The organism is Rothia sp. HMSC061E04 (assembly GCF_001813685.1).
In the GTDB taxonomy this organism is placed as follows: domain Bacteria; phylum Actinomycetota; class Actinomycetes; order Actinomycetales; family Micrococcaceae; genus Rothia; species Rothia mucilaginosa.
On the sequence record NZ_KV813706.1, the window covers coordinates 5,024 to 57,577 of the forward strand.

The following is a 52,554-nucleotide window of genomic DNA, read 5'->3' on the forward strand; positions in this document are numbered from 1 at the left end:
TTAAAGACCCACGGCGAAGACACTAACCTATCGACCGCAGACACCCACGAACCTGCCGCCCTACCTGCACCCCCGCCTCTGCACCCCATTTTCTGGCGCCTGACTTGCCCAGACTTGCCCCGACCCGCCATCGACCTGCCCGGAGGGGATACAATATATGAGGCGCACGCAGTGTGCGCATATCATCAACCGCGTGTACCCGGCTACTGTCTATAGTCGTGAGGTGCCCGCTATGAAAGGAATGTCTGTGCTTCGCACTCACACCAACGGCGAGCTGACCGCCGCAAATATTGGAGAGACTGTTACCCTGACCGGTTGGGTGGCTCGCCGCCGCGACCACGGTGGTGTCGCTTTCGTTGACCTGCGTGACCGTGAGGGTGTCACCCAGTGTGTTTTCCACAATGAGGCTGATTTTGAGCACCTGCGCAACGAGTATGTGCTGCGTGTGACCGGTCTGGTGACTAAGCGCCCGGAGGGTAACGAGAACCCGAACCTGGCGACCGGCGAGATTGAGGTTGAGGTGTCCGCCGTTGAGGTGCTGAACACTGCCGCTCCGCTGCCTTTCCAGATTGACGAGCACGTTGAGGTGGGTGAGGAGGCGCGCCTGCGCTACCGCTACCTGGATCTTCGCCGCCCGGAGCCGGCTCGCATCATGCGTCTGCGTTCGGATGCGAACCGTGCGGCACGTAACCTGCTGGCTGAGGATGGCTACATTGAGGTTGAGACCCCGACCCTGACCCGTTCCACCCCTGAGGGTGCGCGTGACTTCCTGGTGCCGGCTCGTCTGGCTCCGGGTTCTTGGTATGCTCTGCCGCAGTCCCCTCAGCTGTTCAAGCAGTTGCTGCAGGTGGGCGGTATTGAGAAGTACTACCAGATTGCTCGTTGCTACCGTGATGAGGATTTCCGTGCGGACCGTCAGCCTGAGTTCACTCAGCTGGACATTGAGGCGTCGTTCGTTGATCAGGAAGACATCATTGAGCTGGGCGAGCGCATCGTTGAGGCTGTGTGGAACCTGATTGATGTGAAGGTTCCCCGCCCGATTCAGCGCATTACCTACAAGGATGCGATGGAGAAGTACGGTTCGGACAAGCCTGACCTGCGTTTTGGTCTGGAGCTGACTGAGCTGACCGAGTACTTCAAGGACACCACTTTCCGCGTGTTTAAGGCTCCTTACGTGGGTGCTGTGGTCATGCCCGGCGGTGCTTCTCAGCCTCGCCGTACCCTGGACGCTTGGCAGGAGTGGGCTAAGCAGCGTGGCGCTAAGGGCCTGGCGTATGTCCTCGTTCAGGAGGATGGCGAGCTGACCGGCCCGGTTGCTAAGAACATTACCGACGCTGAGCGTGCTGGCCTGGCTGAGGCTACCGGCGCGAAGCCCGGCGACTGCATCTTCTTCGCTGCTGGTGAGGCTAAGGCTTCCCGTGCGCTGCTGGGTGCTGCTCGTGTTGAGATTGGTCACCGTACCGGCCTGATTAAGGACGGCGAGTGGTCCTTCGTGTGGGTTGTTGACGCTCCCATGTTCGAGTCTTCCGCTGATGCTACTGAGTCCGGTGACGTGGCTCTGGGCCACTCCGCGTGGACTGCTGTGCACCACGCGTTCACCTCCCCGAAGCCCGAGTTCATGGATACTTTCGACACTGACCCGGGTTCGGCTCTGGCATACGCTTACGACATTGTCTGTAACGGTAACGAGATTGGTGGCGGTTCGATCCGTATTCACCGCCGTGACGTGCAGGAACGCGTGTTCGCTGTGATGGGCATTGGTGAGGAAGAGGCTCAGGAGAAGTTCGGCTTCCTGCTGGATGCGTTCAAGTACGGCGCGCCGCCCATGGGTGGTATTGCGTTCGGTTGGGACCGTATTGTGTCTCTGCTGGCTGGCGTTGATTCAATCCGCGAGGTTATTGCGTTCCCGAAGACCGGTAATGGTTTCGATCCGCTGACTGCGGCTCCTGCACCGATTACTCCGGAGCAGCGTAAGGAAGCTGGCGTTGATTTCAAGCCGAAGAAGAAGGACGAGGAGTAATCTTCTCTAGTCTTTGGTCGTGCGCCTCGTAGGGGGTGTGGGCCTGTGCGGCGTGAACCCGGTGGGCGTTGAGTTGTGCCGGGGTTTCTGTTGAGGGTGGGCTGTGTATTCTGCTGGTGCAGGGTCGCAGCCCACCTTTTGTATCAAGTGGCGTGCGTGCCGTTTTGTGTACTAACCAAAGGTGGAGGGGAGCATGCGTATTCTGATTGCCGGCCCGAGCGGTAGCGGTAAGACGACGTTCGCGGCGCGGTTGGGGCGCCTCCTGGACATTCCGCATACGGAGATGGACTCGTTGCATTGGGGTCCGAGCTGGACTCCGCGCCCTAGTTTTGAGGCGGATGTTCAGGCGCTCATTGAGCGGCCTGCATGGATTACGGAGTGGCAGTATCCGCAGGTGCGCGGCCGCCTGCTGGAGCGTGCGGATGTGGTGATTTACTTGCGCTATAGCCGTGCGGTGGTCATGTGGCGTGTGGTTCGCCGGACGGTGCGCCGTGCGGTGACGGGTCAGAGGCTGTGGGCTGATAATGTGGAGCCGCCGCTGAAGAATATTCTGCGCGACCCGGACAACATGATCCGGTACACGTGGAGGAGCTACCCGCATGTTGGGGAATTGCTGGCGGAGGCTCGATGGCAGCATCTGCAGAAGCGTTTTATTGAGTTTCGTACCCCGCGGGCGGCGAACCAGTTTTTGCGTGCCGTGCAGCTGCGCGGCGTGCTCTGAGGCTGTTACCTCTAGAACAGCGGCTCCCCTAAACCAGCCGCCGAGTGTGGTGTCGAAAGAGATATATGAGCCCGGTGAAGACCGGCTCCAAGTTGAAAGGTGAAAGATGCGAGTAGTTATTCAGCGCGTGACCCGCGCGGCGGTGCGCGTGGCGGGTGAGACGGTCGGCACGATTGACCAGCCCGGCTACCTGGTTCTGGTCGGTATCACTCACGGTGACGGTGCGGCGCAGATTGCGAAGCTTGCCGATAAGACCGCGAACCTGCGCCTGCTGGAGGGGGAGAAGTCCCTGCTCGATGAGGGCGCACCCGTGCTGGCGGTCAGCCAGTTCACCCTGTACGGGGATGCGAAGAAGGGTCGCCGCCCCTCCTGGTCTGCCGCTGCGCCCGGTGCGGTGAGCGAGCCGCTGTTCAACGACTATGTGGAGGCGCTGCGTGAGCGTGGCCTGCACGTGGAGACCGGCGTGTTCGGTGCGGACATGCAGGTGGAGCTGGTCAATGACGGCCCGGTGACCCTGATTCTCGATAGTGAGACCCTCTAGGCCGGCGCTTTCGATAGGTTAGTGGATTGCCCCGGGGTTTAAAACCCACGGCGAAGACACTAACCTATCGAAAACCCGTGTGGTGTCACGCCGCGAGCTAAATCCGCAACTGTATATCCACATCCCGTACCCGCCTCCAGATTGTGAAACGATAGAGTAAGACTATGGCTGATTCCCTCTTTGATCTTGAATTGCCCGATGACGGGGACCGCGTGAGCTTGATTGGCGCGCCCGCTGAGGAGTCCGCCTCCTCGCGTGCCTCTGCGTCGCGTGCGTATTCTGCCCGTTCGGCGTCTCGTGCGCCGTTGGCGGTGCGTATGCGTCCGCGCACGATTGATGAGGTCCTCGGCCAGGAGCATCTGCTGACTCCGGGTGCGCCTCTGCGCGTGTTGGCGGGGGAGAATGCCGGACCGGCTGGCCCGTCCTCGGTGATTTTGTACGGCCCGCCGGGTACGGGTAAGACCACTCTGGCGCATGTGATTGCGCGCGCGCCGGGTCGTAAGTTCGTGGAGCTTTCGGCGATTACCGCGGGCGTGAAGGATGTGCGCGCGGTCATGGATCAGGCACTGCTCGACCGCGACATGTACGGCACGACCACCGTGCTCTTCCTCGACGAGATTCACCGTTTCACGAAGGCTCAGCAGGATGCGCTCCTGCCCGGTGTGGAGAACCGCTGGGTGATTCTGGTGGCGGCTACGACGGAGAACCCGTCGTTCAGCATTATTTCGCCGCTGCTCTCGCGCTCGCTACTGTTGCGGGTTCATTCGCTGGAGCAGTCCGATATTGAACGTCTGATTGACCGTGCATTGGCTGATCCGCGCGGTTTTGACGGTGCGGCGGTCATTGATGAGGAAGCGCGCGCCCACCTCGCGGCGGTTTCGGGAGGCGACGCTCGCCGCTCCCTGACCTCACTGGAGGCGGCGGCTGCGATTGCCTTTAGCGAGGCTGAAGCTGCGGGAAATGCCCCTGCAGAAACTGGCCCCGCAGAAACCGGTGCCGAAGAGGCTGACCCTGCCGCGCCCGTGCGCATCACCCTGGCGCACGCTACGGAGGCGGTGGACCGCGCCGCAATTCGCTACGACCGTTCGGGCGATCAGCATTATGACGTGGTGAGTGCCTTCATTAAGTCCATACGTGGCTCTGACGCGGATGCCGCGGTGCACTACCTGGCGCGTATGCTGGAGGGCGGCGAGGATCCGCGTTTTGTGGCTCGTCGCATCATGATTTTGGCGAGTGAGGATATTGGTCTGGCTGATCCGCAGGCGCTGCAGGTGGCGACGGCTGCGGCGCAGTCAGTGGCGCTGGTGGGTATGCCGGAGGCGCGTATTATCCTCTCGCAGGCGGTGATTTATTGTGCGCTTGCGCCGAAGTCGAACGCCGCGTATAACGCTATTAATCGTGCGATTGCAGATGTGCGTGCGGGTGCTGCCGGTCAGGTTCCGGTGCATTTGCGTGATGGCCATTATGCGGGGGCTAAGCAGTTTGGTCACGGCGTGGGGTACATTTATGCCCATGATGAGCCGGGTCACGTGGCGGCGCAACAGTATCTGCCGGATACTCTGCGCGGTACGGTCTATTACGAGCCGACTCAGCATGGTTTTGAGCGTACGTTGACGGAGCGTCGTGAGCGTATTCGCCGTATTTTGGATGCGGCTCCGGCGCAGGATACGACCCGTTAGCTCACGCGGCTCTCATCGAGTCGCCTACTACTTTGACTGCTGACCGCCGGGGGAGCGGTGCGGTAGGCAAGTAGCCGTATAGAGCAGGTAGCTGTATAGGACTGAGTGCAAACAGAAAGCGGTGCGTAGTACCTCGGTAGTACTGCGCACCGCGTCAGAGTTTTGAGTTGTGATAGAAGTCTTGACTGTCGGCCTTCCCGGAAGGGCAGAGGTCAAGCTCGTTATGTTCTCTAGTCTAGGCGATTTAGGGGTATAGAATCAAGCTATTTCCCATAAAGACACAGGTTAAAAATAACGAAATGATTACAATTCAACATCTCAGCGCCGTGATTTTCCGGGGAAGGCGCATCTAAAGAGTCCTGACGGGCATAAATAATCCCTGTGGGGTCGTGTGGGTAAGTATCAAAAACCCACACGCACAGTGATTTGAACCAATGATTTCCCAAAAGGCTGGTAAAGCCCGGGCGCATCCGGTAAGCTTGACGGGTCTGGCAATTACTACGCCCGCATCCATGCGGGTGTCAGTAATGTAGTTGCGGGGTACTCTGCCCCGAGCTCTCCGCCCCACCGCCGTACAGCAACGACCGAATCGGTCGCGTACGGATTCCGGCGGGGTCAACCGAGGAGGCCAGTATTCAACAGACTGAGGCCTCACCCGTGAGGGTGCAGGAGCCTCACATATGAAAGGTAGATTGTGGCTAAGCACAACCGCACCCGCCGTACCGTGCGTCAGTCCCGTGCCCTGGGCATTGCACTGACCCCGAAGGCAGAAAAGTACCTCGAGCGTCGTCCTTACGGCCCCGGCCAGCACGGCCGTGCCCGCAAGAAGGCTGACTCCAACTACGCTACCCAGCTGAAGGAAAAGCAGCGTCTGCGCGCTCAGTACAACATCCGCGAGGCACAGATGCGCCGCGCATACCTCGAGGCAAAGCGTACCGAGGGCCAGACCGGTAAGAACATGGTCGAGCTGCTCGAGACTCGCCTCGACGCTCTGGTTCTGCGTGCAGGCTTCGCCCGCACCATTGCACAGGCACGTCAGATGGTTGTTCACCGTCACATCATGGTTGACGGCGTTCGCGTGGACCGTCCCTCGTTCCACGTCAAGCCCGGCCAGCTGATCCACGTTCACCCCAAGGCTGAGAAGACCACCCCCTTCCAGGCTGCGGCTGCAGGTGAGAACCAGGCAGTTCTGCCCGAGGTTCCCGCATACCTGAACGTTGAGATCGAGAAGCTGCACGCAAAGCTTGAGCGCAAGCCCAAGCGCGAAGAGATCCCCGTGATCTGCGATGAGCAGCTGGTCGTTGAGTACTACTCGCGTCTGGCATAATCTCGATTTTTCGAGAAGCAACCCGTCCTGCACCGTTCGGTGGGGGCGGGTTGTTCCCGTTTAACGCGCGGGTTTTTGGGGTATATACACCAGAGGGCAGTGGTGCTGCTGAACCTGTGAATCTTCCGTCGCTGGGAGTTTCATGAGAGTTTAGGGGGCGTTTGAAGGATTTTTCGACTAAAATAGGGGATTGAACTGTGTATACATTCCTGAACTGTACGCACAATCCGGCTGCGTGCCACGGTGGCATGCGGTCCTGTACGACTATTGATAAGCATCATGCATTGAGCGGAATGGGGTTATAGATGACCGGCGGAGATATTGCGGGCCTGATTGCGGCAGGAGTTTTTGCGATTCTGGTGGCTCTTCTTGCGCTACCCATTATTCGCCTGACTAAGGTGTTTGATGAGCTTATCGTGACGATTCGTTCGCTGAACCAGAGCACCGGCCCCCTCATTGAAGAGGTGACCCGCACTGTGGTGACCACCAATGAGCAGCTGGAGAAGGTTGACGACATCACCTCGAACGTTTCGGATGCATCCGCGAACGTTTCTGCGCTGTCCTCGTTGGTGACCTCGACTGTGGGTCAGCCGCTGATTAAGGTTGCGTCCTTCTCGTACGGTGTGCGTCAGGCGTTCCGTGGCGGTAAGCCCGGCGATGCACACGGCACCGCTGGCAACACCGGCAATACCCACGCTGGCGGTCAGTACGGTTCGGCACAGTCCTCTTACTCTGCAGGCGGTGAGAACTAATGGGTCTGCTTCGTTCAGCTCTTCTACTTGGCGCCGGTGCGGCGGTGGGTTACTTCGCTTCCAGGCGTGCCGCCTCCGAACCTGCTCAGCGTACCCCCGGCAGCGCCCTGCTCATGCGTGAGCACGGTGAGCTTGCCCTCAACCCGGAGTCTCAGATGGGAAAGTTCTTCGATTCGCCGATTGGCAAGCCCCTGCAGCCGTATGCGTTGCGTGCTGTTGAGTTCGCCGCCCGCGTGCGTGAGGGCATGCAGGAGAAGGAGATGGAGCTCAACGCTAAGGTGGAGCGCCAGAAGCAGGATTTGCGTCCTGGCTCCCTGGATACGTGGGACCGCCAGATGAGCTCGACTGAGATTGAGTCCACGAACCGCCGTCTGGCTGAGCGTGAACTCATTGAGGTGGAGGCTGAGATTGCCTCCTTGGAAGAGGCTCAGAAGCGAGCGCGTGAGCAGCGTATTGCGCGTGACCGTCAGCTCGGTGACGGCTTCTTCAACTAGGTTTCAAAAGGTGGTGTCTTCGCCCGTAAACCACGGTACGAGACTGGCTCGATTAGCCATTTTACTCTCGGGCAGGCACCATAGGTCAGTAGACTAATTTAGAATTTCGCACAGATTACTCTAAGGAACGAGATGCTCTCACAGGAGATTTCCAAGCGCTGGATCGATTTCTTCGCTTCCCGCGGCCATACTGTGGTGCCTTCGGCATCGCTGATTTCGAACGAGCCCGGCGCTATGTTCACCATTGCCGGTATGGTGCCGTTCATTCCCTACTTCCTGGGCCGTGAGACCCCTCCGTTCTCCCGCGCGACCAGCGTGCAGAAGTGCATCCGCACCCTGGACATTGAAGAGGTCGGTAAGACTGCGCGTCACGGTACCTTCTTCCAGATGGCTGGTAACTTCTCCTTCGGTGATTACTTCAAGGAGAAGGCGATTCCTTTTGCTTACGAGCTGCTGACCTCTTCCGTTGAGGAGGGCGGCTACGGCCTGGACCCCAAGCGTCTGTGGGTCACCATTTATGAGGGTGACGATGAGGCGTTCGAGATTTGGACTAAGACCGTTGGTTTCCCCGCTGAGCGTATTCAGCGTATGGGCATGAAGGAAAACTACTGGTCCACCGGTCAGCCCGGCCCTGCAGGCCCCGACTCGGAGATTTTCTACGACCGTGGCCCCGCCTACGGTAAGGAAGGCGGCCCGGCGGCTGACGACGACCGTTACATTGAGATTTGGAACCTTGTGTTCATGCAGTACCAGCGTGGCGAGGGCATCGGCAAGGATGACTTCGAGATTCTGGGTGAGCTGCCGAAGAAGAACATCGATACCGGTCTGGGCGTTGAACGTATGGCAATGCTGCTGCAGGGTGTTGAGAACTTCTACGAGACTGACCAGGTCCGCCCCGTTCTGGACGCTGCTTCTAAGCTGTCCGGTAAGAAGTACCACGGCTCCGAGTCCCCCAAGGACGAGGGCTATGAGGACGACGTGCGTATGCGCGTGGTCGCGGACCACATCCGTTCCTCGCTGATGCTGATTGCTGACGGCGTGACCCCCTCCAACGAGGGTCGCGGCTACATTCTGCGCCGTCTGATGCGCCGCGCGATTCGTGCGATGCGTCTGCTGGGCGTGACTGAGCCCTGCCTGCCCGTGCTGTTCCCGGCTTCGCGTGATGCGATGAAGGGTGCTTTCCCGTACGTTGCTGACGACTTCGAGCGTATTTCCCGCATTGCGTACGCTGAGGAGAAGGCGTTCCTGCACACCATTGAGACCGGTACTGAGCGTCTGGAAGAGGCTGTCGCTGCCGCTAAGAAGGACGGCTCCAACGCTGTTTCTGGTGCTGAGGCGTTTGCTCTGCACGACACCTACGGCTTCCCGATTGACCTGACCCTGGAGATGGCTGCTGAGGCTGGCGTGAAGGTTGATGAGAAGGCTTTCCGTGAGCTGATGGCTGAGCAGCGTCACCGTGCGCAGGCTGACGCTAAGGCGAAGAAGGGTGCGTTCGCTGACCTGTCCGAGCTGCGTAAGCTCGTGGACGAGCGTGGCTCCATCTTCACCGGTTACACCGAGCTGCGTACTGAGACTAAGCTGCGCGCAATCCTGGTGGATGGCGTGTCGGTTCCCGCCGCTAAGGCTGGCGACAAGATTGAGGTTGTCCTGGATGAGACTCCGTTCTACGCGGAGGCTGGTGGCCAGGCAGCTGATACCGGTGTCATTACCGGCAATGGCTTCATCATTGACGTTCAGGACGTTCAGCAGCCCGTGAAGGGCCTGAGCGTTCACCGCGCCGTTGTGCGTGAGGGCGAGGTTCACGTCGGTGCCGATGTTGTGGCACAGGTTGACGTTCAGCGCCGCCGCGACGGTGAGAAGGCACACTCCGGTACCCACATCATTCATGCTGCCCTGCACCAGGTGCTCGGCAACGAGGCTACTCAGCGTGGCTCTTTTAACAAGGAAGGCTACCTGCGTTTCGACTTTGCGTGGAACGAGGGCCTGTCCGAGTCCGCTAAGCGTGAGGTTGAAGAGGTTGCTAACCTCGCGATCCGCGATAACCACGAGGTGATTACCCGTGAGATGCCGATTGCTGAGGCTAAGGCTCTGGGCGCTATGAGCCTCTTCGGCGAGAAGTACGGCGACGTGGTGCGTGTTGTTGAAATCGGCGGCGAGTTCTCCCGCGAGCTGTGCGGTGGTACCCACGTTGGTTCGTCCGCTGAGATTGGTTCGCTGACCCTGCTGACCGAGGGTTCTGTTGGCTCCGGTAACCGCCGTGTTGAGGCTTTGGTGGGTCTGGATTCCTTCAACCACCTGGCTGCTGAGCGTACCCTGGTGAACCAGCTGACCGGCCTGATGAAGGTTCAGTCTTCCGCTGATCTGCCGGAGAAGATTAACCAGACTCTGGCTAAGCTGAAGGCTGCTGAGAAGGAGCTGGCTCAGCTGCGCCGCGAGAAGCTGCAGGCTGAGGCTGGCAAGCTGCTGGAGAACGCACAGACCATCGGTTCTGTTCGCGTTCTGGCGCATGACGCTGGCGAACTGGACGCTAACGGCGTTCGTGAGCTGGCTCTGGATCTGCGTTCGCGCTTCGGCTCCGAGGCCGCTGTTGTTGCCGTGGTGGGTGTGGCTAATGGCCGCCCCGTCATCCTGGTGGCAACCAACGAGGGTGCTCGTGAGGATGGCGTGAAGGCTGGCGCTCTGGTCCGCGTCGCTGCCGGTGTTCTCGGCGGCGGTGGCGGCGGTAAGGACGACATCGCGCAGGGTGGTGGCCAGGACGCATCCAAGATTGGTGCTGCACTGGACGCTGTCCGCGACGCTATCGCACAGGCTCAGGCCTAAACATGGCAGAATTCCAGCGCGGAGTGCGGATGGGTGTCGATGTGGGTAACGCCCGCGTCGGCACCGCCCTCAGCGACCCCGACGGTATTCTCGCCACCCCGCTCAAGACGCTACGCCGCGACGCGAAGAAGAACTCTGACCGCCGTGTTTTGCGTAAGCTGATTGAGGTGAACGAGGTGGTGGAGGTTTTCGTCGGGCTTCCGAAGACCATGCGTGGTGGGGATTCTCCCTCCACGGAAATGGCTCGGGAGTACGCTCAGGCTCTGCGCTCCGAGCTGGATGCCGAAGAGAAGACACACATTAACATTTGGCTGGTGGATGAGCGACTCACCACCGTGAGCGCTCACCGTGCACTGCACGAGGCTGGGGTTTCCAGCCGAGATTTCAAGACTATGGTTGACCAGGTGGCGGCTGTGAATATTTTGCAGTACAGCCTGGATGCCCTCAAGGCGGGGCAGTCCGTAGCCGGGTACAAGGTGAGCGATCCGGCCCACGAAGAAAACCGACCGTCCGAGTCAGAAGGGACCGCGGTTGGTGCCGTCAACGAAACGGAGAACCTTCAGTGACCGAACAGAATAAACACCCCGAAGAGAGCGGGCTCGACCTCTTTAGGCCCACGGCCGAGGACGAACGTAAGGGTATTACCGGCATTACGATGGAACAGGAAATCGTGTCGGTGGCTACGTTGCGTGCGCGTAAGCGCCGCCGCCGCGCCGTTTTGCTGAGCGCAATTTCCCTGTTTGTCGTGGCTCTGGTCATCATTTCTGGTGCCCTGATTACTCGCTACGACCCGTTCAAGAATCGTGACTACTCGGGTGGCGGTAACGGCACGACCGTGACGTTCACGATTCGTTCCGGCCAGTCCACCGCGCAGGTGGCTTCTGAGCTGGAAGAGGCTGGCATCATTGCTGATGCTGATAAGTTCCTTGAGATGTACACCAAGGAAAGCAAGGGTAAGTACTTGCAGCCTGGCACCTATGAACTGCAGCAGCACATGAGCAGCTCGAGCGCGATTAAGACCATTATTGAGGCGAATAGCAACGTACTGTACCTGGCGATTCCGCAGGGCAAGCGCATGAGTGAGACCATCGACCTGATTGTTTCTGGCTCCGATGGCGCGTTCACCCGCAAGCAGGTTGAGGACGCAGTCAGCAACTACACCCAGTACGGTGTGCCGAGCAACTTCCCCTCGATTGAGGGTTGGCTGCACCCGGGTGAGTACCGCTTCCCGAAGGACACCGACATCAAGAAGGTCATTCAGACCATGGTTGATAAGACCAAGGCTGACCTGAAGGAAGCCGGCGTGAGCGGCGACCAGAAGACCTTCGAGGTTCTGACCATCGCGTCTATCGTGGAGCTTGAGGCTCAGCCGAAGGACTACGTGGCGGTTGCAGGCATCATTGAGAATCGTCTGAACAACCCCGATGGTGAGACCTCGGGTCTGATCCAGTCGGATGCGACCGTAACCTACGGTCTGGGTATCCGCTCGTACCACCTGACTGAAGAGCAGAAGGCCGATAAGAGCAATAAGTACAACACTTATGCGAATAAGGGTCTTCCGAAGGGTCCGATTGGTTCCCCGCAGCTGGCTTCGATTAAGGCTGCCGCGGCTCCCGAGAAGAACCCGTACTACTACTGGGTGACTGTGGACCTGGATTCCGGTGAGACTAAGTACTCCCGCACTTACGCTGAGCACCAGCGTTATGTTGAAGAGTACAACCAGTGGTGTTCTAATCACCCGAACCGTTGTAGCTAAGCTGCAGCTGATTGGTTCAGCCGGTAGCTACGATTCGGTAGCTTTGGACTGAAGGTTCCTTGCTGAGGCGGGTACCGCCTCCACGAGAGTGGGGGAGGTGCCCGCCTTTGCTGTACCCGAATACTGGGGTGCTCGGTTGTGCTTGGTTAGTGGGCTGTACCTGAATATTGGTTTGTCCCTTAAAATGGGTAGAGTGCGCCTATGAACTTGGGTTCGTGGCGTGCGTGTCCGCAAACCCCAAACCCCAAGTGTTGAGAGCGTTCCCCAGCGTTGAGAGCGAGAGAGTATCTATCGATGAAGACTGAACCGTACCGTGAGGCCCCGTATCTTCGCCGCGCCTACGTGCTGGGGCACCCTATTGCGCATTCGCTGTCGCCTGCGCTGCATCGTGCCGCGTATGACTTTTTGGGTGAGCAGAATTTGGGTTATGATCGCCGCGATACTTTACCCGATGATTTGCCGGCGATTATGCACGGTGTGCGTCACCCGAAGGGTACGGAGGACGCCCCGTATATTGCGGGTTTGTCGGTGACGATGCCGTTGAAGACCGCGGTCATCAAGTATTGCGATAAGCTGAGTGAGACTGCCCGCGTGACCGGTGCGGTGAACACGGTGTATCCGCGCGGTGAGAAGGTGCTGGGCGATAACACGGACGTGATCGGCATTGTGAACGCGTTGCGCCACGCCGGTTTGGAACCGGAACTGATTAAGGATTCTGCCGCGATTGTGGGTGGGGGAGCGACTGCTATTTCCGCCCTGACCGCACTGCATCAGCTGGGGTATTCTCGCGTGAGCGTGTACGCCCGTTCGCTGCATAAGCTCGGTAGCGTGCAGGAGGCGGCGGACCGCCTGGGCGTTCAGCTGGAGCAGGTTTCTCTGGCTGATTTGCCGCAGAACCTTGCGGAGCGCGGTCATCACCCGGTGATTTCTACGCTTCCGGCCCATGCGGCGGATGAGTGGGCGAGCCAGCTGAGCGGGCTGAAGGGCGCCTCCGCAACGCGCCAGCCGGTACTGCTCGATGTTGCGTATAACCCGTGGCCTTCGGTGCTGGCGAGCGCCTGGGAGGCTAACGGCGGCACGGTGGTTTCTGGCCTGGAGATGCTGCTGTATCAGGCGGTGGAGCAGGTGCTGCTGTTCACCGGCCGCACCCTGTCTGAGGGTGATCTGCTGGGCCTGGTGAATGCGATGTGCGCGGCGGTTGATCTTGCTCCTCGTGCTTCCGTTTCGTGAAAAAAGCGTGCTTTCACTCGCTCAGTAAACAGGCATTTTATACACTATTTATACACGTGAAGAATTATTATTCCTTCCTCCTGCGCTGCGGTGCGGGTGCGATGAAAAGAGGTTAACCTATGGCCCTGCGTTGGCTCACTGCCGGAGAATCCCACGGCGAGGCGCTCGTCGGCGTTATTGAGGGCGTACCCGCCGGTGTGGAACTCACCAGCGACATGGTGCGTGACGCCCTGGCTCGTCGCCGCCTCGGCTACGGCCGCGGTGCCCGCATGAAGTTCGAGGAGGACCGCGTGCGCATCCTGGGCGGTGTGCGTCACGGCCTGACTCAGGGCGGCCCGGTCGCGATTGAGATTGCGAACACCGAGTGGCCCAAGTGGACTGACGTGATGAGCTCCGACCCGGTGGACCCGAAGCTGATTGAGGGTCGTGCGCGTAATGCTGCGTTGACCCGTCCGCGTCCCGGTCACGCTGACTTTACCGGTATGCAGAAGTACAACTTCTCGGAGGCTCGCCCGGTGCTGGAGCGCGCCTCCGCACGTGAGACTGCGACCCGCGTGGCTCTCGGCGTGGTTGCCGCCCAGATTTTGAAGGCTCTGGGTGTTGAGCTGGTTTCTCACACCGTGGCTGTGGGTGGCGTGCACGCTCCCGAGGGTGCCCCGGTGCCTTCGCCCCGCAACGTGGATCAGTTGGACGCTGACCCGCTGCGCTGCTTCGACAAGGCAACCTCCGACGCGATGGTTCAGCGCGTGGACGAGGCGCACAAGGACGGCGAGACTCTCGGCGGCGTGGTTGAGGTGCTCGCGTACGGTATGCCTCCCGGACTGGGTTCGTACGTGCACTGGGACCGCCGACTGGATGCGCGCCTTGCCGCAGCGCTGATGGGTATTCAGGCTATTAAGGGCGTTGAGGTTGGCGACGGTTTCGCGACCGCTGACCGCCCGGGCACCGCCGCTCACGACGAGATTTCCATCGGTGAGCACGGCGTTACCCGCGATACCAACCGTGCAGGTGGTATTGAGGGCGGCATGAGCATTGGCGACCTGCTGCGTGTGCGCGCGGCAATGAAGCCCATTGCGACCGTGCCGAAGGCCCTGAAGACCATTGACACTTCCACCGGTGAAGAGGCTCGCGCCCACCACCAGCGTTCGGACGTGTGTGCTGTTCCCGCCGCCGGCGTGGTGGCGGAGGCTATGGTCGCCCTGGTGCTCGCTGAAGCGGCACTGGAGAAGTTTGGTGGCGACTCGATTGATGAGACTCGCCGCAACATGGATTCCTACCTGGACGCTATCCCGGCGTCTCTGGCGTGGGAGTCTAACGTGGCTGGTTGGGACGCGTAGTGCCCCTTCCGGCGGAGTCTGAGGACCGCGGCACGAAGGGTCGCGGTTCCGGGGAGGTTTCTGTGGAGCAGGGTGTTCGCCCGGTCGCTTCGAGCCCCCTTGCGCGTATTGCTGCGGCAACGCAGCGTGCGCGAGGGGGCGCTTCGCCGCGCCCGGAAACCGGCGCAGAATCCGGTGTATCTGCTGTGGCTGAGCAGAGTGTTGAGGCTGCGGGCGCTGGGGCTCGTGAGGCTGTTGCGCGTGAGGATTCTTCCCGCCCGGCTTCTCGCGTGCCCACCCCCGCTGATTTGATGCGTTCTGGCGCCCGCCCCCTGCCCGCCGCCGCTACGGCGAGCACGCAGGGTGTGCGCCTGTATGCCTCCTCGGTGTCTGAGGATGCCGACCCGGCGCTCGGCCTGGACGAGGACCTGCGCCTGAAGCTGCTCAGCGCCCTGCAGGGCATGGGCACCGCTGAAGAGGAATCCCGCAGGGAACTCGCGAAGGCGGAAGCACCCAAGCCGACTGTGCCTATGCCTGCACCTGCCAAGCCCACAGCTCCAAAACCGGCCGCGCCGTCAGTAGTCGCTGCGCTCAAGCCGGCACCTGCACATCCTGTAGTTGCGCCCGCGGCTGAACCCGCCAAGCCGGTTCGTCCGACCCCGGCGCTGTTCGGCAAGGTTCAGGTTGCCGCACCCGCCGAACCTGCAGTACCGGCTGAACCTGCAACCCCGGCTGAATCTGTGGCACCCGCAGAGCTCACCGTCCCCGCAGAGCTTGCTGTCCCCGCAGAGGCGCTCGCAGAAGACGAGTCCGCCAGCGGCGCTCGCATCCACCCGCAGCAGGTGCGTGAAATGCACGAGAACTTCGCGGAACGCTCTCGCCCCATCGTGCTCATCGGCCCCATGGCGGCAGGTAAGACCTACATTGGTACGCACCTGGCGCGTTTCTACGGCTACGAGTTCCTCGACGCCGACCAGCTCATCGTGGAACGCTACGGTGAAGTCTCCGAAATCTTCGAGATTTTCGGTGAGGCGCATTTCCGCGAGCTCGAACGCAAAACCATCGAAGAGGTCCTCACCTCGCCCATGTACCGCAACACGGTGTTCTCCCTGGGCGGTGGCGCGCCCATGACCGACTCGGTCGCGGAGCTACTCAAGGACGAATGCGTGGTGTACATCCTCGTTGATGCTGAGACCGTCACCCCGCGCATTACCGGCAACAAGACCCGCCCGCTGCTGCAGCCGAACCCGGTTGAGCGGTGGACCGAAATTTTTGAGCGCCGCCGCAGCCGATACGAAGAGCTGGCGCACTTCACCCTGGACGCACGAGGCGGCCGCCCCATCACCGAGATGACCGCCGAAATCCAGGCGTACGTGACCGCAACCCGCGCCTCCCGCGCGCAGCGCCCCCAAGCATAACCCCTCACCTGTGAAAGGACACATGATGAGCACTCAGCCCACCCCCACTTTCGGTGCCTCCGGCGCGGAAGATATCACCCGCGTCCCGGTGACCGGCAGCTCCCCGCGTGAGAACTATGAGGTTCTTATCGGCCACAACCTGCTCGGTAAAATCCCCGAAATTCTGGGCAACCGCACCAAGAAGGTGCTCGTGATTCACCCGCGTGCCCTGCGTTCCACCGGTGAGCTGGTCATGGAAGACCTGCGCACCATGGGCTACGAATCGTTTAGCGCCGAAATTCCGGACGCTGAGGAGGCGAAGCACTACCAGGTGGCGGCATTCTGCTGGCAGGTGCTCGGTCAGAACGACTTCACCCGCACCGACGCGATCATCTCCGTGGGTGGCGGCGCCATTACCGACGTTGCCGGCTTCGTGGCGGCAACCTGGCTGCGCGGCGTGCGCGTCATCCACATTCCGACCACCCTGCTCGGCATGGTGGACGCTGCCGTGGGCGGTAAGACCGGCATCAACACCGCCGAAGGTAAGAACCTGGTCGGCGCGTTCTGGCCGCCCGCAGCGGTGCTCTGCGAGATCGGTACCCTGCGCACCCTGCCCGAGCATGAGCTGCTGACCGGCATGGGTGAGGTCGTCAAGTGCGGCTTCATCGCAGACCCCGAAATTCTCGACCTGATCGAGGCGAACCCCAACGCCGTACGCGACTCGCAGTCCGCCGTGATGCGTGAACTCATTGAACGCAGCGTGCGCGTGAAGGCGGAGGTCGTCTCCGAGGATCTGCGCGAATCCGGCCGCCGCGAAATCCTGAACTACGGCCACACTCTCGCCCACGCTATCGAACGCAACGAGCGTTATCAGTGGCGTCACGGCGCGGCAGTGTCCGTCGGCATGGTCTACGCCGCCGAACTGGCGCTGGCAACCGGCCACGCCGACGAAGAACTCGTGGCACGTACCCGCCGCATCCTCGAATCCCTGGGCTTGCCCACCTCCTACAAGGCAGACGCATGGCCCCAGCTGCTTGAAGCGATGCGCCGCGACAAGAAGGCACGCGGCAACCTGCTGCGCTTCATCATTCTTGACGGTTTGGCTCGCCCGCGCGTCTACGAGGTGCCGGACGACTCGATTCTGTACATGACCTACCAGGAGATTATCTCCGAGTAGTTGTGAGTCCCGTATATTCACCGGATGCACTCGGCGCGTGTTTGCTAATACGCGCCAGCCGGGCGGGGTGCTACAGAAAAACTGTGGCGACCCTGCTAGGCAAATTCGTGCGCATCCTGTAGAATGTACGGGACATATTTTTGCTCATTGAAAACTTAGCGCCTCGCCGGTGTATCACTACGGCGTGAGCGTCGATGACACGAAGGAGAGCCCCATGGCATCCACTACCGATATTAAGAACGGCGCCGTCCTGAAGATTGACGGCAACCTCTGGTCCGTCGTAGAGTTCCAGCACGTTAAGCCCGGCAAGGGTGGCGCATTCGTCCGCACCAAGCTGCGCAACGTTACCTCCGGCAAGGTCGTCGACCGTACCTTCAACGCTGGCGCTAAGATCGAAACCGCAACCGTTGACCGCTCCGACTACCAGTACCTGTACCAGGACGGCGACGACTACGTCTTCATGGACATGAAGACCTACGACCAGATTAACGTTCCCGCAACCGTTGTCGGCGACGCAGCAAACTACATGCTCGAGTCCCAGACCGCAACCATCGCAATGCACGAGGGTAGCCCCCTGTACATCGAGCTGCCCGCATCCGTGGTCCTCGAAATCACCTACACTGAGCCCGGCCTGCAGGGTGACCGCTCCACCGGCGGCACCAAGCCCGCAACCGTTGAGACCGGCTACGAGATTCAGGTTCCCCTGTTCCTGGAGACCGGCACCAAGGTCAAGGTTGACACCCGCACCGGTGAGTACCTCGGTCGCGTGAACGACTAATGAATTCGCGTACGAAAGCCCGATTGCGCGCCCTCGAAGTGCTCTTCGAGGCGGATCAGCGCAACCAAGATTATATTGAGGTACTCCGCCGCCGCCGACTGTACACGGTAGCGCAGATTTCTGCTTACTCTGAGGAAATCATTCGTGGCGTCCGCGACCACGACGAAGAGATCCGTGAGTTTGTGGAGACTTACGCTCGTGACTGGTCCTTCGAGCGTATGCCCGCCGTGGACCGTGCCGTGTTGCGTATTGGCACTTGGGAGCTTCTGTACAATGACGAAGTTCCGGATGCTGTCGCAATTTCTGAGGCTGTCGGTCTGGCGCGTGTGCTGTCCACGAATGAATCTCCGAAGTTCGTGAACGGTCTGTTGGATAAGCTCCGTCAGGTGAAGCCGACCCTGCTCGCGTAAGACGTCCCGCCGCGGCTTGCTGGCTTGTAGCTGGTTGGTTCGCTGTTTGAGGATGCGCCCGCAGGGAGCGTACGTGAAACCCCCGCCGTGCTGTAGTTCGCTACAGGACGGCGGGGGTTTTCTGTGTCTAGGTTGCGTTTGTCGTGTGCTCGGGTCTGGGATGCTGATCCGGATGCGCTCGCTGGGTTCGGTGGTACCGGCTGAGATACGTCGGGAGGTGCACCGGAGCCCGTGGGTAGGGGTAACATTCGAGGCTTCACCTGACAACGCGGGCGGGGGAGTGCCCCCTCTGCGGCGCTGAGCGCCTTGAGGACGGAGCCCCCGCCCCGCGTGCCCGGTATGCGCCTCGTGCAGTATCAGCTACTCGCTTTGAGCGGATGCGGTCGCCTCGCTCGTAGCGTCTGCTTCGTCTCCGCAACCGTTATGAAGGGTCTCAGACTTGATAACAACAAACGCATTATCTTCAGAACGGCGAACAACAAAGACCCTTCGCGTTAGCTGCGGGTCCTTAAATTTCTTACCCTCAGCAGAGCGAACGTTGCTCCAGTCTTCACAGAACGTGATGGTTGCGCCGGTGTTGTATGAGACAGAACCATCGTCGTTCATGGTTCCATAGGTGACTGGATCGATGTTATTGAAGGCAATTTCGCCCTTGATAGGACCTTGGTTCTCTTCTGTGAACTTTTGAATATTCTCCACATCTTCCTTTGTGTCTTCCAGGAAGTTTTTATGCACGTATCGGAGCAGCTCTTCATCGCTCGTGTGCTCCATGCTCCCATGCAACCATGCATTCCAAATACGTCGGTACTGTTCCAACGCATCGTATGCAGCCTTGAGGGTCGCATCTGCTGCTTCCTTCGACGGGTTATCCAAATCAACGTTCGCACGAATCAGCACGGGCTCATAACCCGTCGGAGTGGGTGAAGGAGTGGGAGTTGCAGAAGCTTCCGCGCTTGCCGATTCAGCGCTCGCGGAAGTGGAAGCACTAGATTCTGCGCTGACCTGCACGCCGCCGGAACATGCGACAGGATCAGCATCATTGCCGCAGAGAGCGCGGCAATAGAAGTACGGTTGAACATCATTGTTGGTTCTTTTCTGGTGTGTGGTTGTGTAAACCGCAGAATTATCCACGCAACAACGTGTGGAATTCAGTGGAATGTTATCGGTTGATGCCATTACCCTAACATATATCCACAGAGCACAAACCCCGGCTCACTATTTGTCCATGTTGTCGAGATCCTGCTTGTTGCAGCGCAGATAAGGGATGCGGTATGTGCCTCACCGCTGTCTCCCCCTCACCGTGAGCGGTCTCTCGCCGAACCTGAACGTAGCCTGTGAACTGTGGTACCCTACTAGAAGCACAAAACCTTTAAATCCGTCCCGTGAGGCGGGGAAGGAGACGGCTATGCCTGGGTCAACTGTACCCACATCCGGCGCGAATCAGGGGCGAAATCTAACCGCAGCCCTCTATTCGGCAACCCCTCAAAGCATCTCCGAGGAAGCGACCACCGTCGGCCGCACCATCCTCAGCGAGGACGAAATCCGCCGCGCCCTCACCCGCATCGCCTACGAAATTATTGAAACCAATAAAGGCGTAGAAAACCTCGTACTCATCGGCATCCGCTCCCGCGGCGTGCCCCTCGCCGTACGACTCGCAGCCCGCATCCAAGCCATCGAGCCGAACTTCAACGCAGAAACACGAATCGGCGCCCTGGACATCACCGCCTACCGCGACGACCAGCGAACCGGCGGCACCACCTCCCCAGATACCGCAGGGGAAAGCATCATGCCCACCATCGGCATTGAAGGCAAAACCGTAGTCCTCGTTGACGACGTCCTCTACTCCGGCCGCACTGTGCGCGCCGCCCTCGACGCACTCAACGCCCACGGACGACCCGCCCTCGTACGCCTGGCAGTCCTCGTAGACCGCGGACACCGGCAACTACCCATCCGCGCCGACCACGTGGGCAAAAACCTGCCCACCAGCGCCAGCGAAACCGTGCGCGTCGTACTGACTGAAACCGACAACGCAACAGACCGAGTTGACATTATCCAGCTGGGAGGGCTCTCATGAAGCATCTGCTCGACACCCGCGAACTAACCCGCGAAGAAGCCATCGAAATCCTTGACGTCGCCGACTACATGGCGCAGGTCAAAGCCGAAAACCGCACCCTCAACGTGCTCAACGGCAAGACCGTCGTCAACCTCTTCTTCGAGGACTCCACCCGAACCCGCCTCTCCTTCGAAGCCGCGGAGAAGCGCCTGGGTGCAGCCGTCACCAACTTCTCCGCATCTGGTTCCTCCCTGTCTAAGGGCGAGTCGCTCAAGGACACCGCGCAGACCCTCAAGGCGATTGCCGCGGATGCGTTCGTGATCCGCCATTCGGCATCCGGCGCACCGCAGCGTCTCGCCGAGGCAGGCTGGACCGACATCCCGGTACTCAACGCGGGCGACGGCACCCACGCACACCCCACCCAGGCACTGCTCGACGCCGTCTCCCTGCGCCAGTACAAGGCAGAACGCGACGGCCTCGACAGCCCCCGCGGCACCGACCTGTCCGGCATGCGCGTGCTGATCGTCGGCGACATCCTGCACTCGCGCGTGGCACGCTCCAACCTCTGGCTGCTGACCACCCTCGGCGCGCAGGTCGTCTTCGTCGCACCGCCAACCCTGCTGCCGCTGAACACCGCCTCCTGGGTTGAAGAAGCCGGCCTGGAAATTTTCCACGATTTCGATGAAGCCATCGCCACCAACCCCGATGCCGTCATGCTGCTGCGCATCCAGAAGGAACGCATGAACGCCGCGTACTTCCCCTCCGCAGAGGAGTACACCGACCTGTGGGGCCTGACCGCCGAACGCTTCGCAACCCTGCAGGCGCAGCCGCAGCCGGTCGCAATCCTGCACCCGGGCCCCATGAACCGCGGCCTGGAAATCTGCACCGAAGCCGCCGACGCCACCAACTCATGGGTCCTGCGCCAGGTCAGCAACGGCGTGGCGCTGCGCATGGCGGTGCTCTACCTGCTTCTGACCGACGGCTCCAGCGCCAAGCTCTACGCCGGCGACGAATCCTAAACGACCTTCCTAACGAGAGGAACCAACACCATGAGCAAGTACCTGATCAAGGGCGCAAGCCTCTATGGCGAAAAGGTCGCCGACATCCTCATCGAGGACGGCGTGATTAGCCTCATCGCAGAGAACATTGACGCCGCAGACGCGCAGGTCGTCGAGGCGGCAGGCCAGGTGGCGCTGCCCGGCCTGGTCGACATCCACACCCACCTGCGTCAGCCCGGCTACGAGGCATCCGAAACCGTCGAAACCGGCACCCGCGCAGCAGCCCTGGGCGGCTACACCGCAGTGTTCGCCATGGCAAACTCCATGCCCGTGGCAGACACCGCCGCAGTCGTTGAGCAGGTTGACCGCCTCGGCAAGGAATCCGCATGGTGCCGCGTGCAGCCCATCGGCGCAGTAACCGTGGGCCTGAAGGGCGAACGCCTCTCCGACATCGGCGGCATGGCGAACTCCACCGCGAACGTGCGCGTGTTCTCTGACGACGGCATGTGCGTGTACGACCCCGCAGTGATGCGCCGCGCCCTCGAATACGTCAAGACCTTCGACGGCGTTATTGCGCAGCACGCGCAGGAGCCGCGCCTGACCGAAGGTGCCCAGATGAACGAAGGTAAGGTATCCGCTGACCTGGGCCTGACCGGCTGGCCCGCTGTCGCTGAAGAGGCAATCATTGCCCGCGATGTGCTTCTGGCTGAGCACCTGGACTCCAAGCTGCACATCTGCCACCTGTCCACCAAGGGCTCCATTGAGGTTGTGCGCTGGGCTAAGTCCCGCGGCGTGAAGGTAACCGCGGAGGCGACCCCGCACCACCTGCTGCTTACCGACGAGACCGCACGCACCTACGACCCGATTTTCAAGGTGAACCCGCCGCTGCGTACCGAAGAGGACGTCATGGCGCTGCGTCAGGCTGTTGCTGACGGCATCATCGACGTGATCGGTACCGACCACGCACCGCACCCGGCAGAGACCAAGGAATGCGAGTGGGCGTGCGCCGCGAACGGTATGACCGGCCTGGAGCAGGCACTGTCCATCATCCAGATGACCTTGGTTGACACCGGCATGATTACCTGGCGCGATGTGGCACGCATCCTCTCTGAGGAGCCCGCGAAGATTGGTCGCCTGGACCACGAGCAGGGCCGCCCGCTTGCCGAAGGCGAACCGGCAAACATTGTGCTGGTCGACCCGAAGGTAACCCGCGTCATCAAGCCGGAGGAGCAGGCAACCAAGGGTAAGAACAACCCCTACCGCGACATGGAGGTGCCCGGCTCGATTCGTGCAACCTTCTACGCTGGCCACCCGACCGTGCTGAACGGCGAGCTGGCAACCCCGCGCCGCTAAATCCGCACACGTGCGTTCGTGCCGCTAATCTGCGAGGCGAACGCACGTGGTGACCGTGCCTGGCGGTGGTAGGTTTCGCGCCTGCCACCGCCTCGCCGGGAGCACCGCCCCCAACCTCACCAACCCAGGCCGAGATCATCGACCGAGACCCCAACCGAAAGAGAGAACCTTTGTGGGAAAGTTCCTGACCGCCGTCATCTGCATCGCCCTGGTCGCCCTGTGCATCTACGGCATGTGGCACGGATGGCGCTCGCGCCTGGCACGCCAGGCGAACATGTTCGGCTCCCTCAAGGAAGTGCCCGAACGCTACGAGGGCATGACCGCTGACGCCGCTTTCGAGGGCGAGTACGTCAGCACCACGATCTTCGGTAACTGGCTGGACCGCGTGGGCTTCGATTCGCTCGGTTTCAAGAGCAAGTCCACCCTGCTGATTTACCCGGACAGCATCATCTTCACCCGTAACGGAGCGAAGGACCTGTGGGTTCCGGCGAAGAAGCTCGCAGTCATCACCACCGACCGCGGTATGGCGGGTAAGGTTGTGGAGAAGAACGGCCTGGTCGTGATTGGTTGGACCCTGGACGGTCACCGTGTGCAGACCGGCTTCCGCACTCGCTATGCCGAGGACAAGCAGGCGGTACTGCAGGAGCTGCACCGCATCGCCCCGAACGCTGTGGATGCGCCCGAGAAGTGGGCGGCAGAACCGGAAGCCTAAATCCCGGCGCAATATCGCGGTGTAATATCCCTGCGCACCCACACCCATAGATTTTGCCTGAGGTCAGGCGAACACCCGCCGAAGGCACCATAGACTACCCCGGAACCTGCACGGTAGAGGCCGTACAGGAAGCGGGGGAGAACACCAGAGAAAAGGAAGAAGAGCATGACTGACATGACACGATCCGGCGCCCTGCGTACGGACCGCGCGCTGCTCGTCCTGGAGGACGGCACCGTCTACCGCGGCTACGGCTACGGCGCAACCGGCGCGTCCCTGGGCGAGGCGGTTTTCTCGACCGGCATGACCGGCTACCAGGAAACCCTGACCGACCCCTCCTACGCGGGTCAGATTGTGGTTCAGACCGCTCCCCATATCGGCAACACCGGCGTGAACACCACCGACGCTGAGTCCCGCAAGATTTGGGTTGCCGGCTACGTGGTTCGCGACGCAGCACGCGTGGCATCCAACTGGCGTTCTGAGCGCACCCTCGACGAAGAGCTCATCGAGCAGGGCATCGTCGGTATTCAGGGTATTGACACTCGCGCCCTGACCCGCCGCCTGCGTTCGAGCGGTTCGATGCGTGCGGGCGTGTTCTCCGGTGAGCACGCAGAACGCCCCGAAGCTGAACTGCTGGAGGAGGTGCGCGCCTCCGAACCGATGGCAGGCCGTAAGCTCGCTGACTCCGTTTCGGTTGACACCGCCTACACCGTTGAGCCGCACCAGTTCAACTGGTTCGCACCCCCGGTCGCAACCATCGTCGCTCTGGACCTGGGCATCAAGGCGATGACCCCGCAGCGTTTCGCTGAGCGTGGCGTGCGCGTGCACGTGCTGCCCGCAAGCGCAACCCTCGAGGACATCTACTCCCACAACCCCGACGGTGTGTTCTTCTCCAACGGCCCCGGTGACCCGGCAACCGCTGACGAGCAGGTTGAGCTGCTGCAGGGCGTGCTGCGTAAGGGCACCCCGTTCTTCGGTATCTGCTTCGGTAACCAGCTGCTTGGCCGTGCCCTGGGCTTCGGCACCTACAAGCTGCCTTTCGGCCACCGCGGCATCAACCAGCCGGTCATGGATAAGACCACCGGCAAGGTTGAAATCACCGCGCAGAACCACGGCTTCGCTGTGGACGCGCCGATTGGCGACTACGTGACCGCACCGAACGCTGAGTTCGGTCAGGTCATGGTCTCCCACGTGGGTCTGAACGACAACGTGGTTGAGGGCCTGACCTGTAAGGACATCCCCGCGTTCTCCGTGCAGTACCACCCCGAGGCTGCTGCGGGCCCGCACGATTCCGCCTACCTCTTTGACCGTTTCATCGACCTGATGGTCGCAACCAAGACTGCAAAGGAAGCATAAATGCCTCGTCGTACTGACCTTAATAGCGTCCTCGTCATCGGTTCCGGCCCCATCGTCATCGGTCAGGCAGCGGAATTCGACTACTCCGGCACTCAGTCGCTGCGCGTGCTGAAGGAGGAGGGCGTGCGCGTCATCCTCGTGAACTCGAACCCGGCAACCATCATGACCGACCCCGAGTTCGCAGACGCCACCTACATTGAACCCATCACCCCCGAGGTGATTGAGAAGATCATCGAGAAGGAAAAGCCGGACGCAATCCTGCCGACCCTGGGTGGTCAGACCGCACTGAACGCGGCTATCTCCCTGGATGAGCGCGGTGTGCTCGCCAAGTACAATGTTGAGCTGATCGGCGCGAACATTGAGGCGATTAACCTCGGTGAGGACCGTGAAGCATTCAAGGGCGTGGTGGAGCGCGCCGGCGGCGAGTCTGCACGCTCGGTGATTGTTCACTCCATGCCGGAGGCGCTGGAAGCAGCTAAGGAGCTGGGCTACCCGATGGTGGTCCGCCCCTCCTTCACCATGGGTGGTCTCGGCTCGGGTATGGCGTACAACGAGGAAGACCTCTACCGTATTGCCGGCGCCGGTATTCAGTACTCGCCGACCAGCGAGGTCCTGCTGGAGGAGTCCATCCTCGGCTGGAAGGAATACGAGCTGGAGATGATGCGTGACACCAACGACAACGTCGTGGTCGTCTGCTCCATCGAAAACTTCGACCCCGTGGGCGTGCACACCGGTGACTCCATCACCGTGGCACCCGCTCTGACCCTGACCGACCGTGAGTTCCAGAAGCTGCGCGACATCGCGATCAACGTGATTCGTGAGGTTGGCGTGGACACCGGTGGTTGTAACATCCAGTTCGCGATTGACCCGAAGACTGGCCGCATCATCGTCATTGAGATGAACCCGCGTGTGTCTCGTTCTTCGGCGCTCGCGTCGAAGGCTACCGGCTTCCCGATTGCGAAGATTGCAACCAAGCTGTCCCTGGGTTACACCCTGGATGAGATTCCGAACGATATCACCCAGAAGACCCCGGCATCCTTCGAGCCGACCCTCGACTACGTGGTTGTGAAGGTTCCGCGCTTTGCGTTTGAGAAGTTCCCGGCTGCTGACCCGACCCTGACCACCACTATGAAGAGTGTTGGCGAGGCTATGGCTCTGGGCCGTAACTTCACTGAGGCTCTGCAGAAGGCGATGCGTTCGCTGGAGCAGAAGGGTGCGTCCTTCTCGTTCAAGCCGCTGTCCCTGTCTGAGGGTGAGCTGGCTGAGCTGGTTGAGAAGACTAAGGTTGCGACCACTCAGCGTATTTACCAGGTTCAGCAGGCTCTGCTGGCTGGCGCTACCGTGGAGCAGCTACACGAGGCGACCAAGATTGACCCGTGGTTCCTGGATCAGCTGGTGCTGCTGAATGAGGTTGCTGGCGTGGTTCACGCTAAGCGTGACAACCTTGACCCGGAGACCTTGAAGCTGGCTAAGCGTCACGGTTTCTCGGACGCTCAGATTGCTGAGATTATCGGCTCTTCTGAGGATGTTGTACGCGGTGTTCGCCACGCTCTGGGTATCCGCCCGGTCTTCAAGACTGTTGACACCTGTGCTGCCGAGTTTGAGGCGTTCACTCCGTACCACTACTCCTCCTACGACCTGGAGGATGAGGTTGCGCACCACGAGAAGCCCTCGATTATGATTCTGGGTTCGGGCCCGAACCGTATCGGTCAGGGTATCGAGTTCGACTACTCCTGTGTGCACGCTTCGCTGGTGCTGCGTTCGCTCGGTTACGAGACTGTTATGGTCAACTGCAACCCCGAGACTGTTTCGACTGACTACGATATTTCGACTCGCCTGTACTTTGAGCCGCTCACCCTTGAGGATGTGCTTGAGATTGTTGAGTCGGAGCGTCGTACCGGCGGCCTGATGGGCGTGTTCGTGCAGCTGGGCGGTCAGACTCCGCTGAAGCTGGCTCGTGCCCTGAAGGATGCTGGCGTGCCGATTCTGGGCACCACCCCCGAGGCTATTGACCTGGCTGAGGACCGCGGCGAGTTCTCCCGCGTGCTGGAGGAGGGCGGCCTGATTTCGCCCAAGAACGGTACCGCGTTCACTTTCGAGGGTGCTAAGCGCATCGCTGACGAGATTGGTTACCCGGTTCTGGTTCGTCCTTCGTACGTGCTGGGCGGCCGTGGCATGGAGATCGTCTACGATGAGGCGAACCTGGCACGCTACCTGGAGAACGCTACCGAGGTTTCGCCCTCGCAGCCTGCTCTGATTGATAAGTTCCTTGAGGACGCTATCGAGATTGACGTTGACGCACTGTTTGACGGCGAGGAGCTGTACTTGGGTGGCGTCATGGAGCACATTGAGGAAGCCGGTATTCACTCGGGTGACTCTTCCTGTACTCTGCCTCCGATTACTCTCGGCCCGGACATCATCGCGAAGGTGAAGGACGCTACCGAGAAGATTGCTCGCGGCACCGGTGTGCGCGGCCTGATTAACATTCAGTTCGCGTACGTGTCTGAGAACCTGTACGTGATTGAGGCGAACCCGCGTGCGTCTCGTACTGTTCCGTTCGTGTCGAAGGCTACCGGCGTGCAGATGGCTAAGGCTGCTGTGCTGATTGGTCTGGGTAAGAGCATTGCGGAGCTGAAGGCTGAGGGCTACCTGCCGTCGAACATGGATGGCGCGTCCCTGCCCGAGGAGACCGCGATTGCTGTGAAGGCTGCGGTTCTGCCGTTCGCTCGTTTCCGCACTCCCGAGGGTGTGGTGGTCGATTCGCTGCTGAGCCCGGAGATGCGTTCGACCGGTGAGGTCATGGGTCTGGATAAGCACTATGACACCGCGTTCGCGAAGGCTCAGGCTGGTGCTGGTTCGCCGCTGCCGACCTCCGGTAAGGTGTTCATTTCGGTGGCTAACCACGATAAGCGTAACGTCATTATTTACGCGAAGATGCTGGAGTCGCTGGGCTTCGAGATTGTTTCGACCGGTGGTACCGCTGAGATTCTGCGCCGTAACGGCCTGAACTCGGTGATTGTGGCTTCGAAGTTCGCTGAGGCGAATGGCGACCACTCGATTGTGGACATGGTCCGCAACGGTGACATTGACCTGATTCTGAACACCCCTGCCGGTGGCGCTGCTCGTAGCGATGGTTACGAGATTCGTGCCGCTGCGGTTTCGGTGGGCTGCCCGGTCATGACCACTATTTCTGAGTTCGCTGCGGCTGTTCAGGCGATTAATGCTCTGCGTGAGCACAGCTGGGACATCATGAGCCTGCAGGAGCACGGCATTCAGCTGGCTGCCGCTGTGGATGCTCGTTCTGAGGGTGGCGAGGCGTAATGTCCGCCGCTTTTGGTGATCGCCTGGCGAAGGCGATGGCGGAGCGCGGCCCGCTGTGTGTGGGTATTGACCCGCATCCGAACCTGCTGGAGCAGTGGGGTCTTGAGGATTCCGCTGCCGGCCTGGCTGCTTTTACTGAGGCGGTCTATGAGGGTTGCGCCCCGTTTGCGGCGGCATTGAAGCCTCAGGTGGCGCTGTTTGAGCGTCACGGTTCGGCTGGTCTTGCTGTGCTGGAGGCGCTGTTCGCCCGCGCTGCCGCTGATGGTGTGCTGATTGTTGCTGACGCTAAGCGCGGCGATATCGGTTCGACCATGAAGGCGTACGCGGATGCGTGGCTCGGCTCGTCTTCGCCGCTGGGTACCGATTCGGTGACTTTGAGCCCGTACCTGGGTTTTGAGTCGCTACGTCCGGCGCTGGATTTGGCTGATGAGAATGACCGCGGCACTTTCGTGCTGGCGTTGACCTCGAACCCCGAAGGTAAGAGCGTTCAGCACGTGGGTGCGTCGGAGTCTGGTCATTCCGGCGAGGCTGGGGGCGCTGTGGCTAAGCGTATTATCGCTGCGGCTACCGCTGAGAATGCTTCCCGCCAGTGGGAGCAGATGGGCCCGTGCGGCCTGGTGGTTGGCGCGACTGTTGGTCAGGCGCTGGTCGATTTGGGGATTGACCTGAGCGTGTTCAACGGCCCGATTCTGTCGCCGGGTTACGGCGCTCAGGGTGCCTCGGCCGCTGATTTGTACCGCGTGTTTGCGGGCGTTGAGTCGCAGGTGTTGGTGAATTCCAGCCGTGGCGTGCTTGCTGCTGGCCCGTCGGTTGAGGGTTTGGCGCAGGCTGCGCAGGCGGCTCGTGATGACCTGTTGGCGGCTCGCGGCGCATAGTTCGCGTGTTGTGTGAGGGGCGTGTGCTCCGTGTGGATTCTGTTGAGGGTCTGCTCGGGGTGCGCGCCCCTTTTTGCGTACCCCTTGTGCCTGTTTTATCGCATTTTTTCGGTACATCCGCATGCATAATTTTTCCCCCGCCCGCTCGCGCCGATGCGAGTTTGCTCACCTCTGTAGTGGGGGAGTGCGCCTGCTCTTTGAGGCGCGTGCGTGGCTCCACTTTTGATAGGGCGAATACTCCGCTATGCTATAGGGGTACTCCCTGATATTTACGTGCTGACGTGCGTAGACGCATTGTTGGTGCGAGGGTGAGTGCCGCGGGTGGAACGAGGATCCTTGCGCTATCCGTGTTACATTGGTTGATAAGTAAAATTCTATAACTCGCAGAAATGGGGGACCCAACCATGCCGCTGACTCCGCTAACTGAGGATGCGCGCGCCTCCGCCCGCGAGAAGGCAGTACTTGCCCGAGCACACCGCCAGGAAATTAAGCGTGCACTGAGTGACCGTGAACTTTCTGTGCGTCAGGTGCTTGATATGGTCGATTCCGACCCTGCACTGGCTAAAATGCCGGTGGGGCAGATGCTGCGCGCACTTCCGGGCATTGGTGCCGTTCGAGCTGAACGCATCATTGAAGAACTTCATATTGCACCGACTCGCCGCCTTGGCGGCCTTGGTGTACACCAGCGTCGCAAGATGGTGGAGTACTTCAACCGTAATTCGCGGTATTTGAACCGTGCACGTCGCAGGACTAATACTCTGCCTCCTGAATCTTCTCAGTCCTAATACCTCGTGCCTTCAGCTGATGAAGGCGCAGTAAGGAAGCTATGTCTCAGCCGACTCTCACCGTACTGGCTGGCCCCACTGCTGTTGGCAAGGGTACGGTGTGCCAGTACATTCGTGAGAACTACCCGAACGTGTGGTTCTCTGTTTCCGCTACCACTCGTGATCCTCGCCCCGGTGAGGTTGACGGTACTCACTACTATTTCGTTTCGATGGAAGAGTTTGACCAGATGATTGCTGACGGTCAGATGCTTGAGTACGCTGTGGTACACGGTAAGAACAAGTACGGTACTCCGCGCGCTAAGGTCCAGGAGGCCCTGGATGCTGGCCGCCCGGTGATTCTTGAGATTGATCTGCAGGGTGCTCGCCAGATTCGCGAGACCATGCCTGACGCTCGCCTGATTTTCTTGGCTCCTCCGAGTTGGGATGAGCTGGTGTCGCGTCTGGTGGGTCGAGGTACCGAGAGTGAGCAGGAGCAGGCTCGTCGCCTTGAAACCGCGAAGGTTGAGTTGGCTGCTGAGAAGGAATTTGACGTCACGGTCGTCAACGACTCTGTTGAGCGTGCGGCGAAGGAGATTGCTGAGCTGATTGGCGCCGCCTAATCTGCATGCTTTGCGTTTGCGGTGGGGCTAGAGTTTCTTCCGACCTGTAGTTCTGCCGTGAGGCGTTGTGAAGGGTGGGGGTTTCGAAGAGTTTTCTTCGGGCCCCCACCTTTTTGTATGGGCTGGTACGTGCGTTTTAGCCGTTGAGAGGGTAGAATAGTTCTTTAGTTTTGACCGTGCCCTCAGTGTGCCCGGTTTGCGCCATAGCGCGAACGGTGTACGGGGGTGTTCGGTACGTACATTCCATCAAGCTATTTGGAGTTTTTAGTGGCAAACGAAATCAAGGAACACGAGGACTACAACTTCGTTGACGGTGTCGCTCCCGAGGGCATCGTGAGCCCCAGCGCTGACGCGCTGATTGAGAAGGCGGAGTCCAAGTACGGCCTGGTGATTTTCGGTGCCCGCCGTGCACGCCAGATTAACGCGTACTACGCTAACCTGCAGGACAATACTGCTGCGCACGTTGGCCCGCTGGTTGACGCTGAGTCGAACGAGAAGTCCCTGTCGGTGGCAATGCGTGAAATCATTGCTGACCGTGTTGTGGCGGAGCACCGCCCGGACGCTAAGTTCGATGAGGACGGCTACCCCGTTCCCGAGGATCTGTCCGCTGTGATTGATTTCAGCGCGGCTGAGTTCTCTGGCGCTATCGAGGAGGAGTACATCCCCGCAGGTAGCGAAGAGGTTATTGCTATCGAAGAGGTTATCCTCGACGAGTCCGCTGAGTAATCTGCTTTTTACAAGGATTCTTTGACGTACCATGCGCATTATCGTTGGTATTGGAGGGGGCATTGCTGCGTATAAGGCGGCGATGCTCCTTCGCCTTTTTGCGAAGAATGGCGACGAGGTGATCGCCATGCCCACCCCGAACGCGACGAAGTTCGTGGGTGTTCCCACTCTGGAGGCGCTGAGCGGCAACCCCGTCTCAACGGACGTGTTTGACCGCGTGCCGGAGGTAAACCACGTGCGTCAGGCTGAGCAGGCTGACGCTGTGGTGATTGCCCCGGCGACCGCTGATTTGCTGGCTCGTTTGGCGGCTGGTTGTGCGGATGATTTGCTGTCCTCTACGGTGTTGACGACGCACGCGCCGGTGATTTTGGCGCCGGCGATGCACACCCAGATGTGGGAGCATCCGGCGACTCAGGCGAATGTGCAGACTCTGCGTTCGTGGGGTTATCACGTGATTGAGCCTGCGATTGGGCGTTTGACGGGCCCGGATTCTGGTCCGGGTCGCATGCCTGAGCCGGAGGATATTTTCGCGGTGGCTCAGGATGTGATTGCTCGCTTCCCGAAGGGGCAGGTGCACCCGGTGTACACGCCCGGTTACGCGCCGACTGAGCCCCTGTACACGGGCACGGAGCAGGAGCGTATGGCGGCAGCGCGTCAGGCGACGCTGACCTCAGCGCTGCTGGGCCAGGTTGATGCAGGTCAGGGTGAACTCAGCCAGGCAACTGGCGCATCCGAATCGCTGCGTGGTCCTCTGGCAGGTCGCCTCGTGGTCATTACCGCTGGCGGCACCCGTGAGGCGCTGGACCCGGTACGCTTCCTCGGTAACCGTTCGACCGGCAAGCAGGGTGTAGCGCTCGCAGAGGCGGCACGCGACTTGGGCGCGACCGTGCACCTGATTGGCGCGAACCTTGAGGTTCCCGCGCCGGAGGGTGTGCAGGTGACCCGCGTGGTGAGCGCCCTGGAGCTGCGTGAGGCGACCCTTGAGGCGAGCGCGGCGGCAGATGTGCTGATCATGTCTGCGGCGGTGGCTGATTTTAGGCCCGCCGAGTTTGCCGAGTTCAAGATTAAGAAGAGCGCCGATTCTGAGGATGCGCCGGTGATTCAGCTGGTGCGTAACCCGGATATTCTGCGTGAGGTCGTGGTGCGCCGCCAGCAGGCTCGTGAGGCGGGGGAGAGCGCCCTCGGTCCGAAGCTCATTGTTGGTTTTGCGGCGGAGACCGGTTCGGCGGAGAAGACTCCGTTGGAGCTGGGTCGTGAGAAGCTACAGCGTAAGGGCACGGACTTCTTGGCGGTCAATACGGTGGGTGTGAATCGTGGTTTCGGTACGGACGATAACACGATTACGCTGCTGTCGACTCTGGTTGATGAGGCGCCGGTGTTCTCCGGTTCGAAGAAGGAGCTGTCGGTGCATCTGCTGGAGCATGTGGCGGCTTTCCTGCCTGAGCTTTCTGCCTGAGTTTTTACATAAGGCAACCTGGCGTATCCGCGTAGAGTTTCGGAGCGTTTATAGTGTGGAGCCCGTGCGGTACTTCCTGTGGGAGGTATCGTGCGGGCTTTGCTGTACCCTCCGTAGCTCTGCCGCCCGCCTCCTTCTGTAGCCCACTCGGGGAGCATTATATGCAAGCACTTGTGATGCGGGTTTCTTTCTTCTGGGGTTCCTTCCGAGGTTCCGCCGGGGGAGCGTCTCATATTTCTGTCATAGTGGTGAAATTTCTGACCGTACCCCTGAACCGTCAGATAAAGGTCTTGTATCATGGCATAGAGAGTATTTCGCGTTGAAGGGGAAGAAGCACCATGCCCGAGAATCAGAGCAAGCCCGCCGCGGTACAGTCCGCCCAGAGTGAGGAGCGCCCTCAGATTCTGGTGATCACCGGTATTTCCGGTGCCGGCCGCAGCACCGTCGCAAATGTACTGGAGGATGAGGGCTGGTACGTTATCGATAACATTCCGCCGCAGATGCTCGGTTCCCTGGCTGAGCTGGTGACCCGTGACGGTGCGCGAGTTCCGAAGGTGGCGCTCGGCATTGACGTTCGCGCCCGCGCACTGTTCTCCGATCTTCCCGCTGCGATTGAGACTTTGCGCAAGTCCGATATTGACTTCTCCATGCTCTTCCTTGATGCCAAGGACGAGACCATTATTGCCCGCTACGAGGCTCAGCGCCGCCCGCACCCGCTGCAGGGTGAGGGTCGCGTCCTCGACGGTATCCGCGCTGAACGCACTCTCTTCGAAGGTCTGCGCCTCGCTTCTGACCGCACCATTGACACCACCGGCATGAATGTTCACGAGCTGGCTCGTACCGTGCGTGAAATGTTTGCTGAGGGTGCGGATAAGAAGCTGAATCTGACCGTGATGAGCTTCGGCTTCAAGTACGGTGCGCCTTCGGACGCTAACTACATGGCTGATATGCGTTTCATCCCGAACCCGCACTGGGTTCCGGAGCTGCGCCCCCTGACCGGTCAGGACGCCCCGGTGCGCGACTACGTGCTCGAGCACGCCGGCACCGAGGAGTTCATCAGTAACTACCTTGCGGCTCTTCGCCCCGTGCTTGAGGGCTACCGCCGTGAGGGTAAGTACTACGCCACCATCGCAATTGGCTGCACCGGTGGTAAGCACCGTTCCGTGGCTGTGACGGAAGAACTAGCTCGTCGTCTCTCTGCTTTCGGTGAGCTGAACGTGAATGTTCAGCACCGCGACAAGGGCCGCGAGTAAGTTCCGCCCGGCGCGTCCCAACCACCGCGTCGTGTTTCATTAGCCGCCGTCCAGCCCCGCACCCGTGGGGCCGGCATACCATTCCTTCCGGGTATGTGAGGTATTACTATGTCCACCCATTCGACCAGTTATGACACTCAGGGTATTCCGCGCCTGCCGGCTCTGCCGACTCAGGCGTTGCGCCTGTTGAAGACCACGCACCGTTCGCCGAAGGTCACGGCGATGGGCGGCGGCCACGGGCTGTACGGTTCCCTGTCTGCGCTTCGCCACGTCACGCCTGATTTGACGGCTGTTGTGACGGTTGCTGACGACGGCGGCTCGTCGGGTCGTTTGCGTGAGGAGATGGGTATTCTCCCTCCGGGAGATTTGCGTATGGCGCTTTCTGCGCTGTGTGATGACACCGATTGGGGTCGCACGTGGCGTGATGTGATGCAGCATCGTTTTAGCGCGCCCGAGGGTTACGAGGGTGATTTCCCGCTGGATTACCATGCTCTCGGTAACCTGCTGATTGCGACTCTCTGGCAGCTGCTGGATGACCCGGTTGCGGGTCTGGACTGGGCGGGTGCCCTGCTGAATGCGCGCGGCCGCGTGTTGCCGATGGCGCTGGATCCGATGGTCATTTACGGCACCGTGCTGCGTGAGCATAACGGTGGCGGTATTGAGCGTGTGAAGGTGGTCGGCCAGGTGAACCTCTCGAAGGAGGAGCGGGTTCACGATATTGGTCTATCTCCCGCAAATGCGCGTCCTTGCCCGGAGGCGCTCTCCGTTATTGAGGAATCCGACTGGATTGTTTTGGGCCCGGGTTCGTGGCGTACGTCGGTTCTGCCACATCTGCTGCTGGACGCTCAGCGTGAGGCGATTATCCGCACGGAGGCGCGCCGCTGCGTGGTCATGAACCTCTCCGACGATAAGGAGACGGTCGGCTTCACCCCGGCAACGCACCTGGATTTGTTGCGCCAGTACGCCCCGAAGCTTCACCTTGACGCGGTGATTGCTGACGCTGACATGCAGGCTGATCACCGTTCCGAGCTGGAGCGTGAGGCTTCTGCGATGGGTGCGAAGGTTGTGTGGGCGCATCTGCGTTCGAGCTCCCAGCGGAATGTGCACGACCCGCTGAAGCTTGCGGCTGCATATAACGAAGCGTTTGAGCTGAGCTCTTAGGTTTACTGGCTTGGGTTTGCTGCTCAAGTGTGTTGCTTGAGCTGGCTGTTATGTGCGCCCTTTTTCCTGATTTTTAGACTTAAACACTACGCCCAGAAGGACCTGTTCATGGCATTAACCACGCTCGTCAAGGACGAACTCGCCAACTACGAGGCAACGAAAGTCTCTGCTCGTAAGGCAGAAATCTCTACGATTCTGCGTTTTACCGGAGGCCTGCACATTGTCTCGGGGCGAATCGTGGTGGAGTCTGAGGTCGACCACGAGGCAACCGCCCACCGCATGCGCCGCACCATCGCGGAGATTTACGGTCACGATTCTGAGCTGACTAGCGTCAGCGGTGGCGGTCTGCGTCGAGGCGGCAGGTACATCGTGCGTGTGGATCACGGCGGTGAGGCGCTGGCTCGCCAGACCGGTCTGCTGGATTTGCGTGGCCGCCCGGTGCGTGGCCTGCCGCCGGCCGTGGTGAACGGCTCTCTGCAGGATGCTGAGGCGGTCATGCGCGGTGCGTTCTTGGCGCACGGTTCGCTGACTGAGCCGGGTCGTTCCTCCTCCCTGGAGATTACTTGCCCCGGTCCGGAGGCTGCGCTTGCGCTGGTGGGTGCGGCTCGTCGTCTGGACATTATTGCGAAGGCACGCGAGGTGCGCGGCACCGACCGTGTGGTGGTGCGTGACGGCGAGACCATTTCGCACCTGCTGGAGCGTATGGGCGCGACCGGCACTCTGACCACGTGGCGTGAGGCGCGCACCCGCAAAGAGGTTCGTGCGACCGCGAACCGTCTTGCGAATTTTGATGACGCGAACCTGCGCCGTAGCGCTCAGGCTGCTGTTGCGGCGAGCGCCCGCGTGGAGCGTGCCCTGCAGATTCTGGGTCATGAGGCGCCGGATCATCTGCGCTATGCCGGTGAGCTGCGTGTGTTGCATAAGCATGCGTCGTTGGATGAGCTGGGTCGTCTGGCTGATCCGCCGATGACGAAGGACGCGATTGCGGGCCGTATTCGTCGCCTGCTGGTGATGGCTGATAAGCGTGCTTCGGAGCTGGGTGTTCCGGGTACTGAGTTGCCGCGCGAGGACTAAGCGAAGGCTAGATTCTGCTCTTAAACGGCGCGGGTAGCTCGTGTGGCCGAGGTGTTTGTGACGGTTTTATGACAAACCAAGCCCCTCCGTTTTTGAACAAAAACCGCATATTTTTCAAAAATGAGCCTGTGGATGGCCCCTTTCGCACTGTGCGAGGGGAGTTATCCACAGGTTCTTTGCGTGCGCTCGTGCGTTCGCGCGCGTGAGCCTAGGGTAGGGGTATGACGAGCATGACCCCTAACCACGAGCAGAACAACCTGCAGAACCCGAGTGCTGCACCGAACAACGGTGCTGCGCAAGACAACGCACCCCAGCCGGGCGGCGCGCAACGTAGCGCCCGCTCCCTGATGAACAGCCTCTACCGTAGCCCGCGCGCCCGCAAGAACGGTGCGCCGGATGCTGAGGACACCGTGCCGCTGGCAATCTCAACTGAGGTAACGCCCGCGGAGGTACCTGCCGAAGAAACACCTGCCGAGTCTGCGGCATCCCACCCGGAGTCGAATGGTTGGGCTGACTGGGATCAGCAGCCCGACTGGAACGAGGTGGACGACTGGGCGGAGTGGGAGCAAGCTGATCAGCCCGGCACCACCCGCAGTACCCGTTGGGGCTTGTCGCCGCGCGTGCTGCTTCTGGTGGCGGTGTTGGCGTTGGTTGCCGTGGTGTGGGGTGTGACCCAGTTTTCGGCGGCGCCGCGTGCCGAGCAGTTCGCCTCTCCGAGTGCTTCCGCCGAGTCGGTGCAGGCGGTGGGTGCCCAGCAGAGCCCCGGAACTCAACCCGGCACCCAGTCCGCTGCTCAATCTACTGCCCAGCCGGGCGCTAACCCGAGTGAATCCGCGCAGGGTGGCGCCTCCGGTGAGGCTACCGTGCGGGTGCACGTGGCGGGTGCCGTGAACAATCCCGGCGTGTACACGCTGCCCGCGCAGGGTCGTGCCGTGGATGCGATTGCCGCCGCCTCCGGTGCCGCAGCGGATGCTGATCTGGACCGCGTGAATCTTGCCGGTGCGCTCAGTGACGGGGTGCAGATTTATGTGCCGCATCGTGGTGAGACGGCTGCTCCGGCGCAGATTCAGCCCAATGGTGGCACGGCGAATGCGGGTCAGGGTAACGCGGCGAATGGTGCATCGCAGGGTGGCGCTCAGCCTCAGCCTGCACGCACGCTAACTCCTGCAGGCAGCGCGCAGAAGGGCTCAACCCCGGTGAACATTAACACCGCCACCGCTGAGGAGCTGCAGACCCTGCCGCGTATTGGTCCGGCGATGTCTCAGCGCATTATCGCCTGGCGTGAGGCGCACGGCGGTTTCCGTAGCGTAGATGAGCTGGATGCGGTGCCCGGCATTGGTCCGTCGATGCTGGAGAATTTGCGCCCGCTGGTGATGGTCTAATGCGCCGACAGAACCGCGGACCGAACCGTTTGCAGAACCACTGGCAGGCAGGGGAGCGGGAACTTTTTCCCGGTTCCTCGCGCCTCACCCGGCGCTTCACCCGGTCCGCGGCTACGGCGTATGAACGCGCCCGCTACCGCTGGAGCATCGGTACTGAACGGTGGCGTACCCGCCGCGATGAGCAGGAGCTGCGCGCCCAGGGAAGCCTCATTCACCTGGACTTTCGCCTGAGTTTCACGGTGCTGGCGCTGTGGGCTTTTACCGCGGCGGCGCTGACCGTGGGAACGTGGCGGGTGGTGCATCCGCTGGCGTGCGTGCTCATTGCTCTGCTGGGGTGCCTGGCGATTCTGCTGTTCTTTCCGCCGCGTGCGGTGATGCCGTACAGCCTGCTCTTTCGCACGACGGGACAGCTGGTTTTTCTGGCGTGTATTGTCACGGTTCAGGCGGTGCTTTTGTGCGCTACGGGGGTGGATGCATCCCGCGCCACGCTACAGCAGGCGCAGGGCGCCTCGCTTCGTCTGAATGGCACGGTGGAGCAGGTTCGCCGCGTGGATCCGCGTACTACTCTGGTGGTTATTAAGCTGGAGGAAATTCAGGGGCGGAGCGTGCGTGCGCTGGTGAATGAGCGGGTGCGTGTGTACCGGCGTGACGGTTCGGCGAAGAGCGCCGCGCAGCGTCTGGAGGCAAGTTCGGCGGCGAACTCGGCGGCTAAGCACCAGGGGAGCGGCACCGCGCGCTCGCAGGCGATTTATCCGGGCATGAAGGTGACTGCCCTCGGTACGGTGGAGTTTAACGGTTCCACGGCGAAGCTGAGCGGCGCAACTATTTTTCCCGCGCCCGCCTCCGGTGCCGGGTCGAACGCTACCGACCAGACGGCGGAGGAGCCGTATCTGTCCACGCTCAAGGAACAACTGCGCACCCGCGCCCTGGATACCCTGGGCACGGAATCGGCGGCACTAGTTTTGGGCACCGCCTACGGGGACGACTCGCTGATGAGTTCCACCGCGCGGGAGGACTATAAGCTCAGCGGGCTCAGCCATATTACGGCGGTGTCCGGGGCGAATATTGCCATCGTGTTTTTGGGTGCGTACCGGCTGGTGTTGGCGATTCGTCCGTACCGCTTCGCCAGCGCGTACCTGCTGTTCCGCTCGTTGAGGCAACGGCTGCGAGGGAGAGGCACGGGTCATTCTCGCCGCCCCGCGTACCCCCGGCATCCCGCCCAGCCCCAACACTCTATCCAACCCCATCAACCTACCCCGCCAAATGCCCACGCCCTGCCGCCGCTCGTGCACCGGCTGAGCACCCTCGCCATTCCGCACCGCGTCATGGTGCTGTGCGGGGTTGCGGCGGTGCTCGCCTACGCCATGCTGCTGGATTCTGAGGGTTCCGTGATTCGTTCCCTCGCCATGGGTCTGCTCGGTGCTTACGCGATGCTGCGCGGTTCGGGTCGCCAGTCCTTGGCGGCGCTGCAAACCACGGTGCTGATGTGTCTGCTTGCCGCCCCGCACCTCGCCGTGGATATGGGGTTCGCCCTGTCGGTGACGGCAACCTCCGCGTTGATTCTGCTGGGCCCTCCGCTGATTCGCCTTCTCATGCGCGTCATGCCGGTGTTCTGTGCGGAAATGCTCGCCGCGCCGATTGTGGCGTCCCTGTGGTGCACTCCGCTGATTTTGATGATGAGCGGTAAGGTGCCGCTCTACTCGGTTCCGGCGAACCTGATTGCTGCTCCTTTGGCACCGCTGAGTATGCTCGCCGGGCTGGCGGCGCTCGGATTCATGCTCCTGGGTCTGCCCACTGCGGCGGATCTGTGCCTGCGTGCCGGTGGCCTTGCCGCGCAGGGCATCGAGTGGGCGGCACACACTGCCGCGCACGCGCCGGGTAACCCGTGGGCGCCCGGTTCGAGCGTGCCTGCGGTGGTGTGTAGCGCCCTCTGCGTGCTGGCGTTGAGCGTTGCCCTCTGGTGGGTGGATGCGCGCCGCTACCGTGCGGTCACGCACCGGCAGTATTTGCGGGTGGTACCGCACACCGCGCCCTCCTATCAGCGCTCCCATCAGCCCGCCCGGTCTTAACCGACTAACCGTGACCGACTACCGCTAACCACCGTTAGGAGGCATATGAGAAGAAAACGCTATGATGGATATTCGAGACTCTACCCGCGCCGCACCCTGCGCGCAGTGGGGCCGAGTTCAGCCCGTACCCTGCAGATAAAGGCGAGTGATAAGCGTGTCCGAGCGTAAGCGTTCAACCCAGCGTGGTGGTTCCCGAGGCTACGCCCGCCGAGGCGGCCCCGCCCTCGACACCGCGTGGCGTACCGTCACCCCGGCGCCCGCCCTCATGCTCTACGGCCCGGAGGAGTACTTCGCCTCCCGCGCTGCGGCACGCCTGCGTGAGCTGTTCCGCAGCATCCACCCGGAGGTGGACCGCGTTCAGATTAACGCCGCCACCTACACGGCGGGGGAGCTGATTCTGCACGCTTCGCCCTCCCTGTTCGGTTCGGCAAAGATCATTGAGGTTGAGAACGTCGCCTCCATGAGTGACGAGTTTTTGACCGATACGCTCGCCTACCTGAATGCCCCCGAGCCGGACATCATGCTGATTCTGAACCACTCGGGCGGTAACCGCGGCAAGAAGCTCATCGACCTGGTGCGTTCCCAGTTCGTGCTCATTAACTGCAAGGCGCTCAAGACCGACCGTGAGAAGAGCGAGTTCTTGGCGGGGGAGTTCGCAGCAGCTCAGCGCCCCATTACCGGCGGCGCCCTGGCGTTGCTGACTGCCGCCGCCTCCGACACTGCGGAGCTTGCCGCCGCATGCCAGCAGCTGCTCTCAGACGTACTCGGCGAAATCACCGAGGAGGCGGTGAACCGCTACTACGGCGGCCGCACCGAAGTCACCGCGTTCCGCGTCAGTGATGCCGCGATTTCCGGTAACGCCCCGGAGGCACTGCGTCTGCTCCGTCACTCCCTTGCCACCGGCACGGAGCCGATTCCGATGCTGGGTGCGCTCGCCATGCGTATCCGCAATATTGCGCGCGTGCACCACGTGCGTATGAGCGCTAACGAACTGGCGCGTGAGGTGGGTATGTCACCGTGGCAGGTTGAGCAGGCTCAGCGTGACGGCCGCCGTTTTACCGGCGCCCAGCTGGCGCATATTGTGCAGCTTCTGGCTGATGCGGACGCCCAGCTGAAGGGCGAGTCGCAGGACGCGGTGTATGCGGTGGAGCAGGCTGTTTTGGCGATTGCTCTACCTCCGCGCCTGTAGTGCATAATAGAGCCCATGCTCGAAATTCTGAAGAAAATTTTCTTTGCCCTGCTGCCCTTCCTGCAGAAGGCGGCAGAGGATGCCCTCAACGACGCTACTGCGTCTAAGGGCGGCTCCGAGTCCTCCCAGAAGAGCGAGTCCCACAAGGGCGAATCTCGTCAGGGTGAGGCTCGTACCTCCGGCTCTTCGGCGCCTAAGCCGAGCGCCCCGAAGCCTTCCTCGGCAAAGTCCACAGCAAATTCCTCGGCACCTAAGCCTTCCGCACCGGCTTCGACCGGCGCATCCGACGGTTCGGATTACCCGGGCGATTACCGCGACATGATCAACTTTGAGTACTCACCCTCCCTGGACGGCGACGCTGACCCGGGTGAAATCGTGTGGACGTGGGTTCCTTTCGAAGAAGACCACTCGCAGGGTAAGGACCGCCCGGTGCTTCTGGTGGGTCGTGACGGTGAGTACCTGCTGGCGCTCATGATGACCAGCAAGGACCACAATAACCGTGAGCACGCTGATCCGAACTACCTTGATATTGGTTCGGGCCCGTGGGATCCGCAGGGCCGCGCTTCTGAGGTGAAGCTGAACCGTGTGATTCGTGTTCGCCCGGATTCGATGCGCCGTGAGGGTGCCATTATGCCGGAGGATACGTTCCGCCTGATTGAGCGTGCGTGGACTCGCCATAACGGTTAACGCCCTGTGTCGGTAGTTTCACCGGCGACCGGCGCTGATTATCTGCGCCGGATGTGGAGGCTGCGTGTAGCGGTTTTCACAGTATTTTTCTCTCCGCGAGGGTCTGTCGTGGAGGCTGTTCATCTGGTATTATGTGTGGTTGAGTGTCCGATGGTCATCGGGCACTGCTGGCCGGTTGCCATAGGCATCCCCACGCCGCTCAGTCGATGATCGGCCAGCGTCGCCCTCACCGACCAATAAGACAAAACAGAAAGTTTAATTGTGGCTAACATTAAGTCTCAGAAGAAGCGTATCCTCACCAACGAGAAGGCTCGCCTGCGCAACAACATTGTAAAGTCCGAGCTGAAGACCGCGACCCGCAAGGTCAAGGCTGCTGTTGAGGCACAGAACAAGGAAGCCGCTGTTGAGGCTCTGCGTTTTGTGAACCGTAAGCTGGACAAGGCTGTTTCCAAGGGTGTTCTGCACAAGAAGACCGCTGCAAACAAGAAGTCCGGTCTTGCTGCGCTGGTAAACAAGGCTTTCTAAAACTTGCGGGGTACCTAAGTACCTCTCTGGTTTAGGGCAGAGATCCCCTGTGTTCCCCCTCCTCTAAGGGGAACGCAGGGGGTTTCTTTGTACCCAAAATAGGCGATGTGTCCACAATGAGGGTACCTTCAAACAAAACATTATGGACTGAGTACCTCCAAAATGGCAGTAGAATCAGGCGCCACAGGGTCATGAGCCACATAATGCTTCGCCAAAATAGCCTCCGTATTACCCAGCTGCGCAGCACCCGCACTCACACCACTCTCACGCACCAGCAACGTAGCAACCGTCTTCCGTAGCGCATGCGGGCGAACCCACTCAATACCGCTACCCTTCAAAGCCCTATCCCACTGTCCAGCAATATTCACGCGATCCGTATAACCTCCATGCGCAGGGTGGGGGAGCACGGGACCACTCAGAGACCCCCAATCACCTCCTGCGTGGCGACGCAGCGCCTCAATCAAGAACTCGGGGAGCCACACAGCCAGATCCTGTGCGTGCTTGAGGTGCTCCTGCCTGTACACCCGACCGGAATCACGGATAACTGTCCCAGTCACATGCCACACCACACCGCTCCAAACCCTCCCAGCACATGCCCAGCGCCTCACCAATACGCGCGCCGGTAACTAGAAGAATCTCCACCAGTACATCCAACCCCATAGGTGCACCAGTAAAGCACGCACGCAGCTACTGCACCTGCTCCATGCTCAACACCTGCACAGGCTTCTTCACCGGGTTGATGCCCTTCGTAGCCTTTGCAGGATTCCGGGAGATAGCATCGTGACGGATAGCAGTATCGAAAACCTGCCCCAGAAGCGACCGCACCACCTTTAACGTGGGCGCACCGGTACTCTTGGCTGCCTCAGACAGGTGAGCCTGAATCAGCGAGGGGGTACACTCAAGCAGGCGCAGAGCCCCAAACCAGGGGAGTAGATGCTTATCGAGCAGAATCTGGTACCTGCTGATAGTGTCCGAGGGGTGTTCCCGCTCCGCATTCCACTCATCCCACCACACACGCACCGCATTAGCCACCGTGGAATGCGGGCTCAGCACCGTACCCGACGCAGTAAGAATCACCGCAGCATACTCACGCAGAGCAATCTCCGCATGAGTACGAGTCGAAGCAGTCCTGCGCAAACGGCGACGCACCCCGTCAAGCCCCCTATAGTAGGTAGACGCTTGCCACGTACCAGCCTTAGTGTTGGTGAGAGTGATGGTGCCGTGGGTGCCGAACGGAAGGCGCTCGCATGGCATGGTTTCTCCTCTCAGAAATGGTTGTGTATTTGCTCTCTTAGCACCGTGTCTGGGCACATAGTGGGGGAAGATGAATATAAAATGTAGGTACACTGACCACAAGAACCCTAGAGGAGTGCACATGTCGTATCCAGCTTTCGCAGTGGCGAATACCCTTATCGAAAGGTCGAAGATGACTGGCAAGCCGCTTACCCCTTTGAAGTTGCAGAAGGTTATGTATTTCTTGACCTCTGAGTATGCAAAGGAGACCGGCGGTGAGAACCTCATGCTGGATAATTTCCAAGCGTGGGCGTATGGTCCTGTCGTTCCGGCAATTTACCAGGAGTTCAAGCCGTTTCGTGCTAACCCGATTACTGACTACGCGACTGATAGCCAGGGTTATATCCTCAAGGTGACGGTTGCAGAAAATCCTGCTTTTGAGCGAACTCTGAACCGCGTATGGGACGCAACGGTTGGGAAGACCCCGAGTCAGCTTGTGACTATCTCTCATGCAGAAGGCTCTGCATGGTCTCAAACTTGGAATGATGAAGCCGGGGAAGGTGACCCGATCCCGTTCGAAGCAATCAAGAACGATTCCACGTATAAGAAATACTTGGGACTGTAACCGTGGAAGAAGTCACCGAGAAGAAACAGCCAAAGAACCAGAAGGGCGCAGAGGGGGAGAACAACCACTCTGGTACATCAATACCTAAGACTGTAACCGTGGAAGAAGTCACCGAGGAGAAACAGCCAAAGAACCAGGAGGGCGCAGAGGGGGAGAACAACCACTCTGGTATATCCCAGACGAAAGGTGAACCGGCACCACAAGGGACGTTCGATAGCTTCCAAGCGCTCAAACTTATAGCTCCTTTCCTATGGCTCTGGGAACTATACGCCCAATCGAGATTCGTAGATGACAGGGATAGTACAAAGAATTATGCAATGATCTACGAGAAGAGAGAACGTGTTGTCTTCTGGCTTGATTTGGTATTACGTGCGTTTCTCGTGTGGGTAGTGCTGACAATCCTGCTGAAGACTCTTCACCTAGACCTGCCCGATCTATCCGGCGTGGTGCCGCATATCCGCATTCCGGGGGAGAACCCCTGGTTCGAGTGGCCGTCCAGGTGAAGCCGTCACGGAAAAAGTTCTGTGCGAACCTGGTACGATATGAACATCTCCTGTCGGAACGCCACAGGGCACTCGGCATTACCTCTCTGAATGTTGAACAAATCGGTGAAGTTTGTAAACCCCCGATGCGCCAACCACTGCGCATCGGGGGTTTATTCTGTCTCCAGCACCTCGAGACCACCGCCCGGACAAGCCCATGACCACAGAAGAGGTCCTCTACCTACTCGATGAGAGCCTACGCAAAATCATCGTCAAAGAAGGGGTCATTGAAAAGAACAACACCGGCTGGGTGGTCTACCCGCCCAACACGGAAGCAGACTTCCCCCGGATTGAGCTTATTTGTATTCAGAGGCGAGGAGTCAAGGTTCAGAGTAAGGGAAAGCCGATTACGACTCACCCAGTGAGATCTTCCAACGCTCGCAACGTCAAGCGCCTGCGAGATTGTGCCGCACGTAGTTCTTCGTTTAGCAATTGGCTGAAACGGCTTGCAGGACCAGTTCCCCTGCGGTTTCCTCGCTTTGATTCATTCGAGGGTACGGAGCGCATTATGCACCCCAGCTTGAATCGTCAGTAAGGACATGGTCAGCAGGGTGGGCGACAAGACGGTAACCCGACTTGGTCGCTGATTTAGCCCTCGCGAGAATCTCAGCAGCCAATTGAGCATCGGTAAGAGGAGCGGCCACTTGTTCTCGCATTGCGTTGTCTGCCGCAGAGATAATGACCGTCATGTCCACGTTGAGTGCGTCACAGATGGTTTTGAGGTCACGGACGGGGAGTGATCCTTCTGACCGATATACAGGTCGGCTGAGCTTACTCTTGGAGATGCCAGTTTTTGCAGCCAGGGTTAGCAGGTCTTTACCTCGCCGAACCACCCATACCTTTGTTGAAGCGCCACGGTGAGAATGGGTCGGGACGTACATGGTTTAGGGGTCTTTCTCCTGATGAGATTGCAGATGTCCTTTTATATACTGTGAAAAATACTGAGTTTATGAAGAGCCCGGATAACCGACACCAATATATTGCAGTTGTAGACGTTCCAAAGATAGGCCTTGTAAGAGTTGCCGCAAAGCTTGCAAAGGATCCAGAATATCTAGGTAAAATAGATGTGTTATCAATTTTCCCTATAAAACCTGGTAAAAGGGGTAAAGCATGGAAGAAGAAATCATCGCAAAGTATCTTCTAACTATGCCGATGCCTGATATTAGTCGTAAATGGGTGGGAGAATATGCCCGGACTGAGGAATGGGACCAAGCTATTATTGCTGCGGTCAGTTGCTTTTTAAAGCAGGGGGCACATTTCCCGAAGGTTGTTTTGAAGTACTTAGATTTTGAGTATTTCGATGATAAGGATTACGCGAGGATTCGGGAACTTGCTACTGAGGATTTTGATTACGAGGCCCACCTTGATTTGTTAGAGCGTTAGGATACTGCGAAAGCCCTGTGCACGGTGTTCTTGTGAGGGGCTTTTGTGTACCCATTTTTGAGTTTTCCACTGTACGGAGCTTTTATCCGATTGAGAATAAAGAAGCTGAAGACTATGTTGGATTGGGAAAAAGCTAAGATTCTATCCGCTGTTATGCGAACCCGTGCCCTGGAGGAGCGGACACGACCTTTTGTCGAAGAATTTGATAATGCGGGTGAGTGGGAGTTGGCTCTTGCTAGCGTTATTGGTGATTTTGTGAAGCAAAAGGTTACTTTTCCGTATGATGTTGCGGTGCTGGCGGATCATGAATTTATGCCTGATGATTTGGTAGAGAGTATGTGGACTTACGCTACTGAAGAGTTCGACTATGAGGCTCATCTAGACCTCCTAGAGCGTTAGATTTATATAATTAGAAGCCCTGTGCACGGTGTGCGTGTGCGGGGTTTCTTTGTACCCATTCCTATGGAGGCGCCCGCCCGGTGACGAAACCGCTTGCGGGTCGCGTGGAAGCCCGTATAGTGGGAACTATCGGCGGTACCGCACACCGCGCCTATCAGAGCGCCCCACGCGGCGTCTCACATGGCGCCGGTGTGGGTACACATTTTTGCATATTATCAGGAGGTTCCCCATGAGTAACGAGACCACAGAAGAAGCTTACGATTATCGTGAAGACCCTGAGTATTGGCGAGCTCCGTTCGATTTTACGAAGCCCATATCTGATGCAAATACTCCGGAGGGGTGGATGCGTGCTGAGTTGAATGGGCGTTTTTTTAATGCTCCGGTGGCACGCCCCGGTGCCGAATATGAGTGGGGTCTGGCAGAGATTAAGCGTAGGAACGAAGCTAAGGAATTCCCCTTCAAATATAGCGAAGTAACCAGCTTGTATCGTGAGAAGGTAGCTAATGGTGAGTTGCCAGATGTTTATGCTGGCACTCCATACGATTTGGCGCTTCTGCCTTTCTAACATAGTTTCCCCTTCCGCCCGGGGTTTTGGGCGGCATAACCGAATATAGAACATATTTTTACAACACCACCCACCACACAACCACCGATCACGAGCTAAGGACAACGATGAGCCAGCCGAACTTCCCGCCCGCCCGACTCTTTGACGCTTTCGCCAAGCCCGCCTCCACAGAACAGCCCGCGAAGAAGGGACTGCTCGGCAAGCTGCGCCTGAGCGAATCCTCCGAAGAGGACAACTACACGACCGTCATGCTGGTCGGCTTCAACTCCGCGAAGGAACCCCCGGGCAACGGTGAAGACGCCCTCGACGTGATTCACCGCGCGTTCGACCCGTGCGATGAGAGCCCCGGCTTCGACATGGACGACTTCTACGACTATGCTTCCGTCGCCCCGCAGCTGCAGAACAGCGACGACTCCGAATCCACGGTTCTGGTGTGGCCCAAGATGTTCTACAACAGGGTCACCATCCCGGAGCGCCGCCTGCGCCTGCTCGTGGTGACCGGCCCCGCCCCGAGCCTGTGCCTGCAACGGTTCATGACCCGCTTCTTCAAGTACGTGAAGAAGCTCCACGTGGACCACGCGGTCTTCGTTGAGACCTTTGAGGATCAGGTGGCGCACACCCGCCCGTACCCGTACACGCTGACCACTCACGACGAGAAGCTGGCGGCTATCCCCGGTATTCTGCACGAGTATTTCACCGGTTCTACCTCGGTGACGATGGCGATGTCTGCGCTCGCCGCCGAGCACGGCCTGCGTTCCTCGGTCATGTTGCGTATGAGCATCCCGGGGTATCTGAGCTTTAACCAGCAGAACCCGCGTGCGGTCGTGAGCCTGATCGAGGCGCTGGAGGTCATCCTCGGCATTAAGGTCGAGTCTGAGGAGTACGACCGCCTGCGCGCCCACGCTGACGAGTGGGAGGCGGAGCTCGCTGAAGAAATGGCGAAGGACTACGAGAAGGTTGAGCTGGTGCGTGAGATTGAGCAGAAGATGGATTCGACTCTGCGCACTGTTTCCGGTGAGGTGATTGCCGAGGATATTGAGGGCTACCTGGATTCCCTCAGCGGTGCCTCCGAGGGCGTAAATCCTGCCGATGATGGTGCGGATTCCGCGGAGGACTCTTCGGAACGTTAGGTCCGTTCGCACATATGGCGCGGGTATGGGAAAATGATAGGTAACTATGCCCATACCCGCAGCCAGCATCTCGAAAGGATGATGTGATTGGCACCCATGTCGAAGAACCCGCCCGTTCCGGCGGCGACCGACCCCGCGATTATTCGCAACTTCTGCATTATCGCCCACATTGACCACGGTAAGTCCACCCTCGCAGACCGTATGCTGCAGGCCACCGGCGTGGTTGCCCCGCGCGATATGAAGGCGCAGTACCTGGACCGCATGGACATTGAACGTGAACGCGGTATCACCATTAAGTCTCAGGCTGTGCGCATGCCCTGGGACGTTGACGGCACCTCCTACGCGCTAAACATGATTGACACCCCCGGCCACGTGGACTTCACCTATGAGGTGTCCCGCTCCCTGGCTGCGTGTGAGGGTGCGCTTCTACTCGTGGACGCCGCCCAGGGTATTGAGGCTCAGACCCTGGCGAACCTGTACCTGGCGATGGAGAACGACCTGACCATCATCCCGGTGCTGAACAAGATTGACCTTCCCGCGGCTCAGCCCGATAAGTACGCTGAGGAGCTGGCGAACCTGATTGGTTGCGAGCCGGACGAGGTTCTGCGCGTATCGGGTAAGACCGGTGAGGGCGTTGAGGCTCTGCTGGACCGTATTGTGGAGGCGATTCCCGCCCCGCAGGGTGACGCATCCGCCCCGGCGCGTGCCATGATTTTTGACTCGGTGTACGACTCGTACCGCGGTGTGGTCACCTATGTGCGTGTTGTGGACGGTAGCCTGCAGCCGCGTCAGAAGATTAAGATGATGTCCACCGGCGCTGAGCATGACCTGCTTGAAATCGGCGTGATTTCCCCTGAGCCTGTGCCCTCGAAGGGCCTGGGCGTGGGCGAGGTAGGTTACCTCATTACCGGTGTGAAGGACGTCCGTCAGTCCCGTGTGGGTGATACCGTCACCTCCGCTGTCAAGCCTGCGCAGGAGTCCCTGGGCGGTTACGAGGACCCCAAGCCGATGGTGTTCTCTGGCCTGTTCCCGATTGATGGTTCGGACTACCCGGCGCTGCGTGACGCGCTGGATAAGCTGAAGCTCAACGACGCCGCGCTGATTTACGAGCCGGAGACTTCTGCCGCTTTGGGCTTCGGTTTCCGCTGTGGCTTCCTGGGTCTGCTGCACCTGGAGATTGTGCGTGAGCGCCTGGAACGCGAGTTCAACCTGGACCTGATTTCGACCGCGCCGAACGTTATTTACGACGTGGTGGATGAGGCTGGCAACGCTAAGCGCGTGACCAACCCGAGCGAATTCCCCGAGGGTAAGGTCGCGACCATCCGCGAGCCCATGGTGGCGTGTACGATTATTGCCCCGAGCGAGTACATTGGCGCGATTATGGAGCTGTGCCAGGCTCGCCGCGGCCAGATCGGCGGCATGGATTACCTGTCCGAGGATCGTGTGGAGATGCGTTACCGCCTGCCCCTGGCAGAGATCGTGTTCGACTTCTTCGATCAGTTGAAGTCCCGTACCCGCGGTTACGCGTCGCTGGACTGGAAGTTCGACGGTGAGGAAGAGGCTGACCTGGTGAAGGTCGATATCCTGCTGCAGGGTGAGAAGGTGGATGCATTCAGCGCCATTACTCACCGCGATAAGGCGTACTCGTACGGCCTGATGATGACTTCTAAGCTGCGTGAGCTGATTCCTCGCCAGCAGTTTGAGGTGCCGATTCAGGCGGCTATCGGTTCGCGTATTATTGCCCGTGAGAATATTCGCGCGATGCGTAAGGATGTTCTTTCGAAGTGTTACGGTGGCGATATTTCGCGTAAGCGTAAGCTGCTGGAGAAGCAGAAGGAAGGCAAGAAGCGCATGAAGATGGTCGGTCGTGTGGAGGTTCCGCAGGAAGCCTTCATTGCGGCACTGTCTTCGGGCGAGGAGAAGGAAAAGAAGAAGTAGCCTTTCGCTACTGTAGCTTTTCCGGCTGTGTGCTGACCTGTTGATTGTGGAGAACCCGGCTGGTGCCTCGTGTACCGCCGGGTTCTCTGCTGTCTAACTTAGAAAACACATCAATTTGCGTCGGACATTCCTGAGATGACGAACTAACTTGGCACACATCAGGGGTACAGTTACCCTTGAAGTATGGAATTTGTGGAACGCGCTGAGATACGACGACAGCAGGCTATGAGCGCTCTCGATGAGAAGAGCCAAAGCGACCAAGGTCAGTTTTTTACCCCGCTCGCAGTCGCGCAGATGATGGCGCAGATGTTGCCTCTTCCAACTTCTAATAAAGTTCGTATCCTAGACCCTGGCGCAGGATCTGGCATATTGACAGCAGCAGTTGTGGACCGATTCACACGAGAATCTCCAGAAACCACTCTTGAGATTATTGCTGTAGAAAAAGATTCTGAGCTCATTCCTGCATTGAAGAATACTCTGAAAGATTGTTCTCGCCCAGGGGTGCATCTTGAATACGTTAATCAAGATTTTATTGAATGGGCTTTGCAAGGCCAGAGCCTGTTCGACTATGTTATTCAGAATCCACCGTATTTTAAGATTGCAAGTAAGTCAGAAGTAGCCCTAATTCTACGCTCGCATGGGTGCAATGTGCCCAATATGTATGCCGCCTTCATGTCCCTAGGTGAGCACCTTTTGAAGGATGGTGGCTATCAGGTATCCATTACCCCGCGTTCATGGATGAATGGAACCTATTACACTGCTTTTCGCCAAGATTTACTCAAAGAATCTAGTATTGATTCTATTCATAGTTTTGAGTCTCGTTCTTCTGTTTTTGGAGAGTCTGGAGTACTCCAAGAAACAGTTATCACTGGTATGTATAAGGGAGTAGCAAAATCTCATGTGCAGCTAAGTGTATCGCATGACCATAAGGGAACAGTCTCTACGCGTTCGGTTCCGTACACTCAAGTTGTAACTGGTGATTTTATCTTTGTCCCCAATACAGATTATGACGGGGAGATTATTGAGCGAATGTCCCATGCCAAGGAAACGTTATCCTCTATGAATCTGAATGTTTCGACAGGTAAAGTGGTGGGTTTCCGCTCTCGTGAGATTCTTCTTGAGAATCAACTTGTTGGTTCTCTACCTCTCATTCATGCTTCCCATATATTTAATGGACAAGTAATCCATCCTCTTGAATCTTGTAAGAAAGAACAGTGGGTTGATGGGTTCCATCCGAATACGGCAAAAAATGTCATTCCGTCAGGCTGGTATGTCCTTGTGAAGCGTTTCTCTGCGAAAGAAGAGAAGCGTCGCATAAGCGCAGCCTTGTACCATGCAAATAACTTGTTCGCAATAGATAATAAGGTGAACTATATTCACAATAATGGCTCAGGTCTTGAAAAGGATGTCGCTATAGGAATTGAGCGATGGCTAAACTCAGCCCAAGTAGACGATTATTTTCGCATTTTCAGTGGGCATACCCAGGTAAATGCTGGAGATTTGCGTCAACTCCCATTTCCCTCAATAAGTTCTTTGCGAAAACTTGCCCATTCAAAACAACCGACTCAGGACATTTCTGAGATTCTTTCAGATAATATCGAATCCCTACAGATTAGGAAGGAGAAAGCCGTATGAGCATACATGAAGAAGCTAAAAGACTTTTGAAACTCTTTGAGTTTGATGAAAAACGAACTAACGATATGGCAGCAAGGACTCTTCTGTCGCTGTTGAACCTCCGTGAAGGAGATACCTGGGATCAAGCAACAAATAATCGAATCGGAGTGCGTGGTCTGATGGATTGGATGAGAAAAAAACTTGATTACCAAATTGCAGAAAACTCTAGGGAGACTATACGCAGAGAGGTTCTTCATCAGTTTGTAGCAGCAGCTTTTTGCGAACACAATGATGATGATCCGGATCGCACAACTAACTCACCCAAGAATGTTTATAGGGTTAGCCCCAATGCACTAAGCGTGATTCGTATGTACTCGGGAAGCGACGATGATACTTCTAGTGAATTTCGTATTGCTCTTGAAGAATATCTAGCATATGCTCCGAGCCTATTGGAATTGCAACGTGAAGAGCGTAGAATGGCCAAAATTCCGGTTCGTATGCCCTCGAATGAAATTGCATACATTAACCCCGGTGGTCAAAATAAATTAATTAAATCTATGGTTGAGGAATTTTGTCCTCGTTTTGCGCCAGGGGGCCAGGTTCTGTATATAGGTGACGCGGATAGTAAAACATCAAATTATAACAAAGAGTTACTTTCCTCTCTTGGTATTAATCTTGATATGCACGGAAAGATGCCTGACTTGGTTGTGTACCAGAGGGATAAAAACTGGCTCTTTTTAATGGAGGCAGTAACAACTCATGGTCCAGTAAATCCTCTCCGTAAGAAAAATTTGGAATCACTTTTTGGGGGGTCGCAAGCTGGAATCGTGTATGTTTCCTGTTTCCCGAACCGACAAGTACTCCGCTCTCACCTAGTGGATATTGCTTGGGAGACAGAAGTCTGGCTGGAGAGCGACCCGACTCATATGATTCATTTCAATGGCTCACGATTTATGGGGCCCTACGAAAGTTAGGCATATGAGAACCCGGCTGGTGCCTCGTGTACCGCCGGGTTCTCTGCACGCTGTCTGTTGATATTACCCGCTCACTGAAGCCACCCGCCTGCTGATACTACCCGCGTAGCCGCATGCGCGGTGCCCATATTTGATCCCCCCCCCCCCCCCCCCCCCCCCCCC

47 protein-coding genes are annotated in these 52,554 nt (G+C 59.2%); 44 read left to right on the top strand and 3 right to left on the bottom strand.

All coding sequences use genetic code 11. From position 1 onward, the window contains the following. Positions 1–247 precede the first annotated feature (247 nt). The 16 genes from aspS to nusB all read left to right on the top strand — a co-directional run bounded on the left by aspS (position 248) and on the right by nusB (position 18,418). Entirely contained in the window at positions 248–2,020 is a 1,773-nt protein-coding gene (gene aspS / locus HMPREF2927_RS06895) for an aspartate--tRNA ligase (protein WP_070687232.1), read from the top strand. Between the two features lie 193 nt (positions 2,021–2,213). After that, positions 2,214–2,741 (top strand): P-loop NTPase family protein, encoded by a 528-nt coding sequence (locus HMPREF2927_RS06900; RefSeq protein ID WP_070686685.1) that lies wholly within the window; start codon positions 2,214–2,216, stop codon positions 2,739–2,741. Positions 2,742–2,847: 106 nt separating this feature from the next. Next, positions 2,848–3,282 carry a D-aminoacyl-tRNA deacylase gene (gene dtd / locus HMPREF2927_RS06905; RefSeq protein WP_070686690.1) on the top strand — a complete coding sequence of 145 codons (435 nt, stop codon included), beginning with the start codon at positions 2,848–2,850 and terminating at the stop codon, positions 3,280–3,282. Between the two features lie 164 nt (positions 3,283–3,446). Further along, positions 3,447–4,961: a replication-associated recombination protein A gene (locus HMPREF2927_RS06910; RefSeq protein ID WP_070686692.1), complete on the top strand. Its 1,515-nt coding sequence runs from the start codon at positions 3,447–3,449 to the stop codon at positions 4,959–4,961. A gap of 694 nt (positions 4,962–5,655) precedes the next feature. Next, positions 5,656–6,288, top strand: coding sequence for a 30S ribosomal protein S4 (rpsD, locus tag HMPREF2927_RS06915; RefSeq protein ID WP_005508739.1), 633 nt, complete (start codon positions 5,656–5,658; stop codon positions 6,286–6,288). Between the two features lie 305 nt (positions 6,289–6,593). Further along, entirely contained in the window at positions 6,594–7,040 is a 447-nt protein-coding gene (locus HMPREF2927_RS06920) for a DUF948 domain-containing protein (protein WP_070686694.1), read from the top strand. After that, positions 7,040–7,534 (top strand): hypothetical protein, encoded by a 495-nt coding sequence (locus HMPREF2927_RS06925; protein WP_049352479.1) that lies wholly within the window; start codon positions 7,040–7,042, stop codon positions 7,532–7,534. Before HMPREF2927_RS06920 ends, HMPREF2927_RS06925 begins: the two co-directional genes overlap by 1 nt. 132 nt (positions 7,535–7,666) lie before the next feature. Then, positions 7,667–10,354 carry an alanine--tRNA ligase gene (gene alaS, locus HMPREF2927_RS06930; protein WP_070686696.1) on the top strand — a complete coding sequence of 896 codons (2,688 nt, stop codon included), beginning with the start codon at positions 7,667–7,669 and terminating at the stop codon, positions 10,352–10,354. Positions 10,355–10,356: 2 nt separating this feature from the next. After that, positions 10,357–10,920: a Holliday junction resolvase RuvX gene (gene ruvX, locus HMPREF2927_RS06935; protein WP_005505922.1), complete on the top strand. Its 564-nt coding sequence runs from the start codon at positions 10,357–10,359 to the stop codon at positions 10,918–10,920. Further along, positions 10,917–12,110, top strand: coding sequence for an endolytic transglycosylase MltG (gene mltG, locus HMPREF2927_RS06940; protein WP_070686698.1), 1,194 nt, complete (start codon positions 10,917–10,919; stop codon positions 12,108–12,110). The genes ruvX and mltG overlap by 4 nt, the downstream gene beginning before the upstream one ends. Before the next feature lie 294 nt (positions 12,111–12,404). After that, complete coding sequence (locus HMPREF2927_RS06945; RefSeq protein WP_070686699.1) at positions 12,405–13,340, top strand: shikimate dehydrogenase; 936 nt, start codon at positions 12,405–12,407, stop codon at positions 13,338–13,340. A 119-nt stretch (positions 13,341–13,459) separates the two neighbouring features. Beyond that, positions 13,460–14,677, top strand: coding sequence for a chorismate synthase (aroC, locus tag HMPREF2927_RS06950; RefSeq protein WP_070686701.1), 1,218 nt, complete (start codon positions 13,460–13,462; stop codon positions 14,675–14,677). Beyond that, positions 14,677–16,074 carry a shikimate kinase gene (locus HMPREF2927_RS09355; protein ID WP_070686703.1) on the top strand — a complete coding sequence of 466 codons (1,398 nt, stop codon included), beginning with the start codon at positions 14,677–14,679 and terminating at the stop codon, positions 16,072–16,074. The genes aroC and HMPREF2927_RS09355 overlap by 1 nt, the downstream gene beginning before the upstream one ends. Positions 16,075–16,099: 25 nt before the next feature. Next, positions 16,100–17,230 carry a 3-dehydroquinate synthase gene (gene aroB, locus HMPREF2927_RS06960; protein WP_070687234.1) on the top strand — a complete coding sequence of 377 codons (1,131 nt, stop codon included), beginning with the start codon at positions 16,100–16,102 and terminating at the stop codon, positions 17,228–17,230. A 214-nt stretch (positions 17,231–17,444) separates the two neighbouring features. Then, positions 17,445–18,008: an elongation factor P gene (gene efp / locus HMPREF2927_RS06965; RefSeq protein ID WP_005505932.1), complete on the top strand. Its 564-nt coding sequence runs from the start codon at positions 17,445–17,447 to the stop codon at positions 18,006–18,008. Beyond that, a complete protein-coding gene (gene nusB / locus HMPREF2927_RS06970) occupies positions 18,008–18,418 on the top strand; it encodes a transcription antitermination factor NusB (RefSeq protein ID WP_070686705.1) in 411 nt (136 codons plus the stop codon). Before efp ends, nusB begins: the two co-directional genes overlap by 1 nt. A gap of 360 nt (positions 18,419–18,778) precedes the next feature. Here nusB and HMPREF2927_RS09145 read toward each other — a convergent pair whose 3' ends face one another. Beyond that, positions 18,779–19,594, bottom strand: a complete 816-nt coding sequence (locus HMPREF2927_RS09145; RefSeq protein WP_199774553.1) for a methyl coenzyme M reductase subunit gamma — start codon at positions 19,592–19,594, stop codon at positions 18,779–18,781. Between the two features lie 229 nt (positions 19,595–19,823). On the opposite strand from HMPREF2927_RS09145, the gene pyrR reads away from it, so the two are divergent. The 19 genes from pyrR to rpsT all read left to right on the top strand — a co-directional run bounded on the left by pyrR (position 19,824) and on the right by rpsT (position 41,989). After that, positions 19,824–20,492 carry a bifunctional pyr operon transcriptional regulator/uracil phosphoribosyltransferase PyrR gene (gene pyrR / locus HMPREF2927_RS06980; RefSeq protein ID WP_246827381.1) on the top strand — a complete coding sequence of 223 codons (669 nt, stop codon included), beginning with the start codon at positions 19,824–19,826 and terminating at the stop codon, positions 20,490–20,492. Further along, on the top strand, positions 20,489–21,490 hold the full coding sequence (locus tag HMPREF2927_RS06985) for an aspartate carbamoyltransferase catalytic subunit (protein ID WP_049354673.1): 1,002 nt from the start codon (positions 20,489–20,491) through the stop codon (positions 21,488–21,490). Before pyrR ends, HMPREF2927_RS06985 begins: the two co-directional genes overlap by 4 nt. 30 nt (positions 21,491–21,520) lie before the next feature. Further along, the gene (locus tag HMPREF2927_RS06990) at positions 21,521–22,822 is read left to right on the top strand and encodes a dihydroorotase (RefSeq protein ID WP_070686709.1); all 1,302 of its coding nucleotides are present in this window, start codon (positions 21,521–21,523) and stop codon (positions 22,820–22,822) included. A gap of 172 nt (positions 22,823–22,994) precedes the next feature. Further along, a complete protein-coding gene (locus HMPREF2927_RS06995) occupies positions 22,995–23,534 on the top strand; it encodes a PH-like domain-containing protein (RefSeq protein WP_070686711.1) in 540 nt (179 codons plus the stop codon). A gap of 165 nt (positions 23,535–23,699) precedes the next feature. Next, entirely contained in the window at positions 23,700–24,887 is a 1,188-nt protein-coding gene (carA, locus tag HMPREF2927_RS07000; RefSeq protein ID WP_049337438.1) for a glutamine-hydrolyzing carbamoyl-phosphate synthase small subunit, read from the top strand. Then, complete coding sequence (carB, locus tag HMPREF2927_RS07005) at positions 24,888–28,208, top strand: carbamoyl-phosphate synthase large subunit (protein ID WP_070686713.1); 3,321 nt, start codon at positions 24,888–24,890, stop codon at positions 28,206–28,208. Further along, positions 28,208–29,083: an orotidine-5'-phosphate decarboxylase gene (gene pyrF, locus HMPREF2927_RS07010; protein ID WP_070686715.1), complete on the top strand. Its 876-nt coding sequence runs from the start codon at positions 28,208–28,210 to the stop codon at positions 29,081–29,083. Before carB ends, pyrF begins: the two co-directional genes overlap by 1 nt. Positions 29,084–29,487: 404 nt before the next feature. Further along, the gene (gene mihF / locus HMPREF2927_RS07015; protein WP_005505949.1) at positions 29,488–29,868 is read left to right on the top strand and encodes an integration host factor, actinobacterial type; all 381 of its coding nucleotides are present in this window, start codon (positions 29,488–29,490) and stop codon (positions 29,866–29,868) included. A gap of 41 nt (positions 29,869–29,909) precedes the next feature. After that, the gene (gene gmk, locus HMPREF2927_RS07020) at positions 29,910–30,467 is read left to right on the top strand and encodes a guanylate kinase (protein WP_005505951.1); all 558 of its coding nucleotides are present in this window, start codon (positions 29,910–29,912) and stop codon (positions 30,465–30,467) included. Between the two features lie 267 nt (positions 30,468–30,734). After that, a complete protein-coding gene (gene rpoZ, locus HMPREF2927_RS07025; RefSeq protein WP_005508713.1) occupies positions 30,735–31,193 on the top strand; it encodes a DNA-directed RNA polymerase subunit omega in 459 nt (152 codons plus the stop codon). A 31-nt stretch (positions 31,194–31,224) separates the two neighbouring features. Continuing rightward, positions 31,225–32,649: a bifunctional phosphopantothenoylcysteine decarboxylase/phosphopantothenate synthase gene (locus tag HMPREF2927_RS07030; protein WP_070686717.1), complete on the top strand. Its 1,425-nt coding sequence runs from the start codon at positions 31,225–31,227 to the stop codon at positions 32,647–32,649. A 338-nt stretch (positions 32,650–32,987) separates the two neighbouring features. Next, on the top strand, positions 32,988–33,902 hold the full coding sequence (rapZ, locus tag HMPREF2927_RS07035) for an RNase adapter RapZ (RefSeq protein ID WP_070686719.1): 915 nt from the start codon (positions 32,988–32,990) through the stop codon (positions 33,900–33,902). Between the two features lie 108 nt (positions 33,903–34,010). Next, on the top strand, positions 34,011–35,063 hold the full coding sequence (gene yvcK / locus HMPREF2927_RS07040; protein WP_070686721.1) for a gluconeogenesis factor YvcK family protein: 1,053 nt from the start codon (positions 34,011–34,013) through the stop codon (positions 35,061–35,063). 108 nt (positions 35,064–35,171) lie between these two features. Then, entirely contained in the window at positions 35,172–36,137 is a 966-nt protein-coding gene (gene whiA, locus HMPREF2927_RS07045; RefSeq protein WP_049337427.1) for a DNA-binding protein WhiA, read from the top strand. Between the two features lie 221 nt (positions 36,138–36,358). Continuing rightward, positions 36,359–37,519: a ComEA family DNA-binding protein gene (locus HMPREF2927_RS07050; protein ID WP_070686723.1), complete on the top strand. Its 1,161-nt coding sequence runs from the start codon at positions 36,359–36,361 to the stop codon at positions 37,517–37,519. After that, entirely contained in the window at positions 37,519–39,588 is a 2,070-nt protein-coding gene (locus tag HMPREF2927_RS07055) for a ComEC/Rec2 family competence protein (RefSeq protein ID WP_070686725.1), read from the top strand. Before HMPREF2927_RS07050 ends, HMPREF2927_RS07055 begins: the two co-directional genes overlap by 1 nt. Before the next feature lie 154 nt (positions 39,589–39,742). Beyond that, positions 39,743–40,777 carry a DNA polymerase III subunit delta gene (gene holA / locus HMPREF2927_RS07060; protein WP_070686727.1) on the top strand — a complete coding sequence of 345 codons (1,035 nt, stop codon included), beginning with the start codon at positions 39,743–39,745 and terminating at the stop codon, positions 40,775–40,777. 15 nt (positions 40,778–40,792) lie between these two features. Then, the gene (locus tag HMPREF2927_RS07065; protein WP_070686729.1) at positions 40,793–41,464 is read left to right on the top strand and encodes a type II toxin-antitoxin system PemK/MazF family toxin; all 672 of its coding nucleotides are present in this window, start codon (positions 40,793–40,795) and stop codon (positions 41,462–41,464) included. Between the two features lie 261 nt (positions 41,465–41,725). Then, positions 41,726–41,989, top strand: a complete 264-nt coding sequence (gene rpsT, locus HMPREF2927_RS07070; protein WP_049349792.1) for a 30S ribosomal protein S20 — start codon at positions 41,726–41,728, stop codon at positions 41,987–41,989. 140 nt (positions 41,990–42,129) lie between these two features. On the opposite strand, the gene HMPREF2927_RS07075 is transcribed toward rpsT, so the two are convergent. Together HMPREF2927_RS07075 and HMPREF2927_RS07080 are read right to left on the bottom strand one after the other, a co-directional pair. Next, positions 42,130–42,546 carry a tyrosine-type recombinase/integrase gene (locus HMPREF2927_RS07075; RefSeq protein ID WP_141754887.1) on the bottom strand — a complete coding sequence of 139 codons (417 nt, stop codon included), beginning with the start codon at positions 42,544–42,546 and terminating at the stop codon, positions 42,130–42,132. Between the two features lie 130 nt (positions 42,547–42,676). Continuing rightward, a complete protein-coding gene (locus tag HMPREF2927_RS07080; protein WP_070635193.1) occupies positions 42,677–43,243 on the bottom strand; it encodes a phage integrase central domain-containing protein in 567 nt (188 codons plus the stop codon). 172 nt (positions 43,244–43,415) lie between these two features. Here HMPREF2927_RS07080 and HMPREF2927_RS07085 point away from each other — a divergent pair, with 172 nt between their 5' ends. The 9 genes from HMPREF2927_RS07085 (at position 43,416) to HMPREF2927_RS07130 (ending at position 52,392) form a co-directional block, all read left to right on the top strand. Beyond that, positions 43,416–43,847, top strand: coding sequence for a Panacea domain-containing protein (locus HMPREF2927_RS07085; RefSeq protein ID WP_070686733.1), 432 nt, complete (start codon positions 43,416–43,418; stop codon positions 43,845–43,847). 2 nt (positions 43,848–43,849) lie between these two features. After that, complete coding sequence (locus HMPREF2927_RS07090; protein WP_070686735.1) at positions 43,850–44,350, top strand: hypothetical protein; 501 nt, start codon at positions 43,850–43,852, stop codon at positions 44,348–44,350. A gap of 1,149 nt (positions 44,351–45,499) precedes the next feature. Continuing rightward, entirely contained in the window at positions 45,500–45,772 is a 273-nt protein-coding gene (locus tag HMPREF2927_RS07100) for a hypothetical protein (protein WP_049345449.1), read from the top strand. A 114-nt stretch (positions 45,773–45,886) separates the two neighbouring features. Then, positions 45,887–46,171 (top strand): hypothetical protein, encoded by a 285-nt coding sequence (locus HMPREF2927_RS07105; RefSeq protein WP_049353062.1) that lies wholly within the window; start codon positions 45,887–45,889, stop codon positions 46,169–46,171. Between the two features lie 229 nt (positions 46,172–46,400). Then, positions 46,401–46,736 carry a hypothetical protein gene (locus HMPREF2927_RS07110; RefSeq protein ID WP_070686739.1) on the top strand — a complete coding sequence of 112 codons (336 nt, stop codon included), beginning with the start codon at positions 46,401–46,403 and terminating at the stop codon, positions 46,734–46,736. Positions 46,737–46,843: 107 nt separating this feature from the next. Then, on the top strand, positions 46,844–47,866 hold the full coding sequence (locus HMPREF2927_RS07115) for a PAC2 family protein (RefSeq protein ID WP_070686741.1): 1,023 nt from the start codon (positions 46,844–46,846) through the stop codon (positions 47,864–47,866). Between the two features lie 96 nt (positions 47,867–47,962). After that, the gene (lepA, locus tag HMPREF2927_RS07120) at positions 47,963–49,804 is read left to right on the top strand and encodes a translation elongation factor 4 (protein WP_369825412.1); all 1,842 of its coding nucleotides are present in this window, start codon (positions 47,963–47,965) and stop codon (positions 49,802–49,804) included. A 225-nt stretch (positions 49,805–50,029) separates the two neighbouring features. Continuing rightward, positions 50,030–51,439: an Eco57I restriction-modification methylase domain-containing protein gene (locus tag HMPREF2927_RS07125; RefSeq protein ID WP_168165230.1), complete on the top strand. Its 1,410-nt coding sequence runs from the start codon at positions 50,030–50,032 to the stop codon at positions 51,437–51,439. Next, positions 51,436–52,392 (top strand): BsuBI/PstI family type II restriction endonuclease, encoded by a 957-nt coding sequence (locus HMPREF2927_RS07130; RefSeq protein ID WP_070686747.1) that lies wholly within the window; start codon positions 51,436–51,438, stop codon positions 52,390–52,392. The genes HMPREF2927_RS07125 and HMPREF2927_RS07130 overlap by 4 nt, the downstream gene beginning before the upstream one ends. Positions 52,393–52,554 lie beyond the last annotated feature (162 nt).

Excerpts from the sequence above, each read along its gene's own strand:
- HMPREF2927_RS06900 (WP_070686685.1), top strand. The coding sequence starts at position 2,214 with ATGCGTATTCTGATTGCCGGCCCGAGCGGTAGCGGTAAGACGACGTTC.
- dtd (WP_070686690.1), top strand. The coding sequence starts at position 2,848 with ATGCGAGTAGTTATTCAGCGCGTGACCCGCGCGGCGGTGCGCGTGGCG.
- HMPREF2927_RS06910 (WP_070686692.1), top strand. The coding sequence starts at position 3,447 with ATGGCTGATTCCCTCTTTGATCTTGAATTGCCCGATGACGGGGACCGC.
- HMPREF2927_RS06920 (WP_070686694.1), top strand. The coding sequence starts at position 6,594 with ATGACCGGCGGAGATATTGCGGGCCTGATTGCGGCAGGAGTTTTTGCG.
- HMPREF2927_RS06925 (WP_049352479.1), top strand. The coding sequence starts at position 7,040 with ATGGGTCTGCTTCGTTCAGCTCTTCTACTTGGCGCCGGTGCGGCGGTG.
- alaS (WP_070686696.1), top strand. The coding sequence starts at position 7,667 with ATGCTCTCACAGGAGATTTCCAAGCGCTGGATCGATTTCTTCGCTTCC.
- ruvX (WP_005505922.1), top strand. The coding sequence starts at position 10,357 with ATGGCAGAATTCCAGCGCGGAGTGCGGATGGGTGTCGATGTGGGTAAC.
- HMPREF2927_RS06945 (WP_070686699.1), top strand. The coding sequence starts at position 12,405 with ATGAAGACTGAACCGTACCGTGAGGCCCCGTATCTTCGCCGCGCCTAC.
- aroC (WP_070686701.1), top strand. The coding sequence starts at position 13,460 with ATGGCCCTGCGTTGGCTCACTGCCGGAGAATCCCACGGCGAGGCGCTC.
- aroB (WP_070687234.1), top strand. The coding sequence starts at position 16,100 with ATGAGCACTCAGCCCACCCCCACTTTCGGTGCCTCCGGCGCGGAAGAT.
- efp (WP_005505932.1), top strand. The coding sequence starts at position 17,445 with ATGGCATCCACTACCGATATTAAGAACGGCGCCGTCCTGAAGATTGAC.
- nusB (WP_070686705.1), top strand. The coding sequence starts at position 18,008 with ATGAATTCGCGTACGAAAGCCCGATTGCGCGCCCTCGAAGTGCTCTTC.
- HMPREF2927_RS09145 (WP_199774553.1), bottom strand. The coding sequence starts at position 19,594 with ATGGCATCAACCGATAACATTCCACTGAATTCCACACGTTGTTGCGTG.
- pyrR (WP_246827381.1), top strand. The coding sequence starts at position 19,824 with ATGCCTGGGTCAACTGTACCCACATCCGGCGCGAATCAGGGGCGAAAT.
- HMPREF2927_RS06985 (WP_049354673.1), top strand. The coding sequence starts at position 20,489 with ATGAAGCATCTGCTCGACACCCGCGAACTAACCCGCGAAGAAGCCATC.
- HMPREF2927_RS06990 (WP_070686709.1), top strand. The coding sequence starts at position 21,521 with ATGAGCAAGTACCTGATCAAGGGCGCAAGCCTCTATGGCGAAAAGGTC.
- carA (WP_049337438.1), top strand. The coding sequence starts at position 23,700 with ATGACTGACATGACACGATCCGGCGCCCTGCGTACGGACCGCGCGCTG.
- carB (WP_070686713.1), top strand. The coding sequence starts at position 24,888 with ATGCCTCGTCGTACTGACCTTAATAGCGTCCTCGTCATCGGTTCCGGC.
- pyrF (WP_070686715.1), top strand. The coding sequence starts at position 28,208 with ATGTCCGCCGCTTTTGGTGATCGCCTGGCGAAGGCGATGGCGGAGCGC.
- mihF (WP_005505949.1), top strand. The coding sequence starts at position 29,488 with ATGCCGCTGACTCCGCTAACTGAGGATGCGCGCGCCTCCGCCCGCGAG.
- gmk (WP_005505951.1), top strand. The coding sequence starts at position 29,910 with ATGTCTCAGCCGACTCTCACCGTACTGGCTGGCCCCACTGCTGTTGGC.
- HMPREF2927_RS07030 (WP_070686717.1), top strand. The coding sequence starts at position 31,225 with ATGCGCATTATCGTTGGTATTGGAGGGGGCATTGCTGCGTATAAGGCG.
- rapZ (WP_070686719.1), top strand. The coding sequence starts at position 32,988 with ATGCCCGAGAATCAGAGCAAGCCCGCCGCGGTACAGTCCGCCCAGAGT.
- yvcK (WP_070686721.1), top strand. The coding sequence starts at position 34,011 with ATGTCCACCCATTCGACCAGTTATGACACTCAGGGTATTCCGCGCCTG.
- whiA (WP_049337427.1), top strand. The coding sequence starts at position 35,172 with ATGGCATTAACCACGCTCGTCAAGGACGAACTCGCCAACTACGAGGCA.
- HMPREF2927_RS07050 (WP_070686723.1), top strand. The coding sequence starts at position 36,359 with ATGACGAGCATGACCCCTAACCACGAGCAGAACAACCTGCAGAACCCG.
- HMPREF2927_RS07055 (WP_070686725.1), top strand. The coding sequence starts at position 37,519 with ATGCGCCGACAGAACCGCGGACCGAACCGTTTGCAGAACCACTGGCAG.
- HMPREF2927_RS07065 (WP_070686729.1), top strand. The coding sequence starts at position 40,793 with ATGCTCGAAATTCTGAAGAAAATTTTCTTTGCCCTGCTGCCCTTCCTG.
- HMPREF2927_RS07080 (WP_070635193.1), bottom strand. The coding sequence starts at position 43,243 with ATGCCATGCGAGCGCCTTCCGTTCGGCACCCACGGCACCATCACTCTC.
- HMPREF2927_RS07085 (WP_070686733.1), top strand. The coding sequence starts at position 43,416 with ATGACTGGCAAGCCGCTTACCCCTTTGAAGTTGCAGAAGGTTATGTAT.
- HMPREF2927_RS07100 (WP_049345449.1), top strand. The coding sequence starts at position 45,500 with ATGGAAGAAGAAATCATCGCAAAGTATCTTCTAACTATGCCGATGCCT.
- HMPREF2927_RS07105 (WP_049353062.1), top strand. The coding sequence starts at position 45,887 with ATGTTGGATTGGGAAAAAGCTAAGATTCTATCCGCTGTTATGCGAACC.
- HMPREF2927_RS07110 (WP_070686739.1), top strand. The coding sequence starts at position 46,401 with ATGAGTAACGAGACCACAGAAGAAGCTTACGATTATCGTGAAGACCCT.
- HMPREF2927_RS07115 (WP_070686741.1), top strand. The coding sequence starts at position 46,844 with ATGAGCCAGCCGAACTTCCCGCCCGCCCGACTCTTTGACGCTTTCGCC.
- lepA (WP_369825412.1), top strand. The coding sequence starts at position 47,963 with ATGTCGAAGAACCCGCCCGTTCCGGCGGCGACCGACCCCGCGATTATT.
- HMPREF2927_RS07125 (WP_168165230.1), top strand. The coding sequence starts at position 50,030 with ATGAGCGCTCTCGATGAGAAGAGCCAAAGCGACCAAGGTCAGTTTTTT.
- HMPREF2927_RS07130 (WP_070686747.1), top strand. The coding sequence starts at position 51,436 with ATGAGCATACATGAAGAAGCTAAAAGACTTTTGAAACTCTTTGAGTTT.